The sequence below is a fragment of the Falsiroseomonas sp. genome, from assembly GCF_051860665.1.
Taxonomy (GTDB): domain Bacteria; phylum Pseudomonadota; class Alphaproteobacteria; order Acetobacterales; family Acetobacteraceae; genus Falsiroseomonas.
The window spans coordinates 110,567-165,606 of sequence record NZ_JBHYDM010000003.1 but is presented as its reverse complement, the minus strand read 5'-3'; the positions used below and the strand labels follow the sequence as shown (position 1 = coordinate 165,606).

Below are 55,040 nucleotides of genomic sequence, written 5' to 3'. Positions count from 1 at the left end.
GCAGGCGCAGCAGTTCCCGGACTGGCGCGCGCAGCCGCGCTACGCCACCATCAACCTGCGCGCCGGCTTCGAGCCGGACCCGCGGGAAGTTCCCGTGGAAGCTGGTGGCAACCGAGAGGCGACCGGCATCGGCCCGGAATGCGCGGGCTGGATCGACTTCTCCCGCCCCGACGTGGACCTGAACTACACCTCGGGCAATTTCCCGCTCTATATCTCCGTGGTCGCCAATACCGACACGACGCTGGTGATGAACGACTCCGCCGGCAACTGGATCTGCAACGACGACATGGATGGGGTGAACCCGGGCATCGTCATCCAGCGTCCGGCCAGCGGCAACTACAATATCTGGGTCGGCACCTTCGAGCGTGGCCAGCCGCAGCGCGCGACGCTGCGGATTTCCGAGATCCCGCCGAACCGCTGAGGCCTCCAAGCCCTCTCCCCCCGATGGGGGGAGAGGGTCGGGTGAGGGGGGGCATCCCCCGCCCGCTACCCCTCCAGGCGATAATTCGGCGCCTCGCGCGTCACCGCCACGTCGTGAACATGGCTCTCGCGCAGCCCCGCATTGGTGATGCGGCGGAACCTGGCCTTGGTCTGCAGGTCCGCGATGGTGGCGGAGCCCGTATAGCCCATGGCCGCGCGCAGGCCGCCGACCATCTGGTGGATCACGGTGCCGACCGGGCCCTTGTAGCCGACGCGGCCCTCGACGCCTTCCGGCACCAGCTTCAGCTTGTCGGCGACTTCCGCCTGGAAGTAGCGATCCGCCGAGCCGCGCGCCATGGCACCCAGCGAGCCCATGCCGCGATACGACTTGTACGACCGGCCCTGATACAGAAACACCTCGCCCGGCGCCTCGTCCGTGCCCGCGAAGACGCTGCCCATCATCACGCAATCGGCGCCCGCCGCGATGGCCTTGGCGACATCGCCGGAGGAGCGGATGCCGCCATCGGCAATCGCCGGCACGCCACGCTCCCGGCAGGCGGCGGCGCTTTCCATCACCGCCGTCAGCTGCGGCACGCCGACGCCGGCCACGATGCGCGTGGTGCAGATGGAGCCCGGCCCGATGCCGATCTTCACCGCATCCGCCCCGGCCTCGATCAGCGCCAGCGCGCCTTCCGGCGTCGCCACATTGCCGGCGATGATCTGCACGGAGTTCGACAGCTTCTTGATCCGCTCCACCGCGCGCAGCACGCCGCCCGAATGGCCATGCGCGGTATCCACCACGATCACGTCGATATCGGCCGCCACCAGCAGCCCGGCGCGATGAAAACCATCCTCGCCCACGCCGATGGCGGCGGCGGTGCGCAGCCGGCCCATGGCGTCCTTCACGGCGGAGGGATTGGCCTGCGCCTTGTCCATGTCCTTCACGGTGATGAGGCCAACGCAGCGATAGGCCTCGTCCACCACCAGCAGCTTCTCGATCCGGTGCTTGTGCAGCAGCTCCCGCGCCTTGTCCTTGGTGACATCGGCATCCGCCGTCACCAGGTTTTCGCGCGTCATCAGCTCATAGACCCTGAGGTTCGGGTCGGTGGCGAAGCGCACGTCGCGATTGGTGATGATGCCGACCAGGCGGCCCGATTCGCGTTCCACCACCGGCACGCCGCTGATGTGGTGGGTCTCCTGCAGCGCGCGGACCTCGGCCAGGGTCTGGTCAGGGTGGATGGTGAGCGGGTTCACCACCATGCCGGATTCGAACTTCTTCACCTGGCGCACCTGCGCCGCCTGGTCCTCGGGCGAGAGGTTCTTGTGGATCACGCCGATGCCGCCGGCCTGGGCCATGGCGATCGCCATGTTCCCCTCGGTCACCGTATCCATCGCCGCGGCGACCAGCGGGATATTGAGGGAAATCTCCCGCGTCAGCCTGGTGCGGGTTTCCGTCTCGCTCGGCAGCACGGTGGAATAGGCCGGGACGAGCAGCACGTCGTCGAAGGCATAGGCCTCCTCGAACCTGCCGCGGAAGGCGGCCTCCCGGTCGAGGGAGGTGGAGGGGGCATTCGTGTCTGGGGGCGCCATGGCGGGAACCTCTTTCGATCCGCAACCTTGGCGGCCCCGCCTACACCGGTTCCGGGTGCGGCGTCCATAGCAGGAAGATGTCAGCGCTGAGTCGCGTCTGGCGCATCCCTCGCCCCGCGATAGCCGGTCGCCACCACATAGAGCTCCGCGCTGTCCTTGCGGCTGGCGGGCGGCTTGGCATGGCGCACCGCAGCGAAGTCCCGCTTCAGCGTCGCCAGGAAGTCCTTTTCCGACCCGCCGGCCAGGACCTTGGCGACGAAGCCGCCGCCCGGCGCCAGCACGCGGCCGGCGAAATCCAGCGCGATCTCGGCCAGCGCCATGATGCGCAGGTGGTCGGTGGCGTTATGGCCGGTGGTGTTCGGCGCCATGTCGGACATCACCAGGTCCGCCGGCCCATCCAGCGCCGCCAGCACGCGCCGCTCCGCCTCCGCATCCTGGAAGTCACCCTGCATCAGGATGGCCCCCGCGATGGGGTCCACCGGCAGCAGGTCGATCCCCACCACGCGGCCGGCGCCGCGGGCAAGCGCCACCTGCGTCCAGCCACCGGGTGCGGCGCCAAGGTCGACGACCCTGGCGCCCGGCTTCAACAGATGAAACCTGTCGTCCATCTGCTCCAGCTTGAAGGCGGCGCGGGAGCGCAGGCCGCGGGCCTTGGCCTCCTTCACGAAGGGGTCGTTCAGCTGGCGCTCCAGCCAGCGCTGGCTGCCGATGGTGCGCCCCTTGGCGGTGCGCAGCCGGTCCGCCAGCTGGCGGGTATTGGAGGATTTGCCAGAGGGCGATTTGCCAGAGGGGGACTTGCCCGAGGGGGATTTGCCGGGGGGAGGTTTGGCCATGGCGAGGCTTTACGCCCTCCGCGCCCGATCCGGAAATCGCCGCGCGCGCCGCGACGGCCTCAGGCGCCGTCGCGCCAGCGCTTGATGAAGGCGCGGCCGATCCGCAGTTCCTTGGCGATGGCGCTGACGGAGCGGCCCTCGGCCAGCAGCGCCAGCACCTCCGGCTTGCGGTCTTCCGGCGTCTTGCCGGCGGCCGAGGCAGCTGCCGGTGGCGCTGCCGGCGCGGCGGCGCCCTCCGCCAGGGTCCAGTGGCCGGCATGGGCATAGACCAGGTGGGCCGGCAGGGGGCGACCGTTCAGCCGGCCGCCGCGGGCGACGAAATGGCCTTCCTCCTGGGTGATGTCCGGCGCCTCCAGCACGTCGCCCGCCGCGATCGCCAGCTTGTCCGCATCGCCCAGGGCGCTGCTATGGGTCTGGGGATCGGCCTTCAGAAAGGTGGCCCGCCTGGCAGTCAGAAGGTCCGGCATGAACATCCTCATCAAGTCCGGGGCGGGGGCTCCGCCACGCATCGGGTCATTCTGCGGCAGGATCGCCGCCGCGCCAGTCCCGATCAGCCGCAGCCCGGCCAGAATCGTCCCGGGCGGCGCTGCGCGGCGCGGTCCAGCCGCATCAGCCGCAGCAGGATGCCCTCCCGCAGCCCGCGATCGGCCACCGTCAGCCGCGGCACCGGCCAGACCTGGCGGATTGCGGCATAGACCGCGCAGCCCGGCAGCACGAAATCCACCCGGTCCGGCCCGACGCAGGGATGCGCCGCCAGCCCGTCCCGGCCCAGCGCGAAAAGATCGCCCAGCGCCTGATCGGCGTCGCAGGCCTCCAGCACCTGGCCATCCACCAGCAGCCGGCGATAGCGGGGCAGGGCCATGGCGACGCCGGCCAGCGTCGTGACGGTGCCGGAGGTACCCATCAGCCGCACCCCGCCGGCGCGGATTTCCTGGCCGATGCAGTGCACCGAATCGAAGCCGCGCAGCCGCGCCGCCACCTCCTCCACCACCGCATGGAAGCCGGCCTCGGTGAAGCAGGAGGGGCCGCAGCGTTCGGAGAGGGTGACGACGCCGACGGGGACGGAGATGGTGCCGATCAGCTCCGGCACCTGCCGGCCGGGCAGGATGCGGATCCAGGCGATTTCGGTGGAGCCGCCGCCGATATCGAAGAGCAGCGCGCGGCGGTCGCCCGACTCCAGCAGCGGGGCGCAGCTTTCCATCGCCAGCTCCGCCTCCTCCCGCGCCGAGATGATGCGCAGCCTGAGGCCGGTCTCGGCCTCGACGCGGGCGAGGAAGGCCGGGCCATTGCTGGCGCGGCGGCAGGCTTCGGTGGCCACCGCCTGCAGCGCCCGCACCGGTCGGCGGGCCAGCTTCTGGGCGCAGGCCTGCAGCGCGGTGAGCGCACGGTCCATGGCCTGGTCCGAGAGCCGCCCGGTGGCGCCAAGCCCTTCGCCGAGTCGGACGATGCGCGAAAAACTGTCGATCACCCGGAAGCCGCTGCCGCCCTGTGGCGTGCCGAGCAGCAGGCGGCAGTTGTTGGTGCCGAGGTCGAGCGCCGCATAGGCGCCGGAGGCCGGATTCGGCTGCCAGGCCGGCGCCGCGCCACAGGCCGACAGCCGTCCGCGGGCCTCGCCCAGGGGGGCGGGGCGCGGGGCCGTCTGGAGGTCAAGGGCGGCGTCTTCGGGCATGACTAGGTCTAGATGGGCCTTCCGCAGGGCAATCCGTAGCCCCCCCAAGCGGGGGCCGCCACGCATGATCCGGCGGGTGGCGGAGCGGGGCAAGGCATTTTGCAGGGGGGATGTTGCCTGCCCCCGGGACGCATGGTAGCACGCCGCTCCCGACGGTTGGGGCGCAAGCCCGGACCGGCCCGGTGGGGGATAGTTTAACGGTAGAACTCCCGACTCTGACTCGGGCAGTCTTGGTTCGAATCCAGGTCCCCCAGCCACAGCTTCCCTAGCGCATTGAAATCGCTATTCTGGGCCTGTACGCCCAGTCGCGCCGGGGCGTATCATTTCGGACCTCTGCCGGTGGGCCGCCCTTTCACCCTCCGTTCAGCTCGACGCCGCATTCGACAGGATCATCGCCCTGGGCGCACTAGTGCCTGGGCGGGGAGGGTACCATGCGCCCATGGTTCGCTGGGCGGAGGGGCGCCACGCGAGCAGGCGGAGTTGGGCGGTGAGGTTCCGGCGCGGCGGCCTCATGGATCGACGCCGAGCCGGCGCAACGCCATGATCGCCTGAGGGTAGTTGATGCGGGCCGACTGCCTGTACCAATGAACCGCGGCATCACGGTCGCGGGACAAGCCGCCGCGTCCCTCCTCGTGGAACTTGCCCATCTTGAACTGCGCGAACCAGTTGTCGCCCTCCGCGGCCAGACGATAGTGGCCTAGGGCCGCGGCATCGTCCCGCTCCAGGCCGCCGCGTCCCTCTTCGTAGAACCTGCCCAAGTTGTAGGAAGCGACGACGTCGCCACGCTTGGCGGCCAGGCGGTAATAACGCAGGGCGGCAGCGTCGTCCCGCGCAAGCCCGCCGAGCCCGTCCTCGTGAAAGTAGCCGACACTATTGATCGCGAAGAGATCGCCCCCCTCGGCGGCGAGGAGATAGAGCCGGAGCGCCTCCGCCTCGTCGTGCGACACGACCGTGGCGCCGGACACGACGAGGCCGTCCTGGTGGAGCATCGCGAGGTGAGACAGCGCCGGCGCGTATCCCCGCCCCGCGGCCAGGCGAACCAGGCGCGCCCCCTCGACCTGGTCGAATTCGGTGGAGTCAGCCCGGTAGAAGGGTCCCGCATAGGCTCCGAGATGGAGCAGGCCGAGGGCGAAGAGTGACTCCGGCGAGTCGTCCTGCGCGGCGCGGCGGAGCACCCGTAACGCCTCCGCCGAGCTCGGCGCGAGACCGGCTTCGCCCCTGAGCAGCATTTGGGCCAACCGCCGGGCCGCGGCGCCGTGGCCCAGGTCCGCGGCCTGGCGGTAGAGCGCGGCGGCCTCGGCGTTCCGGCTCGCGCGCTCGCGCAGGCGCGCCAGCTGGAAGGGCAGGCGCGCCACTTCGGGGGCTTCGCGCTGGGCCTGCTCGCAGGCCGGAGCGTCGGCAGGGTCAAGCGCCTCAAACGGCACGCCGGGCACGCCGGCGGGCCGGGTCGGATCGTGAGGCGCGGCCGCGGCGCGGTCGCAGGACACCAGACTCGGCATCGCTTCCGGTCCCGAGAGGTTCGCGGGTTGCGCCCACGCCGGGACGGCGCCGAGCGGCAAGACGGCTGCCAGGGCTAACACGGCACGCGGCATCGTGACGTTGCTTGGCCACTCTCGCAGTCCCGGAGCAAAACTCATCCGTCGTCTCCGCTCTCCCCGCCCCCTGTAGACTTGCGCGGCCAATTCGCTTCGACAACTCGTCTGGTGTGGAGAACGCGCGCTCGGAGTCCGTTCGGGGTCGTTCCGAGACGTCGCCGCTCTGTTCGGCTCCGGGTGAACACAGCACCGATCCTTCGCGCCGGTGAGCAAGAGGGGTTGGGCGAGTGCCATACGCCTGCAGGCCACTAGAGGTGGACGAACCATGTGCTACAATTCGTTCTTCAACCGCGCATGAAGTTTTCCAAGCAGCGTTTTGAGGTTTGCGGAGTGGGGTTCCAGGTCCGCCAGTCACTTGGCGCGCCTCGCGCCCCTCGCCAGCACTGGCTTTCGCCGCGACGCCCGATCGCCGCGGGGCGCACGCGCCATTCATCCAACCCCGGCGGAGGCGCCCGATGACCGAGACGGTGATGCTCTACGGCATCCGCAACTGCGACACGATGAAGAAGGCCTTCCACTGGCTGGAGGCCCAGGGCGTCGCCTATTCCTTTCACGACTACAAGAAGCTGGGCGTGCCGCCCGGCCTGCTGGAAGGCTGGGCCGAGCGCCTGGGGTGGGAGGCGCTGGTGAACCGCGCCGGCACCACCTTCCGCAAGCTGCCTGAGGCGGAGCGGGAGGGGCTGGACGGCCCGCGCGCCCTGGCGCTGCTGCGGGCGCATCCCTCCGCCATCAAGCGGCCGGTGCTGGAGGCGCGGGGCCGCCTGCTGCTTGGCTTTGCACCGGATGCCTACGCCGCAGCCTTCGCCTGACCGGAAGGCCAGAAAATCCCGCGCGCCGGCGCAGGTTGCGCTTGCCCGTCCGGCCGCGGTCCCCCGACACTCATGCGTCGCCGGAACAACCTCGGCGGCCTCGAATCAAACGGGGAGTCTTTCCGACATGCGTCTTGCCCAACTCGCCTCGACCCTCGGCGCCGCCCTGCTGGGCGCGGTGCTGGCGGTCCCGGCCTTCGCGCAGCCGGCGGCCGATACGGTCGCGGCCATCCGCGCCCGCGGCTTCCTGAATTGCGGCGTCGCGCCCAGCACGGTCGGCTTCTCGCTGCCCGACAGCCGGGGCGAATGGCGCGGCCTTGATGTCGATACCTGCCGTGCCGTCGCCGCCGCCATTTTCGGCGACGCCACCAAGGTGCGCTTCATCGCCACCACCACCCAGTCCCGCTTCACCGCGCTGCAATCGGGCGAGGTGGACATGCTGGCGCGCACCACCACCTGGACCCTGGCGCGGGAGGCCTCGCTGGGCCTCGAATTCGCCTCCATCACCTTCTATGACGGCCAGGGCTTCATGGTGCGCCGCGATTCCGGTGTGACCAGCGCCCGCGCGCTGGATGGCGCCACCGTCTGCGTGCAGCCCGGCACCACCACCGAGCTGAACATGGCCGATTTCTTCCGCACCAACCGGCTGCGCTTCACCCCGGTGGTGATCGAGAATATCGAGGAGATCCGCGCCGCCTTCATCAATGGCCGCTGCGACGCCTATACCAATGATGCCTCCTCGCTGGCCTCCTTCCGCTTCAGCCAGGGCGCCAATGCGGATCGCTACGTGATGCTGCCGGAGATCATCAGCAAGGAACCGCTGGGCGCCGTGGTCCGCAAGGGCGACTGGAAGTTCTTCGACATCGTCCGCTGGACGCATTTCGCGCAGGTGACGGCGGAGGAGCTGGGCATCAACTCCACCAACCTCGACAGCTTCGCCAATAGCACCAACCCGGATGTGCAGCGCTTCATGGGCCGCACCGGCGACCTCGGCCGCATGCTCGGGCTGAACAACGACTGGGCGGTGCAGATCGTGCGCCAGGTCGGCAATTTCGAGGAGGTGTGGGAGCGCAACATCACGCCGCTCGGCGTGCCGCGCGGCATCAATGCGCTCTGGACCAAGGGCGGGCTGCAATACGCGCCGCCGATGCGCTGAGGCCGTGAGGCCCGGGCCGGTGGCGCTGCCGCCGGCCCGGCTTGACGCGATCCGGTCCGGCGCGGAGCCTTGCGCCGCAACCCGGATGATTGGCCCCATGTCTGAACCCCCGCGGCCCGAACCCCAGCTGCTCGATCGCCTGCGTGACGCGGTCGAGGCCGGCTTCCCCGCCGAGGTCGCCTTCCTGCAGGACCTGGTCCGCTTCCCCAGCCTGCGGGGGCGGGAGGCGCCGCTGCAGGACTGGTTCGCCCGCCAGATGGCCGCCCGCGGCTATGCCGTGGACCGCTTCTCGCTCGCCGATGTGCCGGCGCATCCGAAGACCGCGCCGATGGTGGATGCCGACCCGGCCGCCAGCATCCAGGTGGTGGCGACCCATCGCGCGAAAGATCCCACCGGGCGCAGCCTGATCCTGCAGGGCCATATCGACGTGGTGCCGGAAGGCCCGCATGAGATGTGGACGCATCCGCCCTATGCCGCCGTGATCCGCGACGGCTGGATGTATGGCCGCGGCGCGCATGACATGAAGGCGGGGGTCGCCGCCATGGTCGCGGCGCTCGACGCCATCCGCGCCGCCGGGCTGGAGCCCGCGGCGGATGTCTATGTCCAGACGGTGACGGAGGAGGAGAGCACCGGCAATGGCGCGCTGGCCGCGCTGCTGCGCGGCTATCGCGCCGAAGCCGCGCTGGTGCCGGAACCCACGGGCCATACCATCACCCGGGCGCAGACCGGCACCATCTGGTTCCGCCTGAAGGTGCGCGGCGTGCCGGTGCATGTGATGGTGGCGCAGGACGGGTCCAACGCCATCATGTCTGCCTATGCGCTGATCCAGGCGCTCTATGCCCATACCAGGGCGCTGAACGAGGCCGGGCGGGCCAATGCCTGGTATGGCGGCCAGGTGCAGGACCCGATCAAGTTCAACCCGGGCATCATCCGCGGCGGCGACTGGGCTTCCTCCACCCCCGCCTGGTGCGAGGTGGATTGCCGCATCGGCCTGCTGCCCGGCACGACGCCGGAGGAGGCGATGGCGGGGGTGGAGGAAGCGGTGCGGCAGGCGGCGAAGGGCGATGCCTTCCTCGCCAACAACCCGCCCGAGATCACCTTCCATGGATTCCAGACCGACCCCTATGTGCTGGAACCCGGGTCCGAGGCGGAGGCGGTGCTGGCCGCGGCGCATGAGGCGGTGCATGGCGAGCCGATGCAGGCGCGGCTGTCCACCGCGGTGAACGACACGCGCTACTACGGCCTCTATTTCGGCATGCCCGGCCTCTGCTACGGCCCGCGCGGCGAAATGGCGCATGGCTTCGATGAGCGCACCTCGCTGGCCGATCTGAAGACCTGCACGCTGACCATCGCGCAGTTCATCGCGTCCTGGTGCGGGGTGCGGCCGCGGGCATGAGTGCGGCGGCGCGGCTGGTCGCCGCCGCCCGCGGCAATCCGGCGACGGCCGCGCTGCTCGACCTGCTGCCCGGCCTCGGCCTGAACCAGGGCTTCCTCACGGCCGGCTGCCTGTTCCAGGAGGTCTGGAACCGGCAGGCCGGGCATCCGCCGGGCTGGGGCATCAAGGACCACGACGTCTTCTATTTCGACGACAGCGACCTGTCCTTCGAGGCGGAGGACGCCGTGATCCGCCGCGTGCGCGCGGCCAGCGCGCATCTCGGGCTGGAGGTGGAGGTGCGGAACCAGGCGCGGGTGCATCTGTGGTATCCGCGGCGCTTCGGCCCCGGCTATCCGCAGCTGCGCTCGGCAAGGGACGGCATCGACCGCTACCTGGTGTCCTGCACCTGCATCGGGATCGAGCTGGCGACCGGCGCGATCCATGCGCCGAACGGGCTGGTGGAGCTGGAGGCCGGGATCTTGCGGCCCAACCCGATGAACCACCGCCCCGACCTGTTCCGTGCCAAGGCCGAGAGCTACCGCGCGCGCTGGCCCTTCCTGACGATCGAGGACTGAGCCCGCGGCGTCAGGGCGCCTTGTGGATCGGATCCACCCAGGCCACCGCCTCCGGCTTCTCCACCGGCTCGATATCCAGGTTCACCACCACGGCCTCATTGTCCGACCGCACCAGCACGCATTCCAGCGTCTCCTCCGTGCTGGCATTGATTTCCTGGTGCGGCACATAGGGGGGGACGAAGATGAAGTCGCCGGGGCCGGCTTCCGCGACGAATTCCAGCTTCTCCCCCCATCGCATCCGGGCGCGGCCCTTCACGATGTAGATCACCGATTCCAGCGCGCCGTGGTGATGCGCGCCGGTCTTGGCATTGGCGTGGATATGCACCGTGCCGGCCCAGATCTTCTGGGCGCCGACGCGGGCGAAGTTGATCGCCGCGGCGCGGTTCATCCCCGGCGTCTGGGCCGTATTGGTGTCCAGGCTGTCGCCCGGGATCACCCGCACGCCGGTGTGCTTCCAGCCGTCATCGGGCGGCGTGTCGTGGCTGTGGTGGCCATCATGCGGCATGGGTCGTCTCCTCAATCGGCTCGCGCGCCGGAAGCGCGCACCAGCGGCAGCCACAGGTCGATCTCGGACTTGAGAAAATCCTCGAAACGCTGCGGGGTCCAGCCACGCATCGCGGGCGTTCCCATCTCGTCGAAGCGCCGGCCGATGGTGGGGTCGGACAGCGCCTGCTCGATGGCGGCCGCCATGCGCTGCACGATCGGCGCCGGCGTGCCGGCGGGCGCGTAGATGCCGTACCAGGAATAGGCCTTGTAGTCGCCGAGCCCGACTTCCCGCGCCGTCGGCACCTCCGGCACCGCCGGGCTGCGCTCATCGGTCGCGACGAAGATCAGCCGCGCCGTGCCGGCCTGGTGGAAGGGGGCGAGGATGGAGGGGATGTCGCTGGTGAAGGCGATCTCGCCCTGCTGCAGCGCCAGGTAGGTCTGCCCCGGATTGCGGTAGGGGATGTGCTCCGCCGTCGCGCCGATGCGCGACAGGAAGGCGGAGGAGGCGATATGGCCCGAAGTGCCCGCCCCCGCGCTGCCATAGGAGTACTTGCCCGGGTTCGCCTTCAGCAGCGCGATGAACTCCTGGGCCGTGCTGACCCCGAGCTTGGACGAGATCGCCATCCCGATCGGAATGAAGACGGTCGGGGCGATTGACGCAAAATCCTTCAGGGGGTCGTAGGGCAGGCGGCTGTAGAGGCCGATGGCGAGCGCCATGTTGGAGACGGTGGCCAGCAGAAAGGTCTCGCCATTCGGCGGCGCCTTGGCCACCACATCGGCCCCCAGCGTGCCGCCGGCGCCGGGGCGGTTCTCGATCACCACCGGCTGGCCCAGGATCTCGGACAGCTTCGGCGCCAGGACGCGGGTGGTGATATCCGTGCCGCCGCCGGTGCCGAAGGGCACGACGATGCGAATCGGGCGCGTCGGCCAGGCAGGAGTCTGGGCGTTCGCCAGGCCGGGAAGGGCGGCGGCGAGTGGCAGGGCCAGGGTGGCGCGGCGGCTGAGGTGGGGCATCGGGTTCTCCTGCGGATTTCCCCGATCAAAGCGCGCCCGCGGCCGCCCCGCGACCCCCTTCCGAAAAAATCAGGGCGGCAGCACCGGCATGGCCGGAAGATAGGGCCGCAGCGTCAGCGCCTCCTGCCGCGAGACGCTGATGCGGCCGCCCGCCACCAGCCGCTGCGCGCCATCCGGCCCGCGGAGGCAGCGGTAGAGCCAGCCGGCCACCTGGCCATGCTGGGCGATGCTGCGCGCCAGGCGTTCCACATCCGGGCCGGGGCCAAGCGCGGCGAGCTCCGCCGGGGTCAGGCCGAGCAGCAGATCGGCGCGAATCGTCACCACCTGGAACAGCCGGACCCGCCCCGCCGGCGCCGCGGCGGCCCGGCCGGCGGCGGCGAGCGAGCCGCCGAGCAGCAGGCCGAGGGCCATGCGCTGCAGCAGGCCATTGGCGGGGCGGGGGGTGGCGGACATGCGCGGGCCTCCTGCGGGAAGCGCCAGCCTGCCGGCGAAATGTTGCGTCCCGGTGTCGCGGCCGGTTTCGCCGACTTCGCTCACGATCTTCGTGATCGACTCCGACGGCCCCGGCCGGCCTGTGGATCATGAGGATATCGGGGAGGAGTGGCATTTCGCGGCCCCGCCAGGCCTGGCGGGGCTTCGCGGGGCGGGACGGCGCGGGTCGGACGCGCTATCCTATGAACGAAACGGCAACATGCGGCGAGATCGCAAGCGCGCGGAAAATGCAACCGGGGATGTGTCCGGCACCCGTGGTAGTGTTCAGGGTGTGGCAACACTACATCTTGTTGGGGTGGGGCTGGCGAGGCATTCTGCGTTCCAGGGGGGAGTCGCGTCCCCTTTCCTAGACGGTTCGGGGGATTGGTCGTGTTTGATGCAGTTCAACTTGAAGGCCATGGCCAGGTTCGGATCGACCGGTCCCGCGACGCGCTGCTGACCGATTTCGGCAAGGCGACGCTCGACGACCGCTACCTGCTGCCCGGCGAATCCTACCAGGATCTCTTCGCCCGGGTGGCTTCCGCCTATGGCGACGACGCGGCGCATGCGCAGCGGATCTACGACTATATCTCGCGGCTGTGGTTCATGCCGGCGACGCCCGTGCTGTCCAATGGGGGGACGACGCGCGGGCTGCCGATTTCCTGCTTCCTGAACGAGGCCAGCGACAGCCTCGACGGGATCGTGGGGCTCTGGAACGAGAATGTCTGGCTGGCGGCGAAAGGCGGGGGAATCGGGTCCTACTGGGGCAATCTGCGCGGCATCGGCGAGAAGGTGGGGCGCAACGGCAAGACCTCGGGCGTCATCCCCTTCATCCGGGTGATGGACAGCCTGACGCTCGCGATCAGCCAGGGCTCGCTGCGCCGCGGCTCGGCGGCCTGCTACCTGCCGGTGAACCATCCGGAGATCGAGGAATTCTTGGAAATGCGCCGGCCGACGGGTGGGGACCCGAATCGGAAGGCGCTGAACCTGCATCATGGCGTGCTGCTGTCGGATGCCTTCATGCGGGCGGTCGAGGCGGATGAGGAATGGGCGCTGGTCTCGCCCAAGGACGGCGCGCTGATGCGCAAGGTCTCCGCCCGCAGCATCTGGATCCGCATCCTGACGGCGCGCATCGAGACGGGCGAGCCCTATATCATCTACTCGGACCATGTGAACCGCGCGCGGCCGGAGCATCACAAGCTGTCCGGCCTGGAGGTGAAGACCTCCAACCTGTGCAGCGAGATCACCCTGCCGACCGGCATCGACCAGCATGGGATGGAGCGCACGGCGGTGTGCTGCCTCTCCTCGCTGAACTGCGAGACCTGGTTCGAGTGGAAGGATCACCCGCGGTTCATCCCGGACGTGATGCGCTTCCTGGATAACGTGCTGCAGAGCTTCATCGATACGGCGCCGGATTCCATGGCGCGAGCGCGCTACAGCGCGATGCGCGAACGCTCCGTCGGCCTCGGCGTGATGGGGTTCCACAGCTTCCTGCAGGCGCTGAACGTGCCCTTCGAGAGCGCGATCGCAAAAGTCTGGAACAAGCGGATGTTCAAGCACATCCGCGAACAGGCCGACCTCGCCAGCCGCATGCTGGCCGAGGAGCGCGGACCCTGCCCGGATGCGGCCGAATACGGCTTCATGGAGCGCTTCTCCAACAAGATGGCGATCGCGCCGACGGCCTCGATCTCCATCATCTGCGGCGGCGCCTCTCCGGGCATCGAGCCGATCGCGGCCAATGTCTACAATCACAAGACCCTCTCGGGGTCCTACATCGTCCGCAACCCGCATCTGAAGAAGGTGCTGGCCAAGCACGGCCGCGACGATGACGAGACCTGGACCAGCATCACCGTCACCAAGGGCAGCGTGCAGCACCTGGACTTCCTCACGGACCAGGAACGGCTGACCTTCAAGACGGCCTTCGAGCTGGACCAGCGCTGGGTGATCGAGCATGCGGCGGACCGCACGCCCTATATCTGCCAGTCGCAGTCGGTGAACGTCTTCCTGCCGGCCGATGTGCACAAGCGCGACCTGCACCAGATCCACCTGATGGCGTGGAAGAAGGGCGTGAAGTCGCTTTACTACTGCCGCAGCCTTTCCATCCAGCGCGCCGATACCATCTCGGCCAAGGTCGTGGGCCAGGGGGATGTCATGGCGGCGCATCAGGACGAGGTGGTGCGGAAGCTGACCGCGGCGGCACCGCCCTCCGAGAACGCCAACGATTATGAGGAATGCCTGGCGTGCCAGTGATGCCCCCCCTGACTCCAGATCCCGTCCATGTGGCCCGCCTGAAGGCGGCGCTGGAGCGGGACCTGGACCGGCTGCTGCAATGGCGCGGCCCGGTGACGGAGGTCCGCCGCCTCGTGGCGGAGCTCGACCGGCTGGACGCGCAGGCCCACCGCGCCGCGCCCGCCCATGCCGACCAGATGGCCCGTTGAATTTTTTGCACGGCGAGATTTTCCATGCCCGATGACGCGATGCCCCGCGACGAGCTTCCCCTTCGCTTCGACCTGCTGACGGCGAATCCGGTCTACAAGCCCTTCCGCTACCCCTGGGCCTATGAGGCCTGGCTGCAGCAGCAGCGCATCCACTGGCTGCCGGAGGAAGTGCCGCTCGCGGACGATGTGAAGGACTGGCAGAAGAACCTGACGCCGGGCGAGAAGAACCTGCTGACGCAGATCTTCCGCTTCTTCACCCAGGCGGATGTCGAGGTGAACAACTGCTACATGAAGCAGTATTCGCAGGTCTTCAAGCCGACCGAAGTGCTGATGATGATGTCGGCTTTCAGCAACACCGAGACGATCCACATCGCAGCCTATTCGCATCTCCTCGACACCATCGGGATGCCGGAAATCGAATACACGGCCTTCCTCAAGTACAAGGAGATGAAGGACAAGTACGACTACATGCAGAACTTCTCGGTCGACAGCAAGACCGAGATCGCCAAGACGCTGGCCGCCTTCGGCGCCTTCACGGAAGGCCTGCAGCTTTTTGCCTCCTTCGCCATCCTCATGAATTTCCCCCGCTTCAACAAGATGAAGGGGATGGGGCAGATCGTTTCCTGGTCGGTCCGGGATGAGACCCTTCATTGCCTCTCGGTCATTCGCCTGTTCCGCACCTTCGTGCAGGAGAACCCCGAGATCTGGACGGAGGAGCTGAAGCAGGACCTCTACGGCATCTGCTCCACCATCGTGGAGCATGAGGACGCCTTCATCGACCTCGCCTTCGAGCTCGGCGGCGTCGAGGGCCTCGATGCGCCGCAGACCAAGCAGTACATCCGCTACATCGCGGATCGCCGCCTGCAGCAGCTCGGCCTCGAATGCCTCTACAATATCGAGAAGAACCCGCTGCCCTGGCTCGACGAGATGCTGAACGCCATCGAGCACACGAACTTCTTCGAGAACCGCGCCACCGAATATTCGCGCGCCAGCACCGCCGGATCCTGGGAAGAGGCCTTCGGCGACGCGACCTTCACCTCGGCCCAGCCGGAGGGTGAGATCGCGCTGCCGGGACGCTGATCCGCGGCTGAGTGGACGGCACGGCGCGCGCCGCCTATCTCAGCGCCCATGTTGATCGCGATTCGCGTTTTCGCCCTGATCCTGATCCTCCTGCTGGGCGGCGTCTGGACCGCCGCCTGGCTGGGCCGCGCGCCGGGGGAGGGGGTGGCGGATGCCTTCCTCCGCCGCATCGGCAGCTTTGTCGGCGCGGAGATGCCAGCCCCCGCGGCGGGTGGCGTGCAGCTGCCGCAGGGCCTGGCGCTGGGCGGGCCCTTCAGCCTGGTGGACCAGACCGGCCGCGCCGTCACCCAGGCGGATTTCGCCGGCCGCACCCTGCTGGTGTATTTCGGCTTCACCTATTGCCCGGATGTCTGCCCGACCGAGCTCGGCACCATTGCCACCGCCATCGACGAGCTGGGCGAGCTGGGCGAGCAGGTCACGCCGGTGCTCATCACCATCGACCCCGAGCGCGATACGCCGGAGGCCCTGGCCGACTATGTCTCCCGCTTCCATCCGCGGATGGTCGGGCTGACCGGCACGGCGGAGCAGGTGGCCGCGGCGGCGCGGGCCTATCGCGTCTTCTACGCCAAGGTGCAGCGGCCGGAGATGACGGCCTATCTGATGGACCACTCCTCCTTCATCTACCTTGTCGGGCCGGATGGCCGGGTGCGGACGCTGTTCCGCCCCGAATCGACGCCGGAGGCAATCGCCCAGTCGGTGCGGGCCCATCTGCGCGGCAGTTGAGCAGGTGGCGGGCCCGTTCGGCAGCAGAACGATCTAATCGTTTGTTTTTTCCTGTTTTTTAGGCAGGGGGGGAATAGGCGCTGGCGCCTGAAATGCGCTAAGCAGCAGGACACCTTCGCCACGCGGAGGGTTCCGGCCGATCTTGACACTGGCTATGGTCAGCGGATGGCGCCGGAGCCCGACGCCACATTTTGGAGCCGCAGTCTGCATGTCCGACGAGGAACGGGATCCGTCCGGCCGCGATGCAGGTCGTGCGCCGTCCAATCCGCCACGCCATACGCGGCGGCTTTCCGACAAGATCCTGATCGCCTTCCACCATGCCTGTGACCAGGGCGACTTCGAGGTGGCCGAGGAATTGCTGCGGATCCTGGAGATGATGCTGACCCGGCGCCCCGTCTCACCCGATGTGAATCGCCGCAAGAACATGGAAAGCCTGGTGGCGGCGCATGAGCGGCTGTGGCTGCTGCGCCATCCGGACGCCAACGAAAGCTAGACCGGCAGGGCGGCGGCATCCCGCAGCACCGGGCCGGCCGCCTCGCCGGGCCCGTGCAGCACCAGCCCCGGCAGGATGCGCGCTGGGCCACGGCCGCCCCGACGGGCGGCGACCAGCACCCGCTTCGCAGCCACCCCAGCACGGGGCCAGAGCGGCAGCAGCGCCAGGCTGCCGCATCCCGCCCGGCGCAGTGCCTCCACCGCATCCGCGAATCGCGCCGCGGGCAGCACCAGCGTGACGCTGCCGCGATGTGCCAGACCCTGCGCCAGGAAGCTGGCCCAGGCCTGCAGCGGAACCTCCTCGGCATGGGTGGCGCCGGCGCGCAGCGCATCGGGCGGCGGGGTGCCGGCGGGCCAATAGGGTGGATTGGCGAAGCCATGCGCCAGGCGGGGCAGGGACCGGCGCAGCGCCGGATCCGCCACATCCCCCTCCAGCACCTTGACCTGCGCGCCGAATCCGTTGCGCGCCGCATTTTCGCGCGCCAGCGCCGCCAAGCCGGCCTCGCGCTCCACCGCGATCACGGAGATCCCCGGCACCCGGGCCAGCAGGCAGAGGAAGCCCGCGCCGCTGCCGCAGCCGGCCTCCAGCACCAGGTCCCCCGGCCGCGCCGGCACCGCGGCCGCCAGCAGCACGGCGTCATGCCCGGCGCGCAGCCCCTGGCGCGGCTGATACAGGCGGACCCTGCCGCCCAGCAGGCTATCCTCGGTCAGCTCAGCGCAGGCCATCGGTCTCCCCGGCCTCGGCCAGCACGCGCCGCGCCTGGGCTTCCTGGTCCTCCGGCACCGCAAGGCGGCGGGGAAAGATGCCGATGCCGCCCTCGATGGCGCTGACATGGCCATCCAGCACCAGCGGGTCGCAGCCGGCATCGCGCAGCAGCGCCAGCAGGAAGGACAGGCGGATCGGGTCCGTGGTCGCCAGCAGCACCCGCATCGCGCGCCCCTCCTGAAGCCGGGCCGCAGGCCGGCCTTGCCGGATCGCGGGGCGATCGCACCTGCTGCCAGGTATGCAACCGCCGCCAGCTTGCCCCCAGCTTGCCCCCTGGGGGGGGCGGCGGCTAAGTTGCGCGACACTTGAACAAGGTCAATACCGCGTGGATCTGCCCGTCGCGCCCAGCGCCGAAGACGCTCCGGAGGCCCTTCGCGGCGAGGATGCCCTCGCCACGCTGACCGCCCTGGTGCAGCGCGACCTGGAGGCCTGCAACCGGCTGATCGTCGAGCGGATGCAGAGCCCGGTGGCGCTGATTCCCCAGCTCGCCGCCCATATCGTGGCCGCCGGCGGCAAGCGGCTGCGCCCACTGCTGACGCTGGCCGCGGCGCGCCTCGCCGGCTATCGCGACGGCCAGCGCCATGTGGCCCTCGCCGCCTGCGTCGAATTCATCCATACCGCGACGCTGCTGCATGACGATGTGGTGGATGAAAGCGCGCTGCGCCGCGGCCAGGCCAGCGCCAATGCCCTGTTCGGCAACAAGCCCTCCGTCCTCGTCGGTGACTTCCTCTTCGCCCGCGCCTTCCAGGTGATGGTGGAGGACGGCTCGCTGGAAGTGCTGCGCATCCTGGCGGAGGCCTCCGCCACCATCGCCGAGGGCGAGGTGCTGCAGCTGATCACGCAGAACGACACGGCGACCACCGAGGACCAGTACCTGGCCGTCATCGAGGGCAAGACCGCCGCGCTGTTCGCGGCCGCAACCGAGGTCGGCGCCATCGTGGCCGAGTGTGGCGCGGCGCGGCAGGCGGCGCTGCGGGCCTATGGCCACAACCTCGGCGTCGCCTTCCAGCTGATCGACGACGCGCTGGACTACAGCGCGGCTCAGGAAGCCTTGGGCAAGACGGTGGGCGACGATTTCCGCGAAGGCAAGATCACCCTGCCGGTCCTGCTCGCCTTCCAGCGCGGCGATGCGGCGGAGCGCGCGTTCTGGCGCCGCACGCTGGAGGATCGCGAGCAGGCCGAGGACGACCTGCCGCGCGCCATCGCCCTGATGCAGAAGCACGCCGCCTTCGCCGATACGGTCGGCCGCGCGCGCCATTATGGCCAGGCGGCGCTGGATGCGCTGGAGGCCTTCCCGGATGGCGTGGAGCGCCGGGCGCTGGCTGGCATCGTGGAATTCTGCATCAGCCGGGCGCGCTGAGCGGGAATGCCCTCTCCCCGAAGGGAGAGGGCGGGGCGCCTCACACCACCGTCAGGCTTTCGCGGCGCAGCTGCACCGTCACCGCATCCAGCGCGCGCGCCGTGCGGTCCACCATCTGGTCGATCTCGTCCATCTTCATGATGAGCGGCGGGGAGAAGGCGATGGTGTCGTTGGCCAGGCCGCGCAGGATCACGCCCTCGGCCTCGCCGGCCTTGGCCAGCCGCGGGCCGACCTTGGCGGAGGGTTCAAAGTTCTTCCTGTTGGCCTTGTCCGCCACCAGCTCGATCGCCGCCACCATGCCGATGCCGCGCACCTCGCCGACCAGCGGATGGCCTTCGAAGCGCTCGCGCAGCACCTTCTGCATATGGGCGCCGGCGGTCTTCACGTGGTCGACGATGTTTAGCTCGTCGTAGATCTTCAGCGTCTCCAGCGCGACGGCGGCGGCGACGGGGTGGCCCGAATAGGTGAAGCCATGGCCCCAGGTGCCGATGGTGGCGGAGCCATCCGCCAGGCCCTGGAAGATCTTGTCATTGATGATGATGGCGCTGATCGGCAGGAAGGAGGCGCTCAGCGCCTTGGCGCAGGTGATGATGTCCGGCGTGATGGAATAGGTCTGGCAGCCCCAGTAGTTGCCGGTGCGGCCGAAGCCGCAGATCACCTCATCCGCCACGAAGAGCACGTCGTACTTGCGCAGCACGGCCTGGATCTTCTCGAAATAGGTCGCGGGCGGCAGCATCACGCCGCCGGCGCCCATCACCGGCTCGGCGAAGAAGGCGGCGACCGTCTCCGGCCCCTCGCGCAGGATGGTCTCCTCCAGCTCGGTGGCCAGGCGGGTCGCGAAATCCTCCTCGGATTCGCCGGGCTTGGCGCCATGGTAGTGGTGCGGCGTCGAGACATGGATGATGCCGGCGATCGGCAGGTCGAACATCTTGTGGTTCGCCGGCAGGCCGGTGAGGGACCCGCTGGCGATGGTGATGCCGTGATAGGCCTTCAGCCGGCTGATGATCTTCTTCTTCTGCGGCCGGCCGATGGCGTTGTTGTAGTACCAGACCATCTTGATGGCGGTGTCGTTCGCCTCGGATCCGCTATTCGCGTAGAACACCTTGCTCATCGGGCAGGGCGCGCGCTCGATCAGCATCTCGGACAGGTCGATCAGCGGCTCGTGCGACTTGGCCGTGAAGGCGTGGTAGAAAGGCAGCTTCAGCATCTGCTGATGCGCCGCATCGGCCAGGCGCTTGCTGTCGAAGCCCAGCGAGGCGCACCAGAGCCCGGCCACCGCCTCGATATATTCCTTGCCCTGGTCGTCCCAGACCCGCACGCCCTCGCCGCGCGCGATCACCAGCGGGCCGTTCACCGCATGCGCGCGGTGGTCGGTATAGGGGTGCAGCACATTGGCGATATCGCGGGCGGCGTTGGAATTGCGGGCCGCATTGGCGGGGGGCGTCATGGCGCTCAAGGTTCCTTGGCGGGTGAGGGTCGCCAGGAAGCCTAGACCCTTTTCCGGCGCAGGGAAGTGGGGCCTGCGACCGGCTCGCGGGGATGCTGGTTGCCGCAGGGCGCGACGGGCGGCAGATTGGCGGCCATGAAGGACCCGCGCCGATGACCGAGATCAAGCCGCATTCCTCCCATTGGGGCGCCTTCCAGGCGGTGGTCCAGGATGGCCGCCTGGTGGAGGCACGGCCCTTCGCGCGCGACCCCTTCCCGGGCACGCTGCTTGCCTCCATGCCGGATGCCGTGCATGGCGCGGCCCGCATCGACCGCCCCTATATCCGCGCCGGCTGGCTGCGCGGGGAGCGACGCGGCGCCACCCGGGGCGGCGACCATTTCATCCCCGTAAGCTGGGACGAGGCGATCCGCCGGGTGGCGGAGGAAACCGCGCGCATCCGCCAGGAACACGGCGCGCCGAGCATCCTCGGCGGGTCCTATGGCTGGTCCTCCGCCGGGCGCTACCACCATGCGCGGACGCAGCTGCACCGCTATCTCGGCCTGGGCGGCGGCTTCACCAGCCAGGTGACCAACTATTCCTACGGCGCCGGCATGACGCTGATGCCGCATGTCCTGGGCACCAATGAGGTGATCCAGGGCCGCGTCACGGATTGGGGCAGCATCGCCCGCAACACCAGGCTGATGCTCTGCCTCGGCGGCCTGCCGCGCAAGAACGGGCTGGTGACGGCGGGCGGCGCCGGCGCGCATGAATACCTGCCGCTGATGCGCCAGGCCGCCGAGGCCGGCGTCCGCTTCGTGAACATTTCCCCGTTTCGCGGCGATACGGAGGATTTCCTGAACGCCGAATGGGTGCCGATCCGCCCGAATACGGATGCGGCGCTGATCTTCGGCATGGCGCATGTGCTGCTGGAGCGGGGGCTGCAGGACAGCGATTTCCTGGCCCGCTGCACCGTCGGCTTCGACCGCTTCCGGGACTATGTGCTGGGCGCCACCGACGGCACGCCCAAGACCCCCGAATGGGCGGCGGCGATCACCGAGGTGCCGGTCGAGACCATCCGCCGGCTGGCGCTGGAGGCGGCGGGTGCGCCCACCATGTGCACCGCCACCTGGTCCATCCAGCGCGCCGAGCATGGCGAGCAGCCCTGGTGGGCGCTGGTCGCCTTCGCCGCCATGCTGGGCGGCATCGGCAAGCCGGGCCAGGGCATCGCCTTCGGCTATGGCAGCATCAACGGCATGGGCACGCCGCGCGTCGATATCCCCAGCGTCTCCGGCCCCTCCGTCCGCAACCCCTGTGGCGCCTATATCCCCGTCTCCCGCGTCACGGAGCTGCTGGAGCGGCCGGGCGAGATCCTGCAATACAATGGCCGCGACCTGCTGCTGCCGGATATCCGGATGATCTGGTGGGCCGGCGGCAATCCCTTCCACCACCACCAGGATCTCGGCCGGCTGCTGCGCGGCTGGAACCGGGCGGATACGGTGGTGGTGGCGGAGCCCTGGTGGACCTCCGTCGCGCGCCATGCGGATATCGTGCTGCCGGCGACCACGACGCTGGAGCGCAACGACATCGGCAGCTCCTCCCGCGATCGCTTCGTCACGGCGATGCACCAGGCCATCGCGCCGGTGGGCCTGGCGCGGAACGATGCGGATATCATGGCCGACCTGGCGGACGCCGCCGGCTTCCGCGCCGCCTTCACCGAGCAGCGGGACGAAAGCGCCTGGCTGCAGCACATGTATGGCCGCTGGCGCCAGGCCTGCGCCCGGCACGGCGTGGAGGTGCCGGAATTCGACGAGTTCTGGGCCACCGGCCATGTCGAGATCCCGCCCCCCGAGCAGGATTTTGTCCAATTCGCCGACTTCGCGGCCGACCCCGAGGCCAACCCGCTGGACACCCCCAGCGGCAAGGTGGAGATCTTCTCCGAGACCATCGCCAGCTTCGGCTATGCCGAGACGCCGGGCCACCCCGTCTGGCACGAGCCGACCGAGTATCTCGGCAGCGCGATGGCCCAAAGATTCCCGCTGCACATGCTGTCCTTCCAGCCCTCCACCCGGCTGCACGGCCAGCTCGACAGCGGGCGGGTGGCGGCGGCGGACAAGATCCAGGGGCGGGAAAAGCTGCGCATGAACCCCGCGGACGCCGCGGCGCGCGGCCTGGTCGACGGCCAGGTGATCCGCGTCTTCAACGACCGCGGCGCGGTGGCGGCGGGGCTGGTGGTGACGCCGGATATCCGCCCCGGCGTGGTCGCCATGGCGACCGGCGCCTGGTGGAATCCCGAACGCCCCGGCGCCACGGACAGCGCCTGCGTGCATGGCAATCCGAACGTGCTCACCCAGGATATCGGCACGTCGCGCCTCGGCCAGGGCTGCGCCGCGCAATCCTGCCTGGTGGAGATCGAGGCCTGGCCGGGCGAGCCGCCGCCGGTGACGGTCCACGCCCCGCCGCCGGGGGCCTGCGCGGTTCCGTAACACTGGCCGAAAGCCACTCTCCACCCGCAGGGGGGAGAGGGTTGGGTGAGGGGGGCCGCGAAGGCTGCGCAGCTTCCGGATTTCAGGGTGCCCCCTCGACCCTGCGCCGGCTTCAGGTCCCGATGATGCCGCCGTCATCCTTGGTGATGACCAGCGTTGCCGAAAGCGGCACGCCGCTGCCATTCGGGAAGCGGCTGTTCGTCCGGCCCGCCGCCCAATCCGCCGCGCTGGTGGTGGCGCCCGGGTGCTGCAGGTTCACGAACATGGTCCGCCGGTCCGGCGTGGTCACCACGCCCGTCACCTCCTGGCCGTTCGGGCCCGTCAGGAAGCGCCGCATCTCCCCGGTCACGGGATTGGCGCAGAGCATGGCATTGTTGCCGAAGGGGGCCAGGGCGCCGCGCAACTGCTCGCTCTCGCCGATATCGGTCTGGATCCAGAGCCGGCCATCGGCGTCGAACCAGAGGCCATCCGGGCAGGCCAGCATATTGTCGCTGGTCACCACGGCCTCCCCGCTCAGGCGGCTGTCGCCCTCCGGCCCGGCGATCAGGAACAGGTCCCAGGCGAAGCGGGTGGCGGCGTGGTCGTCATTCGCCTCGCGCCAGCGAATGATCTGGCCGAACTCGTTGCGCGCGCGGGGATTGGCGGGGTCGAGCTGGGCCGCGGTGCGGCGGGTGTTGTTGGTCAGGGTGAAATAGACCTGGCCATCGCGCGGATCGACGGCGCCCCATTCCGGCCGGTCCATCTTGGTGGCGCCCAGCGCATCGGCGGCGAGGCGGGTGTTCACCAGCACCTCCGCCTGGTCGGCGAAACCGTTGGCGGCGGTCAGCGGCCCCTGGCCCTGCACCAGCGGCAGCCATTCGCCCGAGCCATCGGCATTGAACTTCGCGACGTAGAGCGTGCCCTCGTCCAGCAGCCCGCCATTCGCCGTGGCGCGGACGAAGGGGCGGGCGGAGACGAATTTGTAGATGTATTCGAAGACCGAATCATCGCCGGAATAGGCGACGACAGGCTGGCCTTCGCGGGTCGGGCCGAAGACCATGCCTTCATGCGCGAAGCGGCCGAGCGCGGTGCGCTTCACCGGCGCGGCGGCCGGGTCGAAGGGGTCGATCTCGACGATCCAACCAAAGCCATTGGCCTCGTTGCGATAGTCCTGGGTGGCGTCGGCGCCGGTGGCGGAGACATTGAAGCGAATGAATTCGTCGGCGCCGCCCGCCGCCTGGTCCCAGTTGTAGCGGCCGAGATCGGTCGGCACGCCATAGCGGGCCTGTTCGCGCGGCAGGTTCGGCCGGCCATCCCGCTGGTCCAGGTTGCGGAAATAGCCGGACCAGTTCTCCTCGCAGGTCAGGTAGGTGTTCCAGGGCGTGACGCCATGCGCGCAGTTGCTCATGGTGCCGCGCACGCGCGTGCCGTCCGGGCTGTACTTCGTGCGCACCAGCGGGTGGCCGCGCACCGGGCCGGCGATCTCCATCGGCGTCGCGGCGGTGATGCGGCGGCTGCGGGGATCGGCCACCACGGCCCATTTGCCATCCGCCTGGCGAGCGATGCGGACCACGCCGACGCCATGGGCGGCGATCTCCTTCCGCACCTCCTCGGCATCCCGCGCGCCGTCCACCAGCGGCATGCGGCCGCTGCCCATCGAGAGGCCGACGGCGCGGGCATGCATGAAGCGCGGCTCGATATATTCGTGGTTCAGCACCAGGAAGCCGTCCGTGCTGCTGCCCTGGTTCGGCTCGCGGCCCTCGATGGGGAAGAAATGCATGCCGTCGTGATGCGCGCCGATGGCGGCCTCCTGCTCCGCGGCCGTCATCTCCGCCACCGTCTTGCCGGCGGGCTGGCCGTTGAGCGGCGTGCCATGGGGGAGGATGACCTGCACGGAATAGCCTTCGGGCACGACCACCGTGTCATGCGGGCTGATCGGCACCGGCTTGAAGCCGATCGCCGGGCCCTGCGGCGCGCCCTGCGCCTGGGCCGGGCGGGCGCCGATGAAGCCGGCGATGGCGGCGCCCAGGCCCCCCACCAGCATGCCGCGGCGGCCGAGCCGGGCCGCGGCGATCTCGGTGAAGAGGGGGTTGGCGGAGGTGTTGGACGGCACCTCGTCACCGGCTTCGAGGTCGTAGGGAAGGTTGCGGAGATCGTCCGGCATGGTGGGCGCCCTGGCGGTTGCTGGTGGGCGCCTTCCTTACGCCGCCTCCGCAACAGCCAGGGGTCAGTCGGGTGACCGATCGGTGACGGCGCCTATTGCACCGTGATGCCCTTCGCCCGCACCACCTCGCTCCACCGCGCCAGGTCGCTTTCCATCACCGCGGCCAGCGCGGCGCCGTCGCCGGCGACCGGCGTCGCGCCCTGCTGCACGAAGCGGTCGCGCACCTCGGGATTGGCCAGCACCTTGTCGACCTCGGCGCGGATCTGCGCGACCAGCGCCGGGTCCATCCCGCGCGGGCCCAGCAGCCCGTACCAGAAGGAATAGGTGAAATCGTAGCCGAGCTCCTTCGCCGTCGGCACATCCGGCAAAGCGGGGATGCGCCCGCCCGTGGTGCCGATGGCGATCGCCCGCGCCCGCCCGTCCCGCACCGCGCCCAGCACGGTGGGTGGGGCCGCGATCAGCAGGCCGACGCGCCCCGCCATCAGGTCCAGGAAGGCCGGCCCCATGCCGCGATAGGGCACATGGGTCAGCCGGATATTGGCGATGTCCTGCAGATACTCCGTGTAGAGATGCGGCGAGGAGCCGGAGCCCATGGAGCCGTAGAAATTGGCATCCGCCGCCTGGCCGCGCGCCGCCTCGATATAGTCGCGCAGCGTGCGGGCGGGGGCATTGCCGGGCACGACGAAGACGGTCGGGTAGTCCACCATCAGCGAGATCGGCGTGAAGTCCGTGCGCACGTCGAAGCCGAGGTTCGGGTAGAGCGGCGGCGCGGTGGCCAGCGAATTGTCGGTCAGCAGCAGCGTGGTGCCATCCGGCGCGGAGCGCACGACATTCGTCCAGCCGACGATCCCGCCGCCGCCGGAGCGGTTGTCCACGGTGAAATTGCCGCCGGTCTGCTCGCCCAGCCGCTGCGCCAGCAGCCGCGCCACGAAGTCACTGGTGCCGCCGGGCGGATAGGTGACGAGGATGCGCACCTGGCGCGTGCCGGGCCAGGCGGCGGGCTGGGCGAAGGCGGGGGCCACGGCCAGCAGCGCGGCGGCGGCCCCCAGCAGGATTCGGCGGAGCATGGGCGTTCTCTCCTTCACAGGCTCGGCCGTTTTCGGCCCTGGTTCTGGTTGGGGTCTTGGTTGCGGTTTCGGACGCCGGATGGTGCAGAGCCAGCACATCAGGGGCGCAGCCTCTCGCTCGCCAGCCGCGCGCCCTCGGCCATGCTGCGCAGCTTGGCCCAGACCACATCGGCGGAGACGCGGCCGCGGCCGGCCGCGGTGTCGAAGCCGCAATCGGTGCCGGCCAGCAGGCGCCTGGGGTCGCCGAGGCTTTCCGCGATCCGCTCCAGGCGCTCGGCCACCACCTCCGGGTGCTCGACGAAATTGGTCAGCGTGTCGATGACGCCGGCGACCAGGATCTGATCCTCGGCCAGGGGGTGCTTGCGGAACAGCCGGTGCTCATGCGCGTGGCGGGGATTGGCGAAGGGCAGCACGAAGCCGCCCACCTTGGCCTGGAGGATGGTGGGCAGGATATCGGCCAGCGGCACATCGGCATCATGCGGGCCCTCGTAATTGCCCCAGCAGACATGCAGGCGGATGCGCTCGCGTGGCAGGCCCTCGATGGCGCGGTTGATGGCGGTGACGACACGCTCGCAGAAGCCGATGAAGTCGAAGAGGGGGCGGTCCTGGTAGGAGGCGTGGCGTTCCAGCGCCAGGTCCGGGCAATCCAGCTGCAGGATGAAGCCGGCCTCCAGGATGGCGCGGTATTCGCGCCCGAGCGCCGTGGCCAGGGCGGCCAGATAGGCTTCCTCGGACTCGTAGTGCTGGTTCTGCACCACGGCGGCGACGATGCCGGGGGAGGGGGCGGCCAGAAACGCTTCCCGGTACTGGCCCTTCGCGGGCGCCAGAGCCTTGGAGAATTCGGCGCATTCGGCGGCCATCGCGGCCTCGCCCACATAGGTCACCTCGCCCACCGCGGCGGGCAGGTTGGCGGTCATGCTGGCGGTTTCCTTGCCGGCACTGGCGGCCTGGAGGTCGGCCTTGAACTCCGGATAGGCCTCGATGTCCTGCCAGCCACCGCGCCGGCTTTCGCCGCCCAACCCGGTCAGGCGGTCGCGCAGATAGAGCACGAAGGATTCGCGGCCCTGCTCGCCATTGTTCGGGATGTCGATGCCGGCGGCGATCTGCTTCGGCACGATGGCGGCGACCGCCGCCTGGGCCGCCGCCGCCAGTTCCGCGTCATCCACGGCCTCGCCGCGGGCGCGGCGGGCATGCAGGCGGGTCAGGGCGCGGGGGCGGGGCAGGCTGCCGGTATGGGTGGTCAGGATGCGGTCGGCAGCGATGGACATGGACTTTTTCCCTCGATTTGGGAAAAGCCTATCTCCGCAACCCATCCGCCACCAGGGTGCAGCCGGCGACGGCCATCAGGATGGCAAGCCCCGGCCAGACCGCGACCCAGGGCGCGCTGAAGACCAGGTCCTGCGCATTGGCCAGCATATTGCCCCAGCTCGCGGCAGGCGGGGCGATGCCGAGGCCCAGGAAGCTCAGCGTGCTCTCGGCCAGGATGGCGCCGGCGACCGTCAGTGCGGCGGCGATGGCGATGGGCCCGGCGATATTGGGCAGCACATGGCGGGCGAGCACGCGCACCTCCCCGGCACCCAGCGCCCTCGCCGCCCGCACATAGTCCCGCGCCAGGACGGACAGCGCCGCCGCCCGCGCCAGCCGCGCCACGCCCACCCAGCCGAAGACCGAAAGAATGGCGACGATGCGAAAAATGTCGGAGGCGGGCTCCCCGCGCGGCAAGCCGATGCGCCCGGTATCGGCGGCGGCCAGCACGACCAGCACCGGCAGCGCGGGCAGGGCCAGCAGCCCATCCGCCAGGCGCATCAGCACCGCATCCAGCACGCCGCCACGCCAGGCGGCGAGAAGGCCGATGGTGGTGCCTATCAGCGTCGCCGCGATCGCGGTGGCCACGCCCACGGCCAGCGAGACCCGTGCACCCTGCAGCAGGCGCAGCAACACGTCCCGGCCGAGATCGTCGGTGCCGAGGGGATTTTGGGCGGAGGCAGGGGCGAAGCGGTTGAACAGGTCCGGCGCGAAGGGGTCGAGGCCGAGCCAGCCCGCCACCCAGGGCGCGGCGAGGCCGCCGGCGGCCAGCAGGCCGAGCAGCAGAAGGCCGAGGCGGAGCCTCATCGCTTCTCCCTCTCCCCCGGAACGGGGGGGAGGGTCGGGGTGAGGGGGCTGCGGAGGATCGGCGCAGCTGCGCCCACCCCCCACCCCGACCCTCCCCCGCAAGCGGGGGAGGGAGAAAAACACTTTCTCATGCCAGCCGCGGGTCCAGCGCCCTTTGCCCGAGGTCGGCGGCCAGCGTCGCCAGCATGGTCACCAGCGCCACCAGCAGCAGCGCCACCAGCGCCAGGTTGGTGTCGTTGCCCATCACCGCGTCATAGATCAGCTTGCCCATGCCGGGCCGGGCAAACAGGGTCTCCGTGATCAGCGCGCCGCCCACCAGGCTGCCGGCATCCAGCGCCGCCACCTGCAGCACCGGCACCGCGGCATTCGGCGCGGCATGGCGCAGCAGCAGGCGCATCTCACCCACACCGCGGGCGCGGGCGGCGGTGATCCAGGGGGCGCGCAGCACGGTCGTCAGCTCCGCCGCGCTGTGGCGCGCATAGGCGGCGAGATTGGCCATGGCCAGCGTCGCCACCGGCAGCAGCAGGAAGCGCAGCGCCTCCCAGCCCCCCGCCTCCGCCGAACCGCCGGCGGGCAGCCAGCCCAGCGTCACCGCGAAGACGATGATCAGCAGGATGCCGAGCCAGAAGCTCGGCGCCGACTGGCCGAGGATGGCGATGGCATCCGCCAGGGGCGCGAGGCGCGGCCGCATCGCCGCCAGCGCGCCGAGCGAAAGGCCCAGCACCGCGGAAACCGCGACCGCCGCGCCCAGCAGGACCAGGGTGGAGCCCAGCGCCGGCCCGATGATCTGCGCCACCGGCTGCGCGAAGAGCCGCGAATAGCCGAATTCGCCGCGCAGCAGCGCCGAGGCCCAGGCGAGGTAGCGGGCCAGCAGCGGCTGGTCGAGCCCATGCAGCGCCCGCAGCCGCGCCGCATCCTCCGCATTCAGCCGCGGGTCGCCGGCGATGGCGAGGTCGATGGGGTCGCCCGGCATCAGCCCGATCAGCAGGAACATGGCCAGCGACAGCAGCGCCAGCGTCACCAGGATCTGCACCAGCCTGCCGGCCAGCAGGCGGATCATGCCTCCGCCCGGTGGCAGACGGCCTCGATGCGATTGCCGGCAGGGTCGCGCAGGAAGGCGGCGTAGTAGTGCGCGTGGTAGTGCGGCCGCAGCCCCGGCGCGCCGTCATCCTGCCCGCCCGCCGCCAGTCCCGCCGCATGGAAGGCGCGCACCGCCGCACGGTCCGGCGCGCGAAACGCCCAGTGGCAGCCGGCGCCAGCCGGGGCCGTGCCAGCGCGGATGGTCAGGTAGCCCGCGGCCTCCCGCGGCCCGTAGCCGATGGCGCTTTCCTCACGCCAGACGCAGGGCATGTCGAGCAAGGGCATCACCGCATCGTAGAAGGGCGCGGACCGGTCCAGCACGCCGATGGCGATGGAGACGTGATCGAGCATCAGCGCGCCACCCGCCACTGCTCCACCCAGTTGGAGGAGGGGGTGAGATGCCCGGTCGGCCGCACACCCTCCAGCCAAGTCGGCCAGACATGCGCGTCCGAGCGGAACCAGAGCGGGATCACCGGCAGTTCCTCCGCATAGATCGCCTGCAGCCGGTGCCACAGCACCCGGCGGCGCTCGCGGTCCAGCTCGATCGGCAGGGCCTCGAGCAGCGCATCCATCTCCGCATTGCGGAAGCCGGTGTAGTTCTGGCCGGACCAGTTGCGCTCGGCGGTCGGGATCTCGCTGGAATGCAGCGTGGTGCGGGGCACGTTCTCCGGGCTGCTGATCCAGGCAAAGAGGGCCGCGCCGGTGAAGCGGCGGCGGCTGACCGTCTCGCCGAAGAAGACGCGCGGCGGCTCGTTGCGGATCCGTGTCTCGATGCCCGCCTGGCGCCACATGCCCTGGATCACCTGCTGCACCTGCTCGCGCGACCGGTTGCCGGCGGTGGTCATCAGCTCCAGGGTCAGGCGGTCTCCGGCCGCATTGCGGCGGATGCCGTCCGGGCCGGGGGTCCAGCCGGCCTCGGTGAGCAGGGTGCCAGCGCGGGCGGGGTCGAAGGGCCATTGGCGGACGGCATCGTCATGCATGCCGTCCAGCGGGTTCACCGTGGTATGGGCGACGGGCTGCCGGTTCTCATAGAGGCGCGCGACGATCTGCGCCCGGTCGGTGGCGAGCACCAGCGCCTGGCGGACGCGCCGGTCGGCCAGGATCGGATTGTCCAGCATCAGGTCCAGATGCTCGTAGATCAGCCCCGGCTTGTATTCGAAGCGGAAGCGGCCGCGGGCGCGGCGTTCCAGCGCCGTCACCTGCTCCAGCGGCAGGCCCAATTCGCCCGCCACCATGTCGATCTGCCCGGCCAGAAGCTGGGCCTCCAGCGCCGCGGTATTCTCGATGGTGCGGATGGCGATGCGACGGAAGGCGGGGGCGGGGCCGGACCAATGCGCGTTGCGCTCCAGCGTCACGCCGGTGCCGGGTGTGGCGGCGGTGACCCGGTAGGGGCCGTTCCACAGGCCGGGATTGGCGGGCTCCGTCTCATAGGCGCTGCGGGTGCGGTAGCTGCGGGGCTCGGCCTCCCAGCGGGCGCGCTCGATATGCGCGGGTAGCGGCACCCAGTCGCCGGAGGATCCGTATTCGAAGGTGATCTGGTCGAAGCGCAGGGTGATGCGGCGCGGGGATTCGACGATGGCTTCATAGGCCCGGCGATAGAATTCGCTGCCACCGAAGCCGGTGGAGAAATCGCGGCCGGCCTGCCAGGCGAAGAGCAGGTCCTCTGCCGTGACGGGCGTGCCATCGCCCCAGGCCCAGCCCTCCCGCAGTTCCCAGGTCACGCGGATGCCGGCCTTGCCATCCGGCGTCTGCTCCCGGGTAGCGAGGCCGTTCTCCAGCGTCGGCACGGTGACGCAGCCGAGGCAGGTCAGCTCCCAATCCGCATCGCGGGCGGTCAGCGGGCGGCGGGTGAAGCCGGCGATATAGGACTTCGCCGCCATCGATTCGATGTTCGGGTGGAAGGTGGCCGGGTATTGGGTGATGCCGATGGTCAGGCTGTCCCGAGATGGCTGCGCCAAAGCGGGGCCGGCTGCGAGGAGCAGGGCGAGGGTCAGCCTTCGCGCTTTGGCCATGGATCGGTCCCCCTGCTGATGCCGAAAATGCGAAGCCCGTTCCCGAGCACCCGATAGGTGACGCGATAGCGCCCACCCTGGATCAGCAGCTGGCGATCCGTGCCGCCCACCGCGACGCCAAGCTGGGGAAAGTCCGAGAGGCGCTCCGCGCTCAGCGCCAGGTCTTCGGCAAGCCGACGTGCAGCGACAGGGTTGCGCTCCGCGATCTCGGAGGCCAGGGCCCGCGCATCATCCTGGGCGCCCAGCGTCCACAGAACCCTCACCGCCGCGCGGTCCGCTCCTCGGCCGCGGCGATGATGGCGTCGAGGTCGGCCATGACCTCCTCATGCGGAACCACCCGGCCCGCCGCGAGGTCGGCCTCGCCGCGCAGGATGCAGGCGCGCAATTCGAGGGCGGAGGCGACGTGTTGCGCCACGGCGTCCACCACCAGGCTTTCCGGCGGCCGTCCCTCGGCGCGCGCCATCTCGGCCAGCGCGTCGCTCAACGTGGGCGGCAGGCTGACCGTCAGGCTCGTCTCGACCATCGCCGCCCTCCTACTCGCTGCCGTCCTTCGGCTTCGCCTCGGCCAGCGAGGCGATGCCGCCATGCGCGCCGGACCAGCTCACCGGATCCTCCAGGAACTTCCGGACTTCCTTCAGCGCGGCCTCGGAAAAGTAGGGGCGTTCGCGGCAGACTTCCAGCACATCCCACCAGGTGCAGAGGTGGTGCAGGTTCAGTCCCATGCCCTTCATCTGCTCGAAGCTGCCGGGGAAGACGCCGTAGTAGAAGACCACGAAGGTGTGGTCGCAGATGGTGCCGGCCTCCCGCAACGCATTGGCGAAGCGGATTTTCGAGGCCCCATCGGTGGTCAGGTCCTCCACCAGCAGGGTGCGCTGGCCCACCGGCACCTCGCCCTCGATCTGCGCATTGCGGCCGAAGCCCTTGGGCTTCTTCCGCACATAGGCCATCGGCGCCATCATGCGGTCGGCGATCCAGGCGCCGAAGGGAATGCCCGCCGTCTCGCCGCCCACCACCACGTCGATGGACTCGTAGCCGATATGCCGGCCGATCTTCTCCACGGCCAGGTCGCAGATGCGGTTGCGCGCGCGGGGGAAGGAGATGATCTTGCGGCAGTCGATATAGACCGGGCTCTTCCAGCCCGAGGTGAAGGTATAGGGCTCCTCCGGCCGGAAATTCACCGCCTTGATCTCCAGCAGGATCCGCGCGGTGGTCAAGGCGGCGTCGCGGTCCCAGTCGGAGGCGTGCGGGATGGCCATTGTCTCAAATTCCTCTGCGCGGGCGATGGCCCGTTGGTAGCCCTGCGAGGCCGCTTCGTCCATGACAGGTGAGACCTGGGTGCTGGCCGATCCGCGCGCCGGCACCGCGGCCCAGGCGCTGGGCATTGCGGAGCGGCTGGGGCCGCATCGGGTAATCCCCCTGGAATGGGGACTGGGTGCCCTCCTGCCCTGGCCCTTTCCCACCCTGGCCGGGCTGACCCCTGCGGCGCGCGCGCAATGCGTGCCGCCCTGGCCGCGCCTGGTGATCTCCGCAGGCCGGCGAGCCGGGCCGGTGGCGCGCTGGCTCGGCGCACGCGGGGCCCGCACCGTGCAGTGCATGCGCGCCTTCGGCCGTTTCGATCTTTCGGTGATCGGCCGGCACGACCAGCCGCGGGCGGCGCCGGATGTGCTGCCGATCCTGGGTGCCGCGCATCGCGTGACGGCCGGGAAGCTGGCGGCGGCGCGCGCCGAATGGGCGGGGCTGGCCGCCCTTCCGGGGCCGCGCGTGGCGCTGCTGCTCGGCGGGCCGGTGCGGGGGCAGGGGCTGGAGCCGGCGCTCGCCGCGGCGCTCGGCGCGCAGGTGGCGGGTTTCGCGGGCAGCGTCCTGGCCAGCGCCAGCCGCCGCACCGGCGCCGCGGCGACGGAGGCGCTGTCCCATTCCCTCTCAGCCCTGCCCCACCGCCTGCATCGCTGGGGCGGTGCGGACAAGAATCCCTATCTCGGCTTCCTGGCCTGGGCCGACGCGGTGGTGGTCAGCGGCGACAGCGTCTCCATGCTCTCGGAGGCGCTGATGACCGCCGCCCCGGTCTTCGTGGCGCCACTGGGCGGGGAGGGGCGGCGCCACCTGGCACTGCGTGAGAGCCTCTACGCCGCCGGCCAGGCGCGGCCATTGTCGAAGGCGCCGACGCCCTTCTCCCGGGCGCCGCTGGACGAGGTGGGCCGGGTGGCGGCCGAAATCCGCGCGCGCGGCTGGCTGTGAGGCGGAACCGTGGGCGCCCCGGCGGCGAAGCCCTGGCCATGAGCAGCACCACCCTCCGCGCCCCGAACCCGATCCCCTGGCCATGGCTCGACCGCGCCCGGCGCTTCTGCTGGCTCCGCACCTGCGTGCTGCTGGCCGCCCTGTCCCCCGGCCTGGTGCTGCTGGCGCTGCTGGCCGCCGGCGAGCTGGGCGCCGAGCCCTGGAAGGCGGCGACGCGGGAGGCCGGGACCCATGCGATGCGCCTCCTGCTGGTCAGCCTGGCGGTGACGCCCCTGCGCTACCTGGCGGATTGGCCGAAGGCAGTCACCCTGCGGCGGATGCTGGGGCTGGTGGCGCTGGGCTACGCGCTGCTGCACCTGGTGCTCTATGCCGGCCACATGGCCTGGAACCTCGCCGATGTGGCCAGCGAGATCGCCCTGCGCTTCTACCTGACGCTGGGTTTCGGCGTGCTGCTGGGGCTTTGCTTGCTCGGCTGGACCTCCACCGATGGCTGGCAGCGGCGGCTTGGGCGGCGCTGGAAGCGGCTGCACCGGTGGGTCTATGCGCTGGCCGCGCTCGGCATCTTCCACGCCTTCCTGCAGGCCAAGTCCCGCGCCGATTCGGCGGTGGTGCTGGCGGGCCTCTTCCTGTGGCTGATGGGCTGGCGGCTGCTGCCGGGCTGGGCGCGGGCGCACGGGCTAGCGCTGGCCGGCCTGGCGGTGGTGGCGGCGCTCGGCGCGGCCGGGCTCGAATGGGGATGGTACGCCGCCACCACCAACCTGCCCGCCGCGCGCATCCTGGCCGCCAATCTCGACCCCGGCGCCGGGTTGCGGCCGGCGCAGGGTGTGCTGGCGGCGGGGCTGGCGGTGGCGGCGCTGACCGCGGCACGGCGCCGCTTCGCCTGAGCCGGGCTTGTCGCGCGCCGCCGGCGGCGGCAGTTTCGCCGCGAAACGCCCGGAGGCCCGCCCATGTCCCGCAAGACCTACAAGCTCGCCGTGCTGCCCGGCGACGGCATCGGCAAGGAGACGGTGCCCGAGGGGCTGCGCGTGCTGGATGCCGCCGCCCGCCGCTTCGGCTTCGACCTGGAGCTGAAGCATTACGACTGGTCCTGCGAGACCTATGCCCAGACCGGCAAGATGATGCCCGACGACGGGCTGGAGCAGCTGGCGCAATCGGACAGCGTTTTCCTCGGCGCCGTGGGCTGGCCCGGCGTGCCGGACCATGTCTCGCTCTGGGGCCTGCTGATCCCGATCCGCCGCGGCTTCGACCAGTACATCTCGCTGCGCCCCTGCAAGCTGATGCCCGGCGGCCGCACGCCGCTGGCCAATCGCGGCCCGGAGGATATCGATTTCTACGTGGTGCGGGAGAATACGGAGGGCGAGTATTCCTCGACCGGCGGCCGCATGTTCCCCGGCACGGAGCGCGAATTCGTCACCCAGGACAGCGTCTTCACCCGCACGGGCGTCGACCGCGTGATGAAGTACGCCTTCGAACTGGCGATGACCCGGCCGCGCCGGAAGCTGACCAGCGCCACCAAGTCCAACGGCATCACCTTCACCATGCCCTACTGGGACGAGCGATTCGCCGAGATGGCCAAGGCCTATCCCGGCGTGACCACGGACCAGTTCCACATCGACATCCTGTGCGCCCATTTCGTGCAGCACCCGGACTGGTTCGACGTGGTGGTCGGCTCCAACCTCTTCGGCGACATCTTGTCTGACCTTGGCCCGGCCGTGGCAGGCTCCATCGGCATCGCGCCCTCGGCCAATATCAATCCGGAGAAGAATTTCCCCAGCATGTTCGAGCCGGTGCATGGCAGCGCGCCCGACATTGCCGGCAAGTGGATCTGCAACCCGATCGGCCAGATCTGGTCCGGCGCCATGATGCTGGAGCACCTGGGCGAGAAGGCCGCGGCCGATTGCATCGTCAAGGCGATCGAGACCCTGCTGGCCGAGGGCGGCCCGCGCACCCGCGACATGGGCGGCAATGCCGGCACGGTGGATGTGGGCAAGGCGCTGGCGGAGGCCGTGGCGCGGGGCTGAGCGCCCCGCCGATCCCCCGGCGCGGGCCTCATCGAATCCGCCCGCGCCGAATGATGCAGCGCGTCACTTGAACCGATAGGCAAGAGCGTCGTATAACTCGGATACCAGTTGAGAACTATTCTCAACTTCCTCGCATCCCCGCCGCGCGGGAAGACGGGAGTGCCCATGGGTCGCGAATTCAGCCATATCGCCCGACGCTGCGAGAGGGCGGTGGTCACCGCCTATCGTGAGCTGCGTGACGGCGGCAGCGCCGACATGGCCGCCTTCACCGCCTGCACCACGCTCTACCGCATCCACCATCCCGAATCCTCGGTGACGGAAGCGCGGCGCCTGGTTTCCGAGTGGATCGACCATCACGTGATCCAGGGCATGCAGACCGAGGCCCCCGGCTGCGATTGCGACTGACTGCGGTTGCGAATGATTCTCAACTGCGGAGTCGGGGCTGCGCCGCCCGGGCGGCCTCAGCCGGCCGCCTGAACCGCCGCCAGGGTTCGCTCCGCCAGCGCCGGTAGATTCGCCGCCGCTTCGGCCGCCGTGGTCGCATGGCCTTCGCGCGCCGCCAGCTCCACCACCCCCAGCAGATCCGCCAGCGGCCGCGCGCCGGCCATCCGCGCCGCGCCCTTCAAGCGATGCGCCGCCGCCGCCGTGCCCGGCAGGTCCCGCGCCGCCAGCGCCGTCGCCACCGCCTCCACATCCCGCTTCACGCCGTCCTTGAAGCTGGTCAGCAGCCCGGCCAGGCGCTTGGGGTCGGCGCCGAAGAGGCTGCGCAGCGCCTCCGGGTCGAAAAGCGGGGCGATCTCGGCTGGCGGCGTGCCGGGGGCCGCGCCCGTCGGCGCCTGGGTCGGCAGGAAGCGCGCGAGCGTCCGGGAGAGCAGGTCGAGCGCCAGCGGCTTGGCCAGGAAGCCATCCATGCCCGCCGCGTAGCAGCGCTCATCCTCGCCCTTCAGCGCATTGGCCGTCACCGCGATCAGCGCCGTGCGCGGCCCGCCCGGGGTCGCCGCCTCCTCCCGCCGGATGGCGCGGGACATGTCGAGGCCGTCCATCACCGGCATATGCAGGTCCACCAGCACCAGCCGGTGCCGCCCGGCCTTCCACCGCGCCAGCCCCTGCGCGCCATCCTCCGCCATGTCGGCCTGGCAGCCGAGCAGTTCCAGCTGCCGGGCCAGCACCTCCCGGTTCACCGGATGGTCGTCCACCACCAGCAGCCGCGGCGCCTCGGCATGCGTCGTGGCGGCGGGCAGCGCGAGCGGCGCCTCCACCGCCAGCGCCGCATCCGCCGGCGCCACCAGGCCAAGCCGCAGCGTCACCGAGAAGCGGCTGCCGCGCCCCGCCGTGCTTTCCACCGAGACATCGCCCCCCATCAGCCGCGCCAGCCGCCGCACGATGGACAGGCCGAGCCCGGTGCCGCCGAAGCGCCGGGTGGTGGAGGTATCCGCCTGGGCAAAGGGCTGGAACAGCTTTTCCAGCTGTTCCGGCGTCATGCCGACTCCGCTGTCTTCCACCATCAGGGAGACCACGACCGCGTCATCCACCCGATTGGCCGAGGCGCGCAGGCGCACAAAGCCGACATCGGTGAACTTGATCGCATTGCCCACCAGGTTGAACAGGATCTGCCGCACCCGCACCGGGTCGCCGGAGACCAGGTCCGGCGCTTGCGGCGTGACCGCGCCCATCGGATCGGCAAACAGCAGCAGCCCGCGGCGCTTGGCCTCCACCGTCAGCGTATCGACCGCGCCCTCCACCAGCCCGCGCAGCGAGAAGGGCAGGGATTCCAGCTCCATCCGCCCGGCCTCGATCTTCGAGAAGTCGAGCAGGTCGTCGATGATGCGCAGCAGGGACCCGGCGCTTTCGCGGATCACGGCGATGCAGCGGTCCTGCGCCGGGCCGGGGGGCGTGCGTTCCAGCACCTCGATCATGCCGAGCACGCCGTTCATCGGCGTGCGGATCTCGTGGCTCATCGCGGCCAGGAAGGCGGATTTGGCGCGATTCGCCCCCTCCGCGGCATCGCGTGCGGCGGCCAGCGCCTGCTCCACCCGCTTGCGCTCGGTGATGTCCATATAGGTGCGGACGGCGCCACCATCCTCCATGGTCCGGGCATGCACCTCCACCACGGTGCCGTCGCGGCGGGCGCGTTCGTAGCGTTCCTCGGCCAGCGCCTCCCCGGCGATGGCGCGGCGCGCCTCCTCCAGCCGGTGGGGCGATCCGTCATAGTCGCCGCGCGCATGCTGGAAGCCCACCAGCTCCCCGAAGGGCACGCCGGGCTGCGCGAGGTGGGGCGGCAGGGCCAGGATCTCGGCGGCGCGGCGGTTCATCACCCGCACCCGGCGATCGGGCCCCACCATGACCAGCCCCTGGCTCATATGCTCGATGGTGGCGGACAGCGCCGCCTGGGCGGCGCGCGCCAGGTCCCGCGCCTGGCGCAGCTCCGCCTCCCGCGCCTGCAGGCGGGAGACATTGCGATAGGTGGACAGCACGCTGCCATCGGCCAGCTTCTGCCGCGTGATCTCCAGCCAGATGCCGGAGGGGGCGGGGCGCAGGTCGGGCTCCCCGGTCGGGTTCAGGATGGCATGCACGCGGCGCGCCACCGCCGCCTCCAGCGCCGCGTCATCCGCCGGCGGCGTCCCGTAGTCGCCCCGGCGATGCATCATGCGCAGGATCTCGCGGCCATCGGTGCCGGGCTGGGTCAGCGCCTCGGGGATGTCGTAGAAGCCCGCCAGCTGGCGGTTCAGCAGGCGCACGCGCAGGTCCGGGCCCCAGAGCACCAGCCCGTCATTCATCGTCTCCAGCACCAGCTCATGCGTGGCGCGGGCCGATTGCAGCTCCTCCTCCCGTGCCTTCAGGGCGGAGATGTCGCGGTAGATCACCAGCGCGCCGCCATCCGGCGTGGGGACGGAGGAGGCCTCGATCCACTCGCCGGCCGCGCCGCGCACCAGCTGCGCCGGGCCTCCGGGCACGCGCACCAGTTCCAGGCGCGCCTGCACCATCGCCTCGAATTCCGCCGGATCCTCCGGCGCCGGGCCGAAATCGCCCCGCCGCAGCCGGTGGCGAATCGCCTCCACCGCGGAGGCGCCGGCGGTGCCGAGCGCGGGCGGCAGGTCGAACATGCGGATCGCCGCGGCATTGCCGAGGCGGAAGATCAGGTCCCGGTCGATCAGCACGACGCCGTCGGTCATGCTGTCCAGGATCAGCTGGTACATGGCGCGCGCCGCCGCCAGTTCCTGCTCCCGCTGCTTCAGGCTGGTGACGTCGCGATACATCAGCACCGCGCCGCCGCCGGCCACCGGCACGGTCTTCACCTCCAGCCACATGCCGCCCGGCGTCTGCCGCACATAGGAGATTCCGCCGGGCCGGTTCAGCAGGGCGGCGCGCTGGGCGACACGGGCTTCCAGCTCCGCCTCGTCCGCCGGCGGCGGGCCGAATTCGCCGCGCCGGTCCTGGTAGCGCATGATGTCGCGCACATCGGTGCCCTTGACCGCCATGTGCTGCGGGAATTCGGCGACGCGCAGCGTCTCCCGGTTCCAGAACTGCACGCGCATCTCCGCGTCCCACATCACCACGCCGTCGGTCATGTGGTCGAAGACGGTCTGCAGCACGCTCTGGGCCGCGGAAAGCTCGGCCTCCTTCCGCTTGAGATCCGTGACCTCGGTGGCGCTCAGCACCCAGCCCTGGGCCAGGCGGCGCAGATGGATGCGGAACCAGGCGCCGTCGCCGGTCAGCCAGTCCTGGCTGCGCTCCAGGGCGCCGGGCTCGGGCAGCCAGCTGGCCGGGTCGGCCGCCGCCGCCAGGCCCGGGTTCAGCGCCGCCGCGGCGCGGCCGATGCCGGACAGCACCGCCTCAAGCCTCAGCGGCGGAGCGGCCTCCAGCGCCAGCTCCGGGCGCGGCAGCAGTCGCCACAGCGCCGCATTGGCGGTGGCCATCACGCCGTCTTCGGTGAAAAGCGCGAAGGGGCCAGCCAGATTCGCCAGCGCCTCCGCCTGGAGCGCGGCGAGCACAGCCGCCGGCGGGGTGCCGACGGGTCGGGCGTGATGGAGCATCAGGGGATGATGCCCCAGATCCGGGCCGCTTGTATTTCGCCGCCGCCGGCTGTTTGTTTCAATTGTTTCGCCTCCCGCAGGCTTTGACGGAACCTTCGGGTCTTTGTAACAGGAGGCATCGAGGATGCGCCTGTCGCCGCACGCAGACCAGAAGGAGCCGCGCATGCCCGGTGGCACGACCAATCTGCTGGTGGTCGAGGACGATCCCTTCCAGCGCGAGACCATTTGCGCCTACCTGACCGGCCAGGGTTTCGTGGTGGAGGGCGTGGCCGATGGCCGGGCCTGCCGCGCCGCGGTGGCCGCCGCCATGCCGGATGCCGCGCTGCTGGATGTCGGCCTGCCGGGCGGGGAGGATGGTTTCGCGCTCGCCCGCTGGCTGCGCGGCCAGTCCGCCCTGGTCGGCATCATCATGCTGACCGCAGCAGGCGACCTGGTGGACCGGGTGGTGGGCCTGGAATCCGGCGCCGATGACTATGTGACGAAACCCTTCGAGCCGCGCGAGCTGCTGGCGCGCATCCGCGCCGTGATGCGCCGCGCCGGCGCCGAGGGCGCCGCCCAGGCGGCAGCGCGGCCGGAGGCGCTGGCGCCGGGCAGGACGCGGATCGGCGGCGCGGTGCTCGACCTGAAGCGCGGCCTGCTGGTCACCGCCGAGGGGCGGGAGGATACGCTGACCGAGGGCGAGTTCACCCTGCTCAAGCTCTTCGTCGAGAATCCGAACCGCGCCCTGCACCGCGACTGGCTGCTGGAGCGCACCTCGGGCGAGGAGGAGCCGGAGGCCTTCGACCGTGCCATCGACCTGCGCATCATGCGGCTGCGCCGCAAGGTGGAGCGCAACCCGACCCGGCCGATGGCGATCCGCACCGTGCGCGGGGTCGGCTACCTCTTCGACCCGGAGGCGGTGTAGCCGGGATCAGGCGGCCAGCGCGCGGCGCGCCACCGGCTGGTCCTCGGGGCTGGCCGCGACCTCGGCACGGCTGCGCGGCAGGGCGCCCGGGTATTCGGACTGCAGGAAGGCGATCATCTTCTCCCGCACCTCGCAGCGCAGGTCGAAGGCCTTGCCGGCATTGCTGGCGCTGACCAGCATGCGCACCTCCATCGTCTGCGCGCGCAGTTCCGTCACCTGCAGGTTCACCACGCGGCGGTCCCAGAGGATGGAGTTGCTCGCGATCTCCACCAGCTTGCGCCGCATGGCATCGACCGGCGCGGTATAGTCCACATGGATCATCGCCGTGCCGATCAGGCTGGCGCTTTCGCGCGTCCAGTTCTGGAAGGGGTGTTCCAGGAAGTAGCTCAGCGGCAGCACCATGCGGCGCCAGTCCCAGAGGCGGATGACCACATAGGTGGAGGTCACCTCCTCCACATTGCCCCATTCGCCCTCGACGATCACCGCATCCTCCAGCCGGATCGGCTGGGTCACCGCCAGCTGGATGCCGGCGACCAGGTTCTTCAGCAGCGGCTGCACCGCCAGCCCCAGCACCAGGCCGGCGGCACCGGCGGAGGCGAGCAGGGAGACGCCGTATTGCCGCACCCCCTCGAAGGTCATCAGCGCCACGGCGATGGTGACGGTGATGATCAGCCAGCCCGCGACGCGCTGGAGGATGCGCGACTGCGTGGTGTGCTTGCGGGCGAGGAGATTGTCCTCCGAATCCAGCTTGAAGCGCCGCAGGTAGATGGTCACCCAGATATGCAGCACGCTGCGCGCCACCCAGCCGACCAGCGCGATGAAGCAGACCAGCAGCAGGTGGCGGATGGCATTGGCCTGGCCATTGGTGAGCGGCGCGATGGAGGCGGCGAAGGCGACCGCGATCATCATCAGGGTCAGCCGTGCCGGGCCCTCGGTGCGCTGGACCAGGGAGCGCCAGAACAGGTCGCGCTCCGCCACCAGGCGGGTGGCCGCGCGGAACAGGATGCGATGCGCCTGGATGGCGAGCAGGATGCCGGCGGCCAGCACCAGCAGGCTGAGCAGCCAGGCCGGGATGAAGGTGAGGGAGGCCAGCACCCGGCGGGCCGTGAACATAAAGTTTTCCAAACGGGAACCCTTTTGACGCTTCGTCGCAACCCTAATGCTGCGATGCGTCAGAAGTTCCCTGCCACAGGATGGTCACATATTCCCGCAGATAATTGTTTCTGAACGAAACATGGCCGCTTCCGCCGGCTTCCCGCACCCTCTTTCCCCCGTTGGAGGGGGTATTTCCCCCCGCCTTCTCGATCTCGCGCAGGGTGCCGGGGCGAACCGGAGCCCATGCGGCGGGATAGGGGCCGGCTGGCCTCAGGCGATGAGGTAGTCGCCGAAGACGGCGCCGTTCACGAAGACCGTGACCTTCTCGATGGAGGCCACGTCCAGGTTGAGGACGTTGAAGGCGAAGCTGCCGTTGCTGTCCTCGAACTTCTGCAGCTCCAGCAGCGCGGCGGGCAGGCTGGCCAGGATCAGGTCGCCGGTGCTGATATTGAGGCGCAGCGTATCGAAGCCGCTGCCGCCCGAGACCAGGGACCGCTCATTCGCCTGGGTGCCGAAGTCGAAGTTGAACAGGTCGTCGCCGGCCTCGCCGAAAAGCTCCACGCGGCGGGTGCTGTTGGTGCCATTGGCCAGGGTATCCGCCTCCCCGCCGCCATAGGCACGCCCGCCGGCCTCCAGCTCGAACCGATCGCTGCCGGCACCGCCGGAGACCTTGTTCACCCAGCCGAGGGAGATGAAGTGGTCGTTGCCGGCGCCCAGCTTCACCTCATTGCCGCCGCCGGCCAGCCGGATATCGTCGAAGCCATCCCCCGCATCGATCGTGCCGACATAGTCGCGGGCCAGCAGCTGGTCGTTGCCGGCGCCCAGGCTGACGCTGTTGGCGCCCCGGATATCGAGGATATCGATGCCGTTGCCGGCCGTGATCGTGCCGATGAAGCCATTCGCGAAGAGCGTATTGGCGCCGCTGCCCAGCGCCACCGCATTGGCGCCCTGGATGCGGACAAGGTCGTCGCCCGTGCCGGCCTCCACGCTGCCGATGAAGGCCGCGCCCTCCAGCACGTCGTTGCCGGCGCCGAGCAGGACGGTATTGGCGCCCTGGATCAGCACCACGTCGTCGCCGCTGCCGGCATCGAGGCTGCCGACGAAGCCCGCCGCCTGCACCGTGTCATTGCCGAGGCCGAGGAGGACGCTGCCGGCGCCCTGGATCACCGCCAGGTCGTTGCCGCTGCCCGCATTGACCAGCCCGACATAGCCGGTCGCCACCAGGATGTCGTCGCCCGTGCCGAGCAGGACGGAGCCCGCGCTGGCCCGGACCATGACCACATCGTTCCCGCTGCCAGCATCCACCGCGGCGGCATACTGCTGGAACTCGGCATAGTCGGCGCCGCCCAGCAGGCTGGCGGTGCCGACCCCCTGGGTGAAGATCACCGTCTCGATGCCGGCGGTGCCGGTGAAGGTCGCCGTGTATTTCGTGATCGTTGTCATGCCGGCGTTTCCCCGATGCGGGGCGCACCGTGGTCGCGGTCGGAATTAATTACAAGCCGAAACGACAAATCCTGGGCCGGGGCCTGTTTTTAAGACGCCCGGGATGCGCCGCGCCGGCGGTCTAGCGGAAATCCATGGCGCGCGTGTAGCCATCCAGCCGCGGCGTGAACTGCCGCTCCGCCCGATGCACCCAGAGGTGCATCTGGTGGTGCACCGGGATCAGCGCCACGTCGCGAAAGGCGATCTCCGTCGCCTGGATCAGCACCACCTCCCGCGCCCCGTCATCCAGCTCCCCCAAAGCGCGATCCAGCAGCGCGTCGAAGGCCGGGTTGGAATAGCGGCCGCGGTTGAACTGGCCGCGGCCGCGGGCCTCATCCACCGTGCCCAGCAGCGTCACCAGGGGGGAGGTCGGCTCCCCGGTCTCCACGTTCCACAGGCCGGTCCAGAAGCTGAACTCGCGGTTGCGGCCGCGCGCCACATGGGTGGCGTGGGGCATGGCATCCACCTCCGTCCGGATGCCGATGCGGGTCAGCATCTGCGCGACGGCCTGGCAGATCTGGGCGTCGTTGACGAAGCGGTTGTTCTGGCAGTGGATGGTCAGGCGGAAGCCGTCCGGATAGCCGGCCTCGGCCAGCAGCGCGCGGGCGCGGGCGGGGTGAAAGGGGGCGGGCGCCAGGCCGGGGGCATGGCCATAGGCGCCGGGCGGCATGAACTGGCCCGCCACGCGCGCCTGGCCGCCCATCACCCGGTCGACGATCGCCTGCCGCTGGATGGCCAGCGACAGGGCCAGCCGCACGCGCGGATCGGCGAGCGGGTTGCGCGCCAGGGGCTGGCCATCCGCGGCGCGGATGCCGGGCGGGGCGCGCTCCGTCACATCCAGGTGGAAGCCGGCGACGGCCGGGGCGACCAGCGAGGCGACGCGCAGCCGCGCATCGCCGGCCAGCCGTGGCAGGTCCTGCGGCGGCGCGGCATCGATCGCGTCGACATCGCCGGAGAGCAGCGCCGCCACCCGGCTGGCGGGCTGCGACAGGTTGCGCAGCGAGGCCCGCGCCCAGGGCGTGGCCTCGCCCCAATAGGCATCGTTGCGGGCCAGGGTGATGGATTCGCCGCGGGACCAGCCGGCCAGGCGGAAGGGGCCGGTGCCGATGGCGGCGATTCCGCTGTCGAACTCCGCCGTGGTCGCCGGCGTGGCGCGGATGATCGGCACCTGGCTGAGATAGACCGGCATCAGCGGGAAGGGTGCCGCGGTGCGCAGCAGCACCGTCCGCGCATCCGGCGTCTCCACCGCGGTGATCTGCCGCAGATAGACGGCGAAGGAGGAGGGCGAGCCCGGCACGGCGGCCGCGCGCTGCAGCGTATGCGCGACATCCGCCGAGCTCAGCGGCGCACCGTCATGGAAGCGGACGCCGTCGCGCAGCGTCAGGCGCCAGGTGGTCGCATCCGTCGCGATCCAGGCGGTGGCCAGCGCCGCGACCGGCCGCTGCTGCGCATCGAGCGCCACCAGCGGCTCATAGAGATGCGGCGCGAAAGCCTTGTTGCCCCCGAAATTGTGCCAGTGGGGGTCGAGGCTATTGGGGAAGAGCTCCACCCCCAGCCGGATTTCCTGCGCCGCGGCGGGCGCGGCCAGCGCCAGCAGCAGCGCGGCGAGCCAGGCGGTGCGCGATGGGCGGGGCATTGCGCGATCTCCGGTCGGGGAGACCTACGATGGCAAGGCCTTCGCTGCGCTGCAATACGGCTTGTATCCCGTTCAGCGACCCGCCCAGCGGATCGCCGCGCGCGCCAGCCCGTCGATGGTGTCGCAGACCGGGAAGGGCAGCGCGGGGCCTGCGGCGATGCCGAGCGGGATCTCGGTACAGCCCAGCACCACCGCCCGCGCGCCGCGCGCGGCCAGGGCGCGGGCGGCTTCCGCGAGCGGCGCATAGGCGGCGGCCACCTCGTTTGCCTTCACCCGCTCGATGCCCGGCGAGACGAGGCGCCGCATCTCGTCTTCCGTCGGCACCAGGCAGGTCCAGCCACGCGGCTCGAGGCGTTCCTGATAGAGCCGCATCGCCAAGGTTCCCGCCGTACCCATCAGCCCGATCGGTCCCGGGTTGACGCCAACTCGCAAAAGTTCGGCCTCGGCGGCGTCGACGATGTGCAGGATGGGCAGGGCGGTCGCCGCCTGCATCTCCGCGAACCAGCCATGCGCGGTGTTGCAGGGAATGGCGATGGCGCCGGCACCGGCGGCCTCAAGCCCCCTGATGCCGCGCAGCAGGGCGGGCAGGGGGTCCGCGCCGCCCGAAATCCGCGCCGCGGTGCGGTCCGGCACGCGCGGGTCGGACCAGAGCAGGGCAGGGATATGATCCTGGTCGCGCGCCGCCTCGGTCAGCAGCGTCAGCCGCAGCATGAACTGCGCCGAGGCCAGCGGCCCCATGCCGCCCAAGACGCCCAGCATCTGCGTATCGGGCATTCCCACACCAAGACTTTTTTCCGCCATCCGTGACCTCGTCCTATGCTTGGCGCGACTCCGGAGACCCCGATCGATGCGCCGTCGTACCCTGCTCGCCCTTGGCACCAGCATGCCCTTCGCCGCCCACGTGCAACAGGCCGGCGCCCAGCAGGCCTGGACTGCCGCGACCGAATACCCCGCCGGCGCCATGCCAGCCGAAGGGCTGGTGCGGCTGGCGGAGGCGGCGAAGCCGCTGGTCATCGCGCCGGCCTTCGACGCGCCGGGCGGCGTTCGCTCCGCCGCCATGCCGCGCGCGGTGGCGGAGGGGCGCTTTGCCATCGGCGATGCCTTTGCCGGCGCGCTGGGCGGGCTGGACCCGGTCTTCCTGCTCTCCTCGCTGCCCTTCCTGGCGACCTCCGCGGCGGAGGCGAAGCGGCTGCTGGTGGCGGCGCGGCCCGCCTATCTGGCGGCGCTGGAGAAGCTGGACGTGACGCTGCTGCATGTGACGCCCTGGCCGCCCACCGGCATCTGGTCCCGCCGCCCGATCGCGACGGCGGCCGATCTGCGCGGGCTGAAGGTTCGCACCTATGACGCGACGGGGACCGAGACGCTGCGCGCGCTCGGGGCGGAGGCGGAGCTGCTGAGCTTCCAGGCCGTCGCGACACGGCTGGCGGATGGGTCGCTGGATGCCGTTCTCTCCTCCGGCGATGGCGGTGCCGGGCGGCGGCTGTGGGAGCACCTGCCGCATTTCACCGAGATCGGCTATGCCATGCCGGTCAGCCTGGCCTTCGGCAATCGCGACAGGCTGCGCGCCTTGACCGAGGCCCAGCGCGCCGAGCTGGAGCGCGCCGCGACCCGCACCGAGACCGGCCTCTGGACCCTGCTGGAAACCCGCGACGCCGCCAACCAGCAGCGCATGCGGGAGAATGGCGTGACCATCGCCCGGCCGGCCGAGGCCCTGCTGGCCGCGCTGCGCGAGGCCGGCGGCGCGGCGGTAAGGGAGTGGGAGGCGAAGGCGGGCGCGGTGGGCTCGGAGATCCTCGCCACCTATCGCAGCGGCGGGTGATCAGAGTCCGGCGAGGCCGTCCCACACCAGCTTGGCGCCGGTGACCGCCAGCATCGCATAGACGATGCGGTAGAAGACCCGGTCGCTCATCCGCGCCTGCAGCCAGATGCCGAGCCGCACGCCGAGCGGCGCCAGCGGCAGCAGCAGAAGGCTGGTCAGCAGGTTCGTCGCCGAAAGCTGGCCCAGAAGCGCATAGGGGATCAGCTTCACGTAGTTCATCACCGCGAAGAAGACGACGGTGGTGGCCGCCAGCGTCGCCCGGTCCAGCCGCAGCGGATAGAGGTAGACGGCGAGCGGCGGCCCGCCGGCATGCGCCACCGTGCTGGTGAAGCCGGAGACCAGCCCCCAGAAGCCGCCCTTCACACGGCTCGGCGTGGCAGGCGCCGGCGCGCTGCGGCCGGGCCGGGCCTGCCACAGGCTGCGCGCCAGGAAGGCCAGCGCGATGCCGCCCACCATCAGCTTCACGGCGGCATCGTTCATCAGGCCGAAGACCGCGGCGCCGGCGGCGATCCCCAGAAGGCCGCCGGGCAGGATGATGCGCAGCTGATCCCAGCTCCAGCGCCGCCACCAGGCGCGCAGCGAGGAGATGTCCATCGCGCACAGCACCGGCAGGGCGATGCCGGCTGCCTGCGGCGCCGGGATGACCAGCGCCATCAGCGGCACCGCGACATTGCCGGCGCCGGAGGCGAAGCCGCCCTTGCTGACCCCGGTCAGCACGAAGGCCGGCACGGCCAGGGCCCAGAACCAGGGGTCTGTGATGATGGACAAGCGCGGGACCCCGGGATGACGCGATGGGAGGGGGGGTGTATGGCACGGGCCTTCCCCGGCCGCATCAGGAGTTGCCTGCATCATGGAGCATATGACGGACCCGATGTGGCTGGCGGGCCTCGCCGTCGCGATGGCGCTGACCGGCATCGTCTCCGGCACGCTGGCGGGGCTTCTGGGCGTCGGCGGCGGCATCGTCATCGTGCCGGTGCTGTTCAACGTCTTTCCGCTGTTCGGGATTCCGGAGGCGGTGCAGATGAAGCTGGCGGTGGGCACCTCGCTCGCCACCATCATCCCGACCAGCATCCAGTCGGCGCGCAAGCACTACCTGAAGGGCACCATGGACGTGCCGCTGCTGAAGTCGCTGGCGCCCTCCATCGGCCTCGGCGTGCTGCTCGGCACCGTGCTGGCGATCTGGCTGAAGGGGGAGGCGCTGACACTGGTCTTCGCCACCATCGCCATCCTGGTCGCGCTGAACATGGGTTTTACGGGGGCGGACTGGAAGCTGCGGGACAGCTTCCCGGGCGGCGTGCTGCGCCAGGCGATCGGCGGCTTCATCGGCACGGTCAGCGCCATGATGGGCATCGGCGGCGGCACGGTGGGGGTGCCGATCCTGTCCATGTTCGGCGCGCCGATCCGCGCCGCGGTGGCCACCGCCAGCGTCTTCGGCATCATCATCTCGATCCCCGCCAGCATCGGCTTCATCTATGGCGGCTGGGGCGACCCGCTGCTGCCGCCGCTGAGCCTCGGCTATGTCAACCTGATCGGCTTCGCGCTGATCGTGCCCAGTTCCATGATCGCCGCACCCTGGGGCGTCCACCTGGCGCATACCATCCCGCCGCTGCTGCTGAAGCGCGCCTTCGCGCTGTTCCTGTTCATCACGGCGCTGCGGATGTTCTATTCTCTGACTGTATAAAATAATCCTCGAAGCGGCCATCACGATGATTGGAAGTTCTAGCGTTTGTAACCGCAGTCGGTAGGTGGTAGAAACCGCCTCAATCGACTGGCGAGTGTGCATGAAGACCGCTGCGATTTACGGCAATTGTCAGGCGAATGCCCTCGGCGCGTTGCTGCAGGTCTCGGCGGAATTCAAGGCGGAATACCGGTTTTTGCGCATGCCACCGGTGCATCGCATTTCGGGCCCCGCCCTGCGCGACTTCCTGGCCCAGACGGCGGGCGACCTCGGCGTGCTGATCCACCAGCCGGTCAGCGCCGCCTTTCGCGGTGGCGGCTTCGGGGCGGAGGACATCCGCCGGCAGCTAGGCCCAGCGACGCAGGTGCTGAGCTTCCCCTCGCTGCAGTTCTACGGCTACCAGGCCTCCGCCTATGTGCTGACGGGCCTGCCGCTGGAGGCGCGGGAGATCCATCATGCGATCTTTGCCACACCCTCCGCGGATGTGTTCCATTTCTCCCAGGTGGTGCGCGCCTTTCTCGACGGCGCGCCGGAGGCCGAGGCGCTGCGGCTCTTCCATGAGGGATATCCCGGCGATGCCGCCTTCGTGACGGAGATGGCCGCCCGCAGCATCGCGCAGACGCGCCAGGCGGAGGTCGCGCATGGCCTCGATATCCGCGTCGCGGATTTCACCGCGGCGCAGTTCCGCGACCAGTTCCTCTACAACACCCCGCGCCACCCGGCCTGGCCGGTGCTGCGCCAGGTGCTGGAACAGATCGCCGCACGGCTGGAGATCACCTTCACCGAGGCGGAGTGGCAGCGGGCGGAGGCGCGCGCCCCGCTGCGCTTCCCGCAATACCCGATGCAGCGCTTCGTCAGCGCCGCGCTCGGCCTGACCTTCGAGCGCGAAGTCGCCTTCCGCAATGCGAGGGTGGCCCTCGATCCGGAAGCCCTGATCGCGGCCTTCTACCAGTTCTACCAGCGCATCCCGCGGCGGCTGCTGGAGCAGAACCAGGACCGGCGGAGCCAGGCCGCCTGACGGCGGGGCGCACCTACCGACGCCGCGCCTCGAAGAAGGTCTTGGTGCCGCGGGTGAAGCCGGCGGCCTCGTAGAAGCGCAGCGTCGCCTCCTGCTTCGAGCCGCTGGCCAGCATCACCTTGTAGCAATCGGCCGCCCAGGCCGCGTCCAGCGCCGCCTGCAGCACGGCCTGGCCCAGCCCGCGCCGGCGATGGGCGGCATGGGTGACCACATTCTCGATCACGGCATAGGACCGGCCGCCCCGGGTCAGGTTGGGCACGACGACCAGGGTGCAGGAGGCCAGGGGCTGCCCGTGCTCCTCCGCCACGAAGACCGTGGTCAGCCCCGAATGCAGAAGGGCGTGCCAGGCTGCCTCGGCAATCGCGGGGCGGGGCGCGGCATTGTCCGGGCTGAGATGCAGGTAGAGCTCCAGCATCGCCGGCAGATCCTCGGCCCGGGCCGGACGGATCACGGCCGCCATGGCAGGGTCCCCGCCGGCAGCCGCCGCGCCGCCAGCGTCGCGGCCGCCATCAGCCCCGCGCTCAGCAGCAGCGCGAGGCAGGAGACGGCGGCGGCCAGCGGCGATTGCCCGCTTTCCTGCAGGCTGAAGACCAGTACCCCCAGTGTCTGGGTCCCCGGGCCATAGAGCAGGGAGGAGACGGTCACCTCGTTCACCGCCGTCAGCGCCACCAGGATGCCGCCGGCCGCCAGGGCCGGCGCCAGCGGCGGCAGGTGCACCGACCACAGCCGGCGCCAGGGCCCGGCGCCCATGCCGCGCGCCGCATCCTCCAGCAGCGGATCCAGCCGGGCGGCGGCCGCCGCCGCGGGCCGCAGGGCAAGCGCCTGGAAGCGGGTGAGATAGGCAAACAGGATCACGCCGAGCGTGCCATACAGCGCCCCGCCGCCGGGCAGCGAGAGCACCACCAGGATGGCGGCGACGCCGGTGCAGGCGCCGGGCAGGGCATAGGGCAGGTCGGTGGCCGTCGCCGTCAGCCGCACCGGCCGGGCGCGGAGCGTCAGCGCGATGGGCAGCGCCGCGGCCGCCAGCAGCAGCGCCGCGCCTGCCGAGAGCAGCAGCGAATTGCCGAAGGCCCGCCCGGTCTGCGCATTCGCCGCGACCGCCGCGCCGAAATGCCGCAGCGTGGCCGTGGTGGTGTTCAGCTCCATGCCGATGGCTGGCACCAGGGCGGCGGCCAGCAGGGCCAGCATCGGCACCGCCAGCACCACGGCGAGATACAGCCACACCGCGCCCAGCGCCGCCACGCGCCCTGCCGGCGGCAGCGGCAGCGCCGTGAAGGGCATGCGCCCGGCGGCCGGCGCGCGCCGCGCCGCCAGCGCCTGCATCCCCAGCGCGGGCGCGGCCATGGCCGCGAGCAGCAGCGCCAGCGCCGCGGCCTCCGCCAGCGCGGCGGTGCCGCCGGCCGAGAGGCGCTGCCAGATCAGCACCGGCAGCACCGGGAACCGCGCCGGAATGCCGATCAGCGCGCCGACGCCGAAATTGCCCAGCGCGGCGACATAGGCGAGGCCGGCACCGGCCAGCAGCCCCGGCGCCAGCAGCGGCCAGACGGCGCGGCGCAGCGCGGCCTCCGGTGTCGCACCCAGGCCGCGTGCGGCCAGCACCACCTCGCCGGGCACCCGGCGCAGCAGGGCGGCGGTGGCCAGCAGCACCAGCGGCGCCGATTGCACCGCCAGCAGCAGCGCCATGCCGGCCGGCGAATAGATCGGATTGGGCGTGCCGATCGGCGGCGCGAGGTCCAGCGCCAGCAGCAGCGGCGAGGCCGGGCCGCCGGCCTGGATCCAGCCCAGCGCCATCACCTGCGCCGGCACCAGCGCCGGCAGGACGGCGCAGAAGATCAGGGTTCGCCGTCCAGGCAGGTCGCGCAGCAGCAGCGCCCAGGCCAAGGCCGCGCCGATCAGCGTGGCCAGCGCCGCGGCGGCGAGCGACAGGGCCAGGGATCGCCAGGCGGCGCGCCAGATCGCGGCATCGGCCAGGGCATTGGCCACGGCGGTGCCGGCCAGGGCCTCGGCCAGGAGGCGCGCCAGCGGGATCGCGCCGACCAGCAGCAGCCAGCCGAGCGACAGCGCCACGATGCCGCGCCCGAGGCCGGGCGCCTGGTCCTGATCCCGCGTCAAGTCCTGGCCGGGTCGCTCAGCCGCCGGTCAGGGCCGCGAAGCGGCGCAGGATCTCGGCCTGCTCGGCGGCGGCGCGGGCGGCGTCCAGCGGCATGATGCGGATCGACTTCGGGTCGGGGAAGCCGGCGGGCGGCGTCACCTCCGGGTCGATCGGCAGGAAGCCCTGGCGGGAGGCCAGCGCCTGGCCCTCGCGGGACAGCAGGAAATCGAGGAAGGCGATGGCGGCCGGCACATTGCGGGCGGTCGAGAGGATCGCCGCCGGCTCCGTGATGGCGGAGACGCCATCCTCCGGAAACACGAAGCGCACCGGGGCGCCGCGTGCGGCCTCGCGGATCGGCAGGTAGTCGATGGCGATGCCGAAGGCGCGCTCGGCGCCGGCCACCGCCTGCATCACCGGGCCATTGCCGCCGCGCGCCTGCACGCCGTTCTGCACCAGCCGCTCGATATAGGACCAGCCGAGCGCCGGGTTCTGCGCCAGTGCCGTGATGTGGATGGCCGCGGCGCCGGAGACGGCCGGCGAGGGCATCGCCACCTGGTTTCGCGCGCGCGGCTCCAGCAGGTCGGCCCAGGCCTTGGGCACAAAGGGCGCGCGGGCGTGGTGCATGATGCCGGTGGTGATGAGCTTGGTGGCGAAGTAGCCGCGCGCGGCATCCACCTGCGCCGGCGGGGTGCCACCGAGCTGCACCTCCGGGCTCGGCCGCAGCCGGCCCTCACTGCGCAGCCCCTCGAAGGTCAGGCTGTCGGCCAGCAGCAGCACGTCGGGGCGGGGCTGGCCGGCGGCGATCTCGGCGCGCAGGCGGGTCATGATCTGGCCGGTGCCGGCGCGGATCCATTCCACCGTGACGCCCGGATGGCGGGCGCGGAAGGCCTCCACCGTCTGCGCCGCATCGGGCTCCAGCTGCGAGGTGTAGAGCACCAGCGGGCCGGTGACGCCCCCTTGGGCCAAAGCCGGGCTGGAGAGAAACCGGGTGGCGGCGATGCCTGCCGCAGCCAAGCCGAAACCCCGCCTGTCGAGTGCCATCGTTTCCCCGCTGCATGAACGCAGCGCCGATCTAGAGCGGCCCGCGCGGGTCGGGCAGGGGGGGTGTGTGAACTTCGCGTGGCTTTTTTCGCCCCGGGCGACGCCTGGCCCGCGGCGCGGGGCCCACCCCCCCGGCCGCGGGCGCCGCAAGGCGCGATCAGGGAGGCGTCATGAAATTCGCGGTGGCGCTGGCGCGGCCGATCAGGGACTGCAGCTCCGGCGCCTCATGCCCATCGACAGCCGTCAGCGCCTCCATCGGGCAGAAGTATTCATGCGCCTGCGGCATCTGGGACTTGGCGAAGCCCAGGTAGTGGCGCGCCTTCAGCCCATAGAGCACGCGCACGTCGCGCACCGGCAGCACCAGCGGCTCCGTCGGCACCTCCCGCAGCAGGCGGATCAGGCGCCAGCGCGGGGTCTCGTCCTCGGCGCCGACGCGGTCCAGCAGCCAGCGCAGCGGGCAGACCACCAGCAGCGAGGAGGTGGAGGGGGCAAAGCGGGCCCGCTTGTCCTGCAGGTTGGTGATGGAGCCGCAGGCCTCGATGCAGAGGATATCGGCGTAGCGGTCGGCCGGATCGGGGCTGAAATGCAGCCAGAGCCCATCCGGGATGGTCCGGTAGGTATTGGTGCCCGGCAGCTTCAGGAAGGGCTGCGCGACCAGCGACAGCTCCCCCGGCCGACCGCGCAGCCAGGTGCCCGGCTGCTTCGGGGTGCGCACCACGCCCGGCGGGCGCTGCGGCCAGAGGCGCAGGCGGTTGCGCACGAGTTCATCCAGTTCCTTGCCGGTCGTGTCCCATCGCGTGGTGTAGGAGCGCGATGATCCTCGGCGGTTTGGGCCGCCGGGTCAGGCTGGCACGGCCGAGAGCCTGACGGTGGCAGTATCGCTGACGGCGCCGATGGCTTCCAGGGTCATGTAGCGGGACCGCTGGGTGGCCCACTCGTCGGACTGCTCAAGGAGAATGGCACCGACGAGGCGAACCACGGCAGCCTCGTTGGGAAAGATGCCGACGACATCGGTGCGGCGCTTGATCTCGCCGTTGAGGCGCTCGATCGGGTTGGTGCTGTGCAGCTTGGTTCGGTGCGCGGCGGGGAAGTGCATGTAGGCCAGCACGTCCTCCTCGGCGGCATCCATCAGCGTGGCGAGCTTCGGCACCTTGGGTCGGAGCTGGTCGGCGACGGTGCGCCACTGGGCGTGGGCGGCCGCGGCGTCCTCCTGGGCGTAGGCGGTGCCGATCCAGGCCGAGACGATGCGGCGCTGGGCCTTCCCGGCATAGGCGAGCGCGTTGCGGGCGAAGTGGACGCGGCAGCGCTGCCAAGTCGCCCGCAGCACCTTGGTCACCGCCGCCTTCAGGCCCTCATGGGCGTCGGAGACGACGAGCTTCACGCCGCGCAGGCCGCGGCGGGCCAGGGTGCGCAGGAAGTCGAGCCAGAAGGGCTCCGCCTCGGAGCTGCCGACCGCCATCCCGAGGACCTCGCGCCGCCCGTCGGCGTTGACGCCGACCGCGATGGTCACCGCGACGGGCACGATCCGTCCGGCCTCTCGGACCTTCACGTAGGTGGCGTCGAGCCAGAGGTAGGGCCAGTCGCCCTCGATGGGGCGGGCGAGGAAGTCGCTGACGCGCTCGTCGATCTCGGCGCAGAGGCGCGAGACCTGGCTGCGGCTGATCCCATCCATGCCCATGGCGCGCACCAGGTCGTCCACGGAGCGCGTCGAGATGCCCTGGACATAGGCCTCCTGGATCACCGCGGTCAGCGCCTTCTCGGCGGTCCTGCGGGGCTCCAGGAAGGCCGGGAAGTAGGAGCTGCGCCGGAGCTTGGGGATGCGCAGCTCGACCGTGCCGACGCGGGTCTGCCAGTCGCGGTCGCGGTAGCCGTTGCGCTGCACCAAGCGGTCCGGGCTGCGTTCGCCATGGGCGGCGCCGGTCACCTCGCCCACCTCCAGCTCCATCAGGCGCTGGGCGGCGAAGCCGATCATCTCCCGCAGGAAGGTCGCGTCGGAGCCCTTCTCCAGCATCTCGCGAAGGGCGATCTTGTCGTCGGTCATCGTGGTCGGTCCAAGGTCAGGGGTTGCAGGTCTCGACAACCCAACCCTACCGGGGATCACCGCGGTGGCCGCCCGGGGCGCTCCGCTTCGCTCAGCCAGGGGCTTCGCTACGCGCCCCGGGCTCTGCTCCTCCTACACCACCACCTGGGACGCGACCTCCTTGCCGGAGCCGAGGCGGAGAGGTTCGCTCATCTGGTTTATGTCCCCTGTGGATATCAACCCTGCGTAGATAGATTCCCTGAACTGCTCCGGAGTTCAAGGCGAAAATTCAGGGTTCGTTAAGAAAATACCCGTTCGGGTTGCAGAATCGAGGGGGTTGCGCGGAAGGCCAGAGGGGGATGGAGGCGCCTACCCGTGACCGCGAAGCCTCCGCGCAACTGCAACGGCCGATTTTTCCACAGGCTTTCAATTGCTTGGCCGCGCGTCGCAATTGCGGCGTGGAGGATCTCGCGCTGTCGCAACGGTCACCGGCCATGTCCTGGCGGCTGCGCGATTTTTTTTCACTTCGGCGGCGCTTCGGGCTCGCCGCGGCCGGGCGCGCGCCGGTTGCCGGCCGGCATGGGGTTGCAACCGGCATGAAAACGCCCCGCGCGGCAGGGCCGGCGGGGCGTCCAAAGGCATCGGTCAGGGTCCCGGGTCGCGCCCGGGACCGATCGGTTCAGCCGCGATCGGCGACCTTCACATAGTCGCGCTGCGCCGGGCCGGTGTAGATCTGGCGCGGGCGGCCGATGCGCTGCGTCGGATCCTCGATCATCTCCTTCCACTGGCT

General features: G+C 70.5%; 53 protein-coding genes and 1 tRNA gene (2 of these 54 running past the window's edge). 21 read left to right on the top strand and 33 right to left on the bottom strand.

All coding sequences use genetic code 11. The annotated features are described in order from the left end of the window. A protein-coding gene (locus ACTIF1_RS04265; protein WP_439595134.1) for a hypothetical protein crosses the window boundary here: on the top strand, positions 1-421 show its 3' portion. Its footprint begins 83 nt before the window's first position; 421 of the gene's 504 nt are visible here — the last part of the coding sequence; its start codon lies off the left edge, out of view; the stop codon is at positions 419-421. A gap of 65 nt (positions 422-486) precedes the next feature. On the opposite strand, the gene guaB is transcribed toward ACTIF1_RS04265, so the two are convergent. The 4 genes from guaB to ACTIF1_RS04245 form a co-directional block, all read right to left on the bottom strand. Continuing rightward, positions 487-2,010: an IMP dehydrogenase gene (gene guaB, locus ACTIF1_RS04260; protein WP_439595133.1), complete on the bottom strand. Its 1,524-nt coding sequence runs from the start codon at positions 2,008-2,010 to the stop codon at positions 487-489. A gap of 80 nt (positions 2,011-2,090) precedes the next feature. Beyond that, positions 2,091-2,843 (bottom strand): RlmE family RNA methyltransferase, encoded by a 753-nt coding sequence (locus ACTIF1_RS04255; protein WP_439595132.1) that lies wholly within the window; start codon positions 2,841-2,843, stop codon positions 2,091-2,093. Positions 2,844-2,902: 59 nt separating this feature from the next. Then, positions 2,903-3,310, bottom strand: coding sequence for a hypothetical protein (locus tag ACTIF1_RS04250; RefSeq protein WP_439595131.1), 408 nt, complete (start codon positions 3,308-3,310; stop codon positions 2,903-2,905). A gap of 83 nt (positions 3,311-3,393) precedes the next feature. Next, positions 3,394-4,512, bottom strand: coding sequence for a Ppx/GppA phosphatase family protein (locus ACTIF1_RS04245; RefSeq protein WP_439595130.1), 1,119 nt, complete (start codon positions 4,510-4,512; stop codon positions 3,394-3,396). Between the two features lie 183 nt (positions 4,513-4,695). On the opposite strand from ACTIF1_RS04245, the gene ACTIF1_RS04240 reads away from it, so the two are divergent. Beyond that, a tRNA-Gln gene (locus ACTIF1_RS04240) sits at positions 4,696-4,769 on the top strand. 252 nt (positions 4,770-5,021) lie between these two features. Here ACTIF1_RS04240 and ACTIF1_RS04235 read toward each other — a convergent pair. Then, the gene (locus ACTIF1_RS04235) at positions 5,022-6,104 is read right to left on the bottom strand and encodes a tetratricopeptide repeat protein (RefSeq protein ID WP_439595129.1); all 1,083 of its coding nucleotides are present in this window, start codon (positions 6,102-6,104) and stop codon (positions 5,022-5,024) included. Positions 6,105-6,562: 458 nt separating this feature from the next. Between ACTIF1_RS04235 and ACTIF1_RS04230 the strand changes: the two genes are divergently transcribed. The 4 genes from ACTIF1_RS04230 to ACTIF1_RS04215 all read left to right on the top strand — a co-directional run bounded on the left by ACTIF1_RS04230 (position 6,563) and on the right by ACTIF1_RS04215 (position 10,022). Continuing rightward, entirely contained in the window at positions 6,563-6,916 is a 354-nt protein-coding gene (locus ACTIF1_RS04230; RefSeq protein ID WP_439595128.1) for an arsenate reductase, read from the top strand. Positions 6,917-7,043: 127 nt separating this feature from the next. Then, on the top strand, positions 7,044-8,072 hold the full coding sequence (locus ACTIF1_RS04225) for an amino acid ABC transporter substrate-binding protein (protein WP_439595127.1): 1,029 nt from the start codon (positions 7,044-7,046) through the stop codon (positions 8,070-8,072). A 97-nt stretch (positions 8,073-8,169) separates the two neighbouring features. Then, on the top strand, positions 8,170-9,468 hold the full coding sequence (locus tag ACTIF1_RS04220; protein WP_439595126.1) for an ArgE/DapE family deacylase: 1,299 nt from the start codon (positions 8,170-8,172) through the stop codon (positions 9,466-9,468). Beyond that, a complete protein-coding gene (locus ACTIF1_RS04215; RefSeq protein ID WP_439595125.1) occupies positions 9,465-10,022 on the top strand; it encodes a nucleotidyltransferase family protein in 558 nt (185 codons plus the stop codon). Before ACTIF1_RS04220 ends, ACTIF1_RS04215 begins: the two co-directional genes overlap by 4 nt. Before the next feature lie 10 nt (positions 10,023-10,032). Here the strand turns inward: ACTIF1_RS04215 and ACTIF1_RS04210 are convergent, their stop codons facing one another. The 3 genes from ACTIF1_RS04210 to ACTIF1_RS04200 all read right to left on the bottom strand — a co-directional run bounded on the left by ACTIF1_RS04210 (position 10,033) and on the right by ACTIF1_RS04200 (position 11,975). Further along, positions 10,033-10,527: a cupin domain-containing protein gene (locus ACTIF1_RS04210; protein WP_439595124.1), complete on the bottom strand. Its 495-nt coding sequence runs from the start codon at positions 10,525-10,527 to the stop codon at positions 10,033-10,035. 11 nt (positions 10,528-10,538) lie between these two features. Beyond that, positions 10,539-11,522 carry a Bug family tripartite tricarboxylate transporter substrate binding protein gene (locus ACTIF1_RS04205; RefSeq protein ID WP_439595123.1) on the bottom strand — a complete coding sequence of 328 codons (984 nt, stop codon included), beginning with the start codon at positions 11,520-11,522 and terminating at the stop codon, positions 10,539-10,541. A 69-nt stretch (positions 11,523-11,591) separates the two neighbouring features. Then, positions 11,592-11,975 carry a hypothetical protein gene (locus tag ACTIF1_RS04200; protein WP_439595122.1) on the bottom strand — a complete coding sequence of 128 codons (384 nt, stop codon included), beginning with the start codon at positions 11,973-11,975 and terminating at the stop codon, positions 11,592-11,594. Positions 11,976-12,383: 408 nt separating this feature from the next. On the opposite strand from ACTIF1_RS04200, the gene ACTIF1_RS04195 reads away from it, so the two are divergent. From ACTIF1_RS04195 to ACTIF1_RS04175, 5 genes are all read left to right on the top strand, one after another. Further along, positions 12,384-14,243, top strand: coding sequence for a ribonucleoside-diphosphate reductase subunit alpha (locus tag ACTIF1_RS04195; protein WP_439595121.1), 1,860 nt, complete (start codon positions 12,384-12,386; stop codon positions 14,241-14,243). Between the two features lie 29 nt (positions 14,244-14,272). Beyond that, the gene (locus ACTIF1_RS04190) at positions 14,273-14,431 is read left to right on the top strand and encodes a hypothetical protein (protein ID WP_439595120.1); all 159 of its coding nucleotides are present in this window, start codon (positions 14,273-14,275) and stop codon (positions 14,429-14,431) included. 24 nt (positions 14,432-14,455) lie between these two features. Next, on the top strand, positions 14,456-15,511 hold the full coding sequence (locus ACTIF1_RS04185; protein ID WP_439595119.1) for a ribonucleotide-diphosphate reductase subunit beta: 1,056 nt from the start codon (positions 14,456-14,458) through the stop codon (positions 15,509-15,511). 48 nt (positions 15,512-15,559) lie between these two features. Next, entirely contained in the window at positions 15,560-16,234 is a 675-nt protein-coding gene (locus tag ACTIF1_RS04180) for an SCO family protein (protein WP_439595118.1), read from the top strand. A gap of 208 nt (positions 16,235-16,442) precedes the next feature. Beyond that, positions 16,443-16,727 carry a hypothetical protein gene (locus tag ACTIF1_RS04175; RefSeq protein ID WP_439595117.1) on the top strand — a complete coding sequence of 95 codons (285 nt, stop codon included), beginning with the start codon at positions 16,443-16,445 and terminating at the stop codon, positions 16,725-16,727. On the opposite strand, the gene ACTIF1_RS04170 is transcribed toward ACTIF1_RS04175, so the two are convergent. After that, on the bottom strand, positions 16,724-17,452 hold the full coding sequence (locus ACTIF1_RS04170) for a tRNA1(Val) (adenine(37)-N6)-methyltransferase (RefSeq protein ID WP_439595116.1): 729 nt from the start codon (positions 17,450-17,452) through the stop codon (positions 16,724-16,726). The genes ACTIF1_RS04175 and ACTIF1_RS04170 overlap by 4 nt on opposite strands. After that, entirely contained in the window at positions 17,439-17,657 is a 219-nt protein-coding gene (locus ACTIF1_RS04165) for a putative signal transducing protein (protein ID WP_439595115.1), read from the bottom strand. Before ACTIF1_RS04165 ends, ACTIF1_RS04170 begins: the two co-directional genes overlap by 14 nt. Before the next feature lie 160 nt (positions 17,658-17,817). Between ACTIF1_RS04165 and ACTIF1_RS04160 the strand changes: the two genes are divergently transcribed. Further along, positions 17,818-18,852: a polyprenyl synthetase family protein gene (locus ACTIF1_RS04160; RefSeq protein ID WP_439595114.1), complete on the top strand. Its 1,035-nt coding sequence runs from the start codon at positions 17,818-17,820 to the stop codon at positions 18,850-18,852. A gap of 40 nt (positions 18,853-18,892) precedes the next feature. On the opposite strand, the gene ACTIF1_RS04155 is transcribed toward ACTIF1_RS04160, so the two are convergent. Continuing rightward, on the bottom strand, positions 18,893-20,299 hold the full coding sequence (locus ACTIF1_RS04155; RefSeq protein WP_439595113.1) for an aspartate aminotransferase family protein: 1,407 nt from the start codon (positions 20,297-20,299) through the stop codon (positions 18,893-18,895). Between the two features lie 152 nt (positions 20,300-20,451). On the opposite strand from ACTIF1_RS04155, the gene ACTIF1_RS04150 reads away from it, so the two are divergent. Further along, positions 20,452-22,761 carry a molybdopterin-dependent oxidoreductase gene (locus ACTIF1_RS04150; RefSeq protein WP_439595112.1) on the top strand — a complete coding sequence of 770 codons (2,310 nt, stop codon included), beginning with the start codon at positions 20,452-20,454 and terminating at the stop codon, positions 22,759-22,761. 112 nt (positions 22,762-22,873) lie between these two features. Here the strand turns inward: ACTIF1_RS04150 and ACTIF1_RS04145 are convergent, their stop codons facing one another. The 10 genes from ACTIF1_RS04145 to ACTIF1_RS04100 form a co-directional block, all read right to left on the bottom strand. Next, a complete protein-coding gene (locus ACTIF1_RS04145; protein ID WP_439595111.1) occupies positions 22,874-24,904 on the bottom strand; it encodes a PhoX family protein in 2,031 nt (676 codons plus the stop codon). A gap of 92 nt (positions 24,905-24,996) precedes the next feature. After that, on the bottom strand, positions 24,997-25,971 hold the full coding sequence (locus ACTIF1_RS04140) for a Bug family tripartite tricarboxylate transporter substrate binding protein (protein WP_439595110.1): 975 nt from the start codon (positions 25,969-25,971) through the stop codon (positions 24,997-24,999). A gap of 98 nt (positions 25,972-26,069) precedes the next feature. Then, on the bottom strand, positions 26,070-27,239 hold the full coding sequence (locus ACTIF1_RS04135) for a hypothetical protein (protein ID WP_439595109.1): 1,170 nt from the start codon (positions 27,237-27,239) through the stop codon (positions 26,070-26,072). 28 nt (positions 27,240-27,267) lie between these two features. Beyond that, positions 27,268-28,083: an ABC transporter permease gene (locus ACTIF1_RS04130; protein ID WP_439595108.1), complete on the bottom strand. Its 816-nt coding sequence runs from the start codon at positions 28,081-28,083 to the stop codon at positions 27,268-27,270. Between the two features lie 127 nt (positions 28,084-28,210). After that, a complete protein-coding gene (locus ACTIF1_RS04125; protein WP_439595107.1) occupies positions 28,211-29,143 on the bottom strand; it encodes an ABC transporter permease in 933 nt (310 codons plus the stop codon). Further along, positions 29,140-29,514 carry a VOC family protein gene (locus ACTIF1_RS04120; protein ID WP_439595106.1) on the bottom strand — a complete coding sequence of 125 codons (375 nt, stop codon included), beginning with the start codon at positions 29,512-29,514 and terminating at the stop codon, positions 29,140-29,142. Before ACTIF1_RS04120 ends, ACTIF1_RS04125 begins: the two co-directional genes overlap by 4 nt. Continuing rightward, positions 29,514-31,175: a peptide ABC transporter substrate-binding protein gene (locus ACTIF1_RS04115; RefSeq protein ID WP_439595105.1), complete on the bottom strand. Its 1,662-nt coding sequence runs from the start codon at positions 31,173-31,175 to the stop codon at positions 29,514-29,516. Before ACTIF1_RS04115 ends, ACTIF1_RS04120 begins: the two co-directional genes overlap by 1 nt. Beyond that, a complete protein-coding gene (locus ACTIF1_RS04110) occupies positions 31,154-31,438 on the bottom strand; it encodes a type II toxin-antitoxin system RelE/ParE family toxin (protein ID WP_439595104.1) in 285 nt (94 codons plus the stop codon). The genes ACTIF1_RS04115 and ACTIF1_RS04110 overlap by 22 nt, the downstream gene beginning before the upstream one ends. Continuing rightward, entirely contained in the window at positions 31,435-31,698 is a 264-nt protein-coding gene (locus ACTIF1_RS04105; RefSeq protein ID WP_439595103.1) for a CopG family ribbon-helix-helix protein, read from the bottom strand. Before ACTIF1_RS04105 ends, ACTIF1_RS04110 begins: the two co-directional genes overlap by 4 nt. 10 nt (positions 31,699-31,708) lie before the next feature. Then, a complete protein-coding gene (locus tag ACTIF1_RS04100) occupies positions 31,709-32,431 on the bottom strand; it encodes an orotate phosphoribosyltransferase (protein ID WP_439595102.1) in 723 nt (240 codons plus the stop codon). Between the two features lie 61 nt (positions 32,432-32,492). Between ACTIF1_RS04100 and ACTIF1_RS04095 the strand changes: the two genes are divergently transcribed. The 4 genes from ACTIF1_RS04095 (at position 32,493) to ACTIF1_RS04080 (ending at position 35,836) form a co-directional block, all read left to right on the top strand. Then, on the top strand, positions 32,493-33,410 hold the full coding sequence (locus ACTIF1_RS04095; protein WP_439595101.1) for a mitochondrial fission ELM1 family protein: 918 nt from the start codon (positions 32,493-32,495) through the stop codon (positions 33,408-33,410). A gap of 38 nt (positions 33,411-33,448) precedes the next feature. Beyond that, a complete protein-coding gene (locus ACTIF1_RS04090) occupies positions 33,449-34,294 on the top strand; it encodes a sulfite oxidase heme-binding subunit YedZ (protein WP_439595100.1) in 846 nt (281 codons plus the stop codon). 63 nt (positions 34,295-34,357) lie between these two features. Further along, complete coding sequence (locus ACTIF1_RS04085) at positions 34,358-35,431, top strand: tartrate dehydrogenase (RefSeq protein ID WP_439595099.1); 1,074 nt, start codon at positions 34,358-34,360, stop codon at positions 35,429-35,431. 165 nt (positions 35,432-35,596) lie between these two features. Beyond that, positions 35,597-35,836, top strand: a complete 240-nt coding sequence (locus tag ACTIF1_RS04080) for a hypothetical protein (protein ID WP_439595098.1) — start codon at positions 35,597-35,599, stop codon at positions 35,834-35,836. Positions 35,837-35,892: 56 nt separating this feature from the next. On the opposite strand, the gene ACTIF1_RS04075 is transcribed toward ACTIF1_RS04080, so the two are convergent. After that, complete coding sequence (locus tag ACTIF1_RS04075) at positions 35,893-39,465, bottom strand: PAS-domain containing protein (protein WP_439595097.1); 3,573 nt, start codon at positions 39,463-39,465, stop codon at positions 35,893-35,895. 163 nt (positions 39,466-39,628) lie between these two features. Here ACTIF1_RS04075 and ACTIF1_RS04070 point away from each other — a divergent pair, with 163 nt between their 5' ends. Further along, positions 39,629-40,369: a response regulator gene (locus tag ACTIF1_RS04070; RefSeq protein WP_439595096.1), complete on the top strand. Its 741-nt coding sequence runs from the start codon at positions 39,629-39,631 to the stop codon at positions 40,367-40,369. A gap of 6 nt (positions 40,370-40,375) precedes the next feature. Here ACTIF1_RS04070 and ACTIF1_RS04065 read toward each other — a convergent pair whose 3' ends face one another. The 4 genes from ACTIF1_RS04065 to ACTIF1_RS04050 all read right to left on the bottom strand — a co-directional run bounded on the left by ACTIF1_RS04065 (position 40,376) and on the right by ACTIF1_RS04050 (position 45,356). After that, positions 40,376-41,482 carry a mechanosensitive ion channel family protein gene (locus ACTIF1_RS04065; RefSeq protein WP_439595095.1) on the bottom strand — a complete coding sequence of 369 codons (1,107 nt, stop codon included), beginning with the start codon at positions 41,480-41,482 and terminating at the stop codon, positions 40,376-40,378. 252 nt (positions 41,483-41,734) lie between these two features. After that, positions 41,735-42,907: a calcium-binding protein gene (locus ACTIF1_RS04060; RefSeq protein WP_439595094.1), complete on the bottom strand. Its 1,173-nt coding sequence runs from the start codon at positions 42,905-42,907 to the stop codon at positions 41,735-41,737. 121 nt (positions 42,908-43,028) lie between these two features. Further along, entirely contained in the window at positions 43,029-44,582 is a 1,554-nt protein-coding gene (locus ACTIF1_RS04055; RefSeq protein WP_439595093.1) for an ABC transporter substrate-binding protein, read from the bottom strand. 72 nt (positions 44,583-44,654) lie between these two features. Further along, positions 44,655-45,356 carry an aspartate/glutamate racemase family protein gene (locus tag ACTIF1_RS04050; protein ID WP_439595092.1) on the bottom strand — a complete coding sequence of 234 codons (702 nt, stop codon included), beginning with the start codon at positions 45,354-45,356 and terminating at the stop codon, positions 44,655-44,657. 73 nt (positions 45,357-45,429) lie between these two features. Between ACTIF1_RS04050 and ACTIF1_RS04045 the strand changes: the two genes are divergently transcribed. After that, positions 45,430-46,401: a TRAP transporter substrate-binding protein gene (locus ACTIF1_RS04045; protein WP_439595091.1), complete on the top strand. Its 972-nt coding sequence runs from the start codon at positions 45,430-45,432 to the stop codon at positions 46,399-46,401. On the opposite strand, the gene ACTIF1_RS04040 is transcribed toward ACTIF1_RS04045, so the two are convergent. Further along, on the bottom strand, positions 46,402-47,169 hold the full coding sequence (locus tag ACTIF1_RS04040) for a sulfite exporter TauE/SafE family protein (protein ID WP_439595090.1): 768 nt from the start codon (positions 47,167-47,169) through the stop codon (positions 46,402-46,404). Between the two features lie 82 nt (positions 47,170-47,251). On the opposite strand from ACTIF1_RS04040, the gene ACTIF1_RS04035 reads away from it, so the two are divergent. Continuing rightward, a complete protein-coding gene (locus ACTIF1_RS04035) occupies positions 47,252-48,082 on the top strand; it encodes a sulfite exporter TauE/SafE family protein (RefSeq protein WP_439595089.1) in 831 nt (276 codons plus the stop codon). A 100-nt stretch (positions 48,083-48,182) separates the two neighbouring features. Then, positions 48,183-49,097: a WcbI family polysaccharide biosynthesis putative acetyltransferase gene (locus tag ACTIF1_RS04030; protein ID WP_439595088.1), complete on the top strand. Its 915-nt coding sequence runs from the start codon at positions 48,183-48,185 to the stop codon at positions 49,095-49,097. A gap of 13 nt (positions 49,098-49,110) precedes the next feature. Here the strand turns inward: ACTIF1_RS04030 and ACTIF1_RS04025 are convergent, their stop codons facing one another. From ACTIF1_RS04025 to gltA, 6 genes are all read right to left on the bottom strand, one after another. Next, positions 49,111-49,557: a GNAT family N-acetyltransferase gene (locus tag ACTIF1_RS04025; RefSeq protein WP_439595087.1), complete on the bottom strand. Its 447-nt coding sequence runs from the start codon at positions 49,555-49,557 to the stop codon at positions 49,111-49,113. Then, positions 49,545-51,209 carry an ABC transporter permease gene (locus ACTIF1_RS04020; RefSeq protein ID WP_439595086.1) on the bottom strand — a complete coding sequence of 555 codons (1,665 nt, stop codon included), beginning with the start codon at positions 51,207-51,209 and terminating at the stop codon, positions 49,545-49,547. Before ACTIF1_RS04020 ends, ACTIF1_RS04025 begins: the two co-directional genes overlap by 13 nt. A gap of 16 nt (positions 51,210-51,225) precedes the next feature. Next, the gene (locus tag ACTIF1_RS04015) at positions 51,226-52,203 is read right to left on the bottom strand and encodes an ABC transporter substrate-binding protein (protein WP_439595085.1); all 978 of its coding nucleotides are present in this window, start codon (positions 52,201-52,203) and stop codon (positions 51,226-51,228) included. Positions 52,204-52,387: 184 nt separating this feature from the next. After that, positions 52,388-52,990, bottom strand: coding sequence for a hypothetical protein (locus ACTIF1_RS04010; RefSeq protein WP_439595084.1), 603 nt, complete (start codon positions 52,988-52,990; stop codon positions 52,388-52,390). 81 nt (positions 52,991-53,071) lie between these two features. Further along, positions 53,072-54,271 carry an IS256 family transposase gene (locus tag ACTIF1_RS04005; RefSeq protein ID WP_439595083.1) on the bottom strand — a complete coding sequence of 400 codons (1,200 nt, stop codon included), beginning with the start codon at positions 54,269-54,271 and terminating at the stop codon, positions 53,072-53,074. Positions 54,272-54,929: 658 nt separating this feature from the next. Next, on the bottom strand, positions 54,930-55,040 hold the final stretch of the coding sequence (gene gltA, locus ACTIF1_RS04000) for a citrate synthase (RefSeq protein ID WP_439595082.1). Its footprint extends 1,197 nt past the window's final position; 111 of the gene's 1,308 nt are visible here — the last part of the coding sequence; the start codon falls outside the window, past its right edge — the gene reads right to left on this strand; its stop codon occupies positions 54,930-54,932.

Bases quoted from the DNA above. Each gene is read 5' to 3' on its own strand.
- ACTIF1_RS04150 (WP_439595112.1), top strand. From the start codon at position 20,452: ATGACCGAGATCAAGCCGCATTCCTCCCATTGGGGCGCCTTCCAGGCG.
- ACTIF1_RS04085 (WP_439595099.1), top strand. From the start codon at position 34,358: ATGTCCCGCAAGACCTACAAGCTCGCCGTGCTGCCCGGCGACGGCATC.
- ACTIF1_RS04030 (WP_439595088.1), top strand. From the start codon at position 48,183: ATGAAGACCGCTGCGATTTACGGCAATTGTCAGGCGAATGCCCTCGGC.
- ACTIF1_RS04045 (WP_439595091.1), top strand. From the start codon at position 45,430: ATGCGCCGTCGTACCCTGCTCGCCCTTGGCACCAGCATGCCCTTCGCC.
- ACTIF1_RS04140 (WP_439595110.1), bottom strand. From the start codon at position 25,971: ATGCTCCGCCGAATCCTGCTGGGGGCCGCCGCCGCGCTGCTGGCCGTG.
- ACTIF1_RS04205 (WP_439595123.1), bottom strand. From the start codon at position 11,522: ATGCCCCACCTCAGCCGCCGCGCCACCCTGGCCCTGCCACTCGCCGCC.
- ACTIF1_RS04090 (WP_439595100.1), top strand. From the start codon at position 33,449: ATGAGCAGCACCACCCTCCGCGCCCCGAACCCGATCCCCTGGCCATGG.
- ACTIF1_RS04175 (WP_439595117.1), top strand. From the start codon at position 16,443: ATGTCCGACGAGGAACGGGATCCGTCCGGCCGCGATGCAGGTCGTGCG.
- ACTIF1_RS04005 (WP_439595083.1), bottom strand. From the start codon at position 54,271: ATGACCGACGACAAGATCGCCCTTCGCGAGATGCTGGAGAAGGGCTCC.
- ACTIF1_RS04065 (WP_439595095.1), bottom strand. From the start codon at position 41,482: ATGTTCACGGCCCGCCGGGTGCTGGCCTCCCTCACCTTCATCCCGGCC.
- ACTIF1_RS04230 (WP_439595128.1), top strand. From the start codon at position 6,563: ATGACCGAGACGGTGATGCTCTACGGCATCCGCAACTGCGACACGATG.
- ACTIF1_RS04250 (WP_439595131.1), bottom strand. From the start codon at position 3,310: ATGCCGGACCTTCTGACTGCCAGGCGGGCCACCTTTCTGAAGGCCGAT.
- ACTIF1_RS04125 (WP_439595107.1), bottom strand. From the start codon at position 29,143: ATGATCCGCCTGCTGGCCGGCAGGCTGGTGCAGATCCTGGTGACGCTG.
- ACTIF1_RS04115 (WP_439595105.1), bottom strand. From the start codon at position 31,175: ATGGCCAAAGCGCGAAGGCTGACCCTCGCCCTGCTCCTCGCAGCCGGC.
- ACTIF1_RS04035 (WP_439595089.1), top strand. From the start codon at position 47,252: ATGGAGCATATGACGGACCCGATGTGGCTGGCGGGCCTCGCCGTCGCG.
- ACTIF1_RS04215 (WP_439595125.1), top strand. From the start codon at position 9,465: ATGAGTGCGGCGGCGCGGCTGGTCGCCGCCGCCCGCGGCAATCCGGCG.
- ACTIF1_RS04220 (WP_439595126.1), top strand. From the start codon at position 8,170: ATGTCTGAACCCCCGCGGCCCGAACCCCAGCTGCTCGATCGCCTGCGT.
- ACTIF1_RS04100 (WP_439595102.1), bottom strand. From the start codon at position 32,431: ATGGCCATCCCGCACGCCTCCGACTGGGACCGCGACGCCGCCTTGACC.
- ACTIF1_RS04180 (WP_439595118.1), top strand. From the start codon at position 15,560: ATGTTGATCGCGATTCGCGTTTTCGCCCTGATCCTGATCCTCCTGCTG.
- ACTIF1_RS04155 (WP_439595113.1), bottom strand. From the start codon at position 20,299: ATGACGCCCCCCGCCAATGCGGCCCGCAATTCCAACGCCGCCCGCGAT.
- ACTIF1_RS04135 (WP_439595109.1), bottom strand. From the start codon at position 27,239: ATGTCCATCGCTGCCGACCGCATCCTGACCACCCATACCGGCAGCCTG.
- ACTIF1_RS04025 (WP_439595087.1), bottom strand. From the start codon at position 49,557: ATGGCGGCCGTGATCCGTCCGGCCCGGGCCGAGGATCTGCCGGCGATG.
- ACTIF1_RS04050 (WP_439595092.1), bottom strand. From the start codon at position 45,356: ATGCCCGATACGCAGATGCTGGGCGTCTTGGGCGGCATGGGGCCGCTG.
- ACTIF1_RS04165 (WP_439595115.1), bottom strand. From the start codon at position 17,657: ATGCGGGTGCTGCTGGCGACCACGGACCCGATCCGCCTGTCCTTCCTG.
- ACTIF1_RS04200 (WP_439595122.1), bottom strand. From the start codon at position 11,975: ATGTCCGCCACCCCCCGCCCCGCCAATGGCCTGCTGCAGCGCATGGCC.
- ACTIF1_RS04130 (WP_439595108.1), bottom strand. From the start codon at position 28,083: ATGAGGCTCCGCCTCGGCCTTCTGCTGCTCGGCCTGCTGGCCGCCGGC.
- ACTIF1_RS04070 (WP_439595096.1), top strand. From the start codon at position 39,629: ATGCCCGGTGGCACGACCAATCTGCTGGTGGTCGAGGACGATCCCTTC.
- ACTIF1_RS04255 (WP_439595132.1), bottom strand. From the start codon at position 2,843: ATGGCCAAACCTCCCCCCGGCAAATCCCCCTCGGGCAAGTCCCCCTCT.
- ACTIF1_RS04060 (WP_439595094.1), bottom strand. From the start codon at position 42,907: ATGACAACGATCACGAAATACACGGCGACCTTCACCGGCACCGCCGGC.
- ACTIF1_RS04225 (WP_439595127.1), top strand. From the start codon at position 7,044: ATGCGTCTTGCCCAACTCGCCTCGACCCTCGGCGCCGCCCTGCTGGGC.
- ACTIF1_RS04145 (WP_439595111.1), bottom strand. From the start codon at position 24,904: ATGCCGGACGATCTCCGCAACCTTCCCTACGACCTCGAAGCCGGTGAC.
- ACTIF1_RS04245 (WP_439595130.1), bottom strand. From the start codon at position 4,512: ATGCCCGAAGACGCCGCCCTTGACCTCCAGACGGCCCCGCGCCCCGCC.
- ACTIF1_RS04185 (WP_439595119.1), top strand. From the start codon at position 14,456: ATGCCCGATGACGCGATGCCCCGCGACGAGCTTCCCCTTCGCTTCGAC.
- ACTIF1_RS04095 (WP_439595101.1), top strand. From the start codon at position 32,493: ATGACAGGTGAGACCTGGGTGCTGGCCGATCCGCGCGCCGGCACCGCG.
- guaB (WP_439595133.1), bottom strand. From the start codon at position 2,010: ATGGCGCCCCCAGACACGAATGCCCCCTCCACCTCCCTCGACCGGGAG.
- ACTIF1_RS04055 (WP_439595093.1), bottom strand. From the start codon at position 44,582: ATGCCCCGCCCATCGCGCACCGCCTGGCTCGCCGCGCTGCTGCTGGCG.
- ACTIF1_RS04080 (WP_439595098.1), top strand. From the start codon at position 35,597: ATGGGTCGCGAATTCAGCCATATCGCCCGACGCTGCGAGAGGGCGGTG.
- ACTIF1_RS04210 (WP_439595124.1), bottom strand. From the start codon at position 10,527: ATGCCGCATGATGGCCACCACAGCCACGACACGCCGCCCGATGACGGC.
- ACTIF1_RS04120 (WP_439595106.1), bottom strand. From the start codon at position 29,514: ATGCTCGATCACGTCTCCATCGCCATCGGCGTGCTGGACCGGTCCGCG.
- ACTIF1_RS04170 (WP_439595116.1), bottom strand. From the start codon at position 17,452: ATGGCCTGCGCTGAGCTGACCGAGGATAGCCTGCTGGGCGGCAGGGTC.
- ACTIF1_RS04235 (WP_439595129.1), bottom strand. From the start codon at position 6,104: ATGCCGCGTGCCGTGTTAGCCCTGGCAGCCGTCTTGCCGCTCGGCGCC.
- ACTIF1_RS04105 (WP_439595103.1), bottom strand. From the start codon at position 31,698: ATGGTCGAGACGAGCCTGACGGTCAGCCTGCCGCCCACGTTGAGCGAC.
- ACTIF1_RS04075 (WP_439595097.1), bottom strand. From the start codon at position 39,465: ATGCTCCATCACGCCCGACCCGTCGGCACCCCGCCGGCGGCTGTGCTC.